General features: G+C 56.4%; 42 protein-coding genes and 1 tRNA gene (2 of these 43 only partly in view). 18 read left to right on the top strand and 25 right to left on the bottom strand.

All coding sequences use genetic code 11. The annotated features are described in order from the left end of the window. Both ACR0AJ_RS09115 and ACR0AJ_RS09110 read right to left on the bottom strand, forming a co-directional pair. Positions 1 to 580, bottom strand: the 5' portion of a protein-coding gene (locus ACR0AJ_RS09115) for an FAD:protein FMN transferase (RefSeq protein WP_170350033.1). The gene continues 446 nt to the left of window position 1, outside the view; the window shows 580 of its 1,026 coding nt (coding positions 1-580); its start codon is at positions 578 to 580; its stop codon lies off the left edge, out of view. Between the two features lie 66 nt (positions 581 to 646). Further along, complete coding sequence (locus ACR0AJ_RS09110; RefSeq protein ID WP_170350032.1) at positions 647 to 832, bottom strand: hypothetical protein; 186 nt, start codon at positions 830 to 832, stop codon at positions 647 to 649. 125 nt (positions 833 to 957) lie between these two features. Between ACR0AJ_RS09110 and ACR0AJ_RS09105 the strand changes: the two genes are divergently transcribed. Beyond that, positions 958 to 1,482: a CBS domain-containing protein gene (locus tag ACR0AJ_RS09105; RefSeq protein ID WP_170350031.1), complete on the top strand. Its 525-nt coding sequence runs from the start codon at positions 958 to 960 to the stop codon at positions 1,480 to 1,482. 75 nt (positions 1,483 to 1,557) lie between these two features. Here the strand turns inward: ACR0AJ_RS09105 and nqrF are convergent, their stop codons facing one another. Genes nqrF through ACR0AJ_RS09075 form a run of 6 tightly spaced genes read right to left on the bottom strand, consistent with a single transcriptional unit; the run spans position 1,558 to position 7,430 of the window. After that, positions 1,558 to 2,781, bottom strand: a complete 1,224-nt coding sequence (nqrF, locus tag ACR0AJ_RS09100; protein ID WP_170394674.1) for an NADH:ubiquinone reductase (Na(+)-transporting) subunit F — start codon at positions 2,779 to 2,781, stop codon at positions 1,558 to 1,560. A 10-nt stretch (positions 2,782 to 2,791) separates the two neighbouring features. Continuing rightward, positions 2,792 to 3,400: an NADH:ubiquinone reductase (Na(+)-transporting) subunit E gene (gene nqrE, locus ACR0AJ_RS09095; RefSeq protein ID WP_170350029.1), complete on the bottom strand. Its 609-nt coding sequence runs from the start codon at positions 3,398 to 3,400 to the stop codon at positions 2,792 to 2,794. Next, entirely contained in the window at positions 3,400 to 4,053 is a 654-nt protein-coding gene (locus ACR0AJ_RS09090; protein ID WP_170350028.1) for an NADH:ubiquinone reductase (Na(+)-transporting) subunit D, read from the bottom strand. The genes nqrE and ACR0AJ_RS09090 overlap by 1 nt, the downstream gene beginning before the upstream one ends. Continuing rightward, positions 4,053 to 4,880, bottom strand: a complete 828-nt coding sequence (locus ACR0AJ_RS09085; RefSeq protein ID WP_170412109.1) for a Na(+)-translocating NADH-quinone reductase subunit C — start codon at positions 4,878 to 4,880, stop codon at positions 4,053 to 4,055. The genes ACR0AJ_RS09090 and ACR0AJ_RS09085 overlap by 1 nt, the downstream gene beginning before the upstream one ends. Then, positions 4,873 to 6,081: an NADH:ubiquinone reductase (Na(+)-transporting) subunit B gene (locus tag ACR0AJ_RS09080; protein ID WP_170350026.1), complete on the bottom strand. Its 1,209-nt coding sequence runs from the start codon at positions 6,079 to 6,081 to the stop codon at positions 4,873 to 4,875. Before ACR0AJ_RS09080 ends, ACR0AJ_RS09085 begins: the two co-directional genes overlap by 8 nt. A 5-nt stretch (positions 6,082 to 6,086) precedes the next feature. Next, on the bottom strand, positions 6,087 to 7,430 hold the full coding sequence (locus ACR0AJ_RS09075; RefSeq protein ID WP_226689493.1) for a Na(+)-translocating NADH-quinone reductase subunit A: 1,344 nt from the start codon (positions 7,428 to 7,430) through the stop codon (positions 6,087 to 6,089). A gap of 288 nt (positions 7,431 to 7,718) precedes the next feature. On the opposite strand from ACR0AJ_RS09075, the gene ACR0AJ_RS09070 reads away from it, so the two are divergent. Both ACR0AJ_RS09070 and ACR0AJ_RS09065 read left to right on the top strand, forming a co-directional pair. Continuing rightward, on the top strand, positions 7,719 to 8,834 hold the full coding sequence (locus ACR0AJ_RS09070) for a THUMP domain-containing class I SAM-dependent RNA methyltransferase (protein ID WP_480740664.1): 1,116 nt from the start codon (positions 7,719 to 7,721) through the stop codon (positions 8,832 to 8,834). 114 nt (positions 8,835 to 8,948) lie between these two features. Continuing rightward, positions 8,949 to 9,025: transfer RNA gene (locus ACR0AJ_RS09065), tRNA-Pro, on the top strand. 820 nt (positions 9,026 to 9,845) lie between these two features. On the opposite strand, the gene ACR0AJ_RS09060 is transcribed toward ACR0AJ_RS09065, so the two are convergent. The 3 genes from ACR0AJ_RS09060 to ACR0AJ_RS09050 form a co-directional block, all read right to left on the bottom strand. Continuing rightward, positions 9,846 to 10,742, bottom strand: a complete 897-nt coding sequence (locus ACR0AJ_RS09060) for an EamA family transporter (protein WP_480740663.1) — start codon at positions 10,740 to 10,742, stop codon at positions 9,846 to 9,848. A gap of 58 nt (positions 10,743 to 10,800) precedes the next feature. Next, entirely contained in the window at positions 10,801 to 11,424 is a 624-nt protein-coding gene (gene wrbA / locus ACR0AJ_RS09055) for an NAD(P)H:quinone oxidoreductase (RefSeq protein WP_170350022.1), read from the bottom strand. A gap of 106 nt (positions 11,425 to 11,530) precedes the next feature. Next, positions 11,531 to 12,421, bottom strand: coding sequence for a LysR family transcriptional regulator (locus tag ACR0AJ_RS09050; RefSeq protein WP_480740661.1), 891 nt, complete (start codon positions 12,419 to 12,421; stop codon positions 11,531 to 11,533). Between the two features lie 817 nt (positions 12,422 to 13,238). On the opposite strand from ACR0AJ_RS09050, the gene ACR0AJ_RS09045 reads away from it, so the two are divergent. After that, entirely contained in the window at positions 13,239 to 18,356 is a 5,118-nt protein-coding gene (locus ACR0AJ_RS09045; protein WP_480740659.1) for a RecQ family ATP-dependent DNA helicase, read from the top strand. A 242-nt stretch (positions 18,357 to 18,598) separates the two neighbouring features. Here ACR0AJ_RS09045 and ACR0AJ_RS09040 read toward each other — a convergent pair whose 3' ends face one another. Together ACR0AJ_RS09040 and ACR0AJ_RS09035 are read right to left on the bottom strand one after the other, a co-directional pair. Continuing rightward, positions 18,599 to 19,000 (bottom strand): helix-turn-helix domain-containing protein, encoded by a 402-nt coding sequence (locus ACR0AJ_RS09040; protein ID WP_480740657.1) that lies wholly within the window; start codon positions 18,998 to 19,000, stop codon positions 18,599 to 18,601. Between the two features lie 140 nt (positions 19,001 to 19,140). Next, a complete protein-coding gene (locus ACR0AJ_RS09035) occupies positions 19,141 to 19,629 on the bottom strand; it encodes an Lrp/AsnC family transcriptional regulator (protein ID WP_480740656.1) in 489 nt (162 codons plus the stop codon). An 82-nt stretch (positions 19,630 to 19,711) separates the two neighbouring features. Between ACR0AJ_RS09035 and ACR0AJ_RS09030 the strand changes: the two genes are divergently transcribed. Beyond that, the gene (locus ACR0AJ_RS09030) at positions 19,712 to 20,911 is read left to right on the top strand and encodes a methionine gamma-lyase (RefSeq protein WP_480740654.1); all 1,200 of its coding nucleotides are present in this window, start codon (positions 19,712 to 19,714) and stop codon (positions 20,909 to 20,911) included. Positions 20,912 to 20,925: 14 nt separating this feature from the next. Further along, positions 20,926 to 23,298, top strand: a complete 2,373-nt coding sequence (locus ACR0AJ_RS09025; RefSeq protein WP_480740652.1) for a 1-deoxy-D-xylulose-5-phosphate synthase N-terminal domain-containing protein — start codon at positions 20,926 to 20,928, stop codon at positions 23,296 to 23,298. 291 nt (positions 23,299 to 23,589) lie between these two features. On the opposite strand, the gene ACR0AJ_RS09020 is transcribed toward ACR0AJ_RS09025, so the two are convergent. From ACR0AJ_RS09020 to ACR0AJ_RS09005, 4 genes are all read right to left on the bottom strand, one after another. Beyond that, positions 23,590 to 24,696: a lyase family protein gene (locus ACR0AJ_RS09020; RefSeq protein WP_480740651.1), complete on the bottom strand. Its 1,107-nt coding sequence runs from the start codon at positions 24,694 to 24,696 to the stop codon at positions 23,590 to 23,592. Continuing rightward, the gene (locus tag ACR0AJ_RS09015) at positions 24,689 to 26,203 is read right to left on the bottom strand and encodes a tripartite tricarboxylate transporter permease (RefSeq protein WP_170361827.1); all 1,515 of its coding nucleotides are present in this window, start codon (positions 26,201 to 26,203) and stop codon (positions 24,689 to 24,691) included. The genes ACR0AJ_RS09020 and ACR0AJ_RS09015 overlap by 8 nt, the downstream gene beginning before the upstream one ends. 6 nt (positions 26,204 to 26,209) lie before the next feature. Next, positions 26,210 to 26,677 carry a tripartite tricarboxylate transporter TctB family protein gene (locus tag ACR0AJ_RS09010; RefSeq protein WP_480647388.1) on the bottom strand — a complete coding sequence of 156 codons (468 nt, stop codon included), beginning with the start codon at positions 26,675 to 26,677 and terminating at the stop codon, positions 26,210 to 26,212. Between the two features lie 65 nt (positions 26,678 to 26,742). Beyond that, a complete protein-coding gene (locus ACR0AJ_RS09005; protein ID WP_480647386.1) occupies positions 26,743 to 27,702 on the bottom strand; it encodes a tripartite tricarboxylate transporter substrate binding protein in 960 nt (319 codons plus the stop codon). A gap of 103 nt (positions 27,703 to 27,805) precedes the next feature. Here ACR0AJ_RS09005 and ACR0AJ_RS09000 point away from each other — a divergent pair, with 103 nt between their 5' ends. The 3 genes from ACR0AJ_RS09000 (at position 27,806) to ACR0AJ_RS08990 (ending at position 32,084) form a co-directional block, all read left to right on the top strand. Further along, positions 27,806 to 28,723: a LysR family transcriptional regulator gene (locus ACR0AJ_RS09000; protein WP_170350012.1), complete on the top strand. Its 918-nt coding sequence runs from the start codon at positions 27,806 to 27,808 to the stop codon at positions 28,721 to 28,723. 324 nt (positions 28,724 to 29,047) lie between these two features. Further along, a complete protein-coding gene (locus ACR0AJ_RS08995; RefSeq protein ID WP_170350011.1) occupies positions 29,048 to 30,778 on the top strand; it encodes a type I secretion system permease/ATPase in 1,731 nt (576 codons plus the stop codon). Continuing rightward, entirely contained in the window at positions 30,768 to 32,084 is a 1,317-nt protein-coding gene (locus tag ACR0AJ_RS08990) for an HlyD family type I secretion periplasmic adaptor subunit (RefSeq protein ID WP_170350010.1), read from the top strand. Before ACR0AJ_RS08995 ends, ACR0AJ_RS08990 begins: the two co-directional genes overlap by 11 nt. A 12-nt stretch (positions 32,085 to 32,096) precedes the next feature. Here ACR0AJ_RS08990 and ACR0AJ_RS08985 read toward each other — a convergent pair whose 3' ends face one another. After that, on the bottom strand, positions 32,097 to 34,136 hold the full coding sequence (locus ACR0AJ_RS08985; RefSeq protein ID WP_480740649.1) for a hcalcium-binding protein: 2,040 nt from the start codon (positions 34,134 to 34,136) through the stop codon (positions 32,097 to 32,099). Between the two features lie 156 nt (positions 34,137 to 34,292). On the opposite strand from ACR0AJ_RS08985, the gene ACR0AJ_RS08980 reads away from it, so the two are divergent. From ACR0AJ_RS08980 to ACR0AJ_RS08960, 5 genes are all read left to right on the top strand, one after another. Beyond that, positions 34,293 to 38,189 (top strand): beta strand repeat-containing protein, encoded by a 3,897-nt coding sequence (locus ACR0AJ_RS08980; protein WP_480740648.1) that lies wholly within the window; start codon positions 34,293 to 34,295, stop codon positions 38,187 to 38,189. Positions 38,190 to 38,245: 56 nt separating this feature from the next. Further along, a complete protein-coding gene (locus ACR0AJ_RS08975) occupies positions 38,246 to 39,064 on the top strand; it encodes a SapC family protein (RefSeq protein ID WP_480740646.1) in 819 nt (272 codons plus the stop codon). A gap of 106 nt (positions 39,065 to 39,170) precedes the next feature. Continuing rightward, complete coding sequence (locus tag ACR0AJ_RS08970) at positions 39,171 to 40,415, top strand: TolC family protein (protein WP_170350006.1); 1,245 nt, start codon at positions 39,171 to 39,173, stop codon at positions 40,413 to 40,415. Then, a complete protein-coding gene (locus ACR0AJ_RS08965) occupies positions 40,412 to 42,559 on the top strand; it encodes a type I secretion system permease/ATPase (protein ID WP_170350005.1) in 2,148 nt (715 codons plus the stop codon). Before ACR0AJ_RS08970 ends, ACR0AJ_RS08965 begins: the two co-directional genes overlap by 4 nt. After that, positions 42,543 to 43,853, top strand: coding sequence for an HlyD family type I secretion periplasmic adaptor subunit (locus tag ACR0AJ_RS08960; RefSeq protein ID WP_480647377.1), 1,311 nt, complete (start codon positions 42,543 to 42,545; stop codon positions 43,851 to 43,853). The genes ACR0AJ_RS08965 and ACR0AJ_RS08960 overlap by 17 nt, the downstream gene beginning before the upstream one ends. Before the next feature lie 66 nt (positions 43,854 to 43,919). On the opposite strand, the gene ACR0AJ_RS08955 is transcribed toward ACR0AJ_RS08960, so the two are convergent. The 4 genes from ACR0AJ_RS08955 to ACR0AJ_RS08940 all read right to left on the bottom strand — a co-directional run bounded on the left by ACR0AJ_RS08955 (position 43,920) and on the right by ACR0AJ_RS08940 (position 50,150). Further along, positions 43,920 to 45,686, bottom strand: coding sequence for an ABC transporter ATP-binding protein (locus tag ACR0AJ_RS08955; RefSeq protein WP_170552109.1), 1,767 nt, complete (start codon positions 45,684 to 45,686; stop codon positions 43,920 to 43,922). 270 nt (positions 45,687 to 45,956) lie between these two features. Then, the gene (locus ACR0AJ_RS08950) at positions 45,957 to 46,658 is read right to left on the bottom strand and encodes a response regulator transcription factor (RefSeq protein ID WP_170350002.1); all 702 of its coding nucleotides are present in this window, start codon (positions 46,656 to 46,658) and stop codon (positions 45,957 to 45,959) included. After that, a complete protein-coding gene (locus ACR0AJ_RS08945) occupies positions 46,658 to 48,523 on the bottom strand; it encodes a hybrid sensor histidine kinase/response regulator (RefSeq protein ID WP_480740723.1) in 1,866 nt (621 codons plus the stop codon). Before ACR0AJ_RS08945 ends, ACR0AJ_RS08950 begins: the two co-directional genes overlap by 1 nt. Before the next feature lie 94 nt (positions 48,524 to 48,617). Beyond that, positions 48,618 to 50,150, bottom strand: a complete 1,533-nt coding sequence (locus ACR0AJ_RS08940) for a sulfatase-like hydrolase/transferase (protein WP_480740643.1) — start codon at positions 50,148 to 50,150, stop codon at positions 48,618 to 48,620. Positions 50,151 to 50,425: 275 nt separating this feature from the next. On the opposite strand from ACR0AJ_RS08940, the gene ACR0AJ_RS08935 reads away from it, so the two are divergent. From ACR0AJ_RS08935 to ACR0AJ_RS08920, 4 genes are all read left to right on the top strand, one after another. Then, on the top strand, positions 50,426 to 51,538 hold the full coding sequence (locus ACR0AJ_RS08935; RefSeq protein WP_480647372.1) for an ABC transporter permease: 1,113 nt from the start codon (positions 50,426 to 50,428) through the stop codon (positions 51,536 to 51,538). Between the two features lies 1 nt (position 51,539). Beyond that, on the top strand, positions 51,540 to 52,355 hold the full coding sequence (locus tag ACR0AJ_RS08930; RefSeq protein ID WP_170349998.1) for an ABC transporter ATP-binding protein: 816 nt from the start codon (positions 51,540 to 51,542) through the stop codon (positions 52,353 to 52,355). 5 nt (positions 52,356 to 52,360) lie between these two features. Then, complete coding sequence (locus tag ACR0AJ_RS08925) at positions 52,361 to 53,677, top strand: MlaD family protein (protein ID WP_170349997.1); 1,317 nt, start codon at positions 52,361 to 52,363, stop codon at positions 53,675 to 53,677. Positions 53,678 to 53,772: 95 nt separating this feature from the next. Next, positions 53,773 to 54,324, top strand: coding sequence for an ABC-type transport auxiliary lipoprotein family protein (locus tag ACR0AJ_RS08920; RefSeq protein WP_254428493.1), 552 nt, complete (start codon positions 53,773 to 53,775; stop codon positions 54,322 to 54,324). 46 nt (positions 54,325 to 54,370) lie between these two features. Here the strand turns inward: ACR0AJ_RS08920 and ACR0AJ_RS08915 are convergent, their stop codons facing one another. The 3 genes from ACR0AJ_RS08915 to ACR0AJ_RS08905 all read right to left on the bottom strand — a co-directional run. After that, a complete protein-coding gene (locus ACR0AJ_RS08915; protein ID WP_170349995.1) occupies positions 54,371 to 56,320 on the bottom strand; it encodes a vWA domain-containing protein in 1,950 nt (649 codons plus the stop codon). After that, the gene (locus tag ACR0AJ_RS08910; protein WP_480647370.1) at positions 56,317 to 56,856 is read right to left on the bottom strand and encodes an RNA polymerase sigma factor; all 540 of its coding nucleotides are present in this window, start codon (positions 56,854 to 56,856) and stop codon (positions 56,317 to 56,319) included. The genes ACR0AJ_RS08915 and ACR0AJ_RS08910 overlap by 4 nt, the downstream gene beginning before the upstream one ends. Before the next feature lie 61 nt (positions 56,857 to 56,917). Further along, positions 56,918 to 57,671, bottom strand: partial view of an FMN-binding glutamate synthase family protein gene (locus ACR0AJ_RS08905; RefSeq protein ID WP_480647368.1) — the end only. It continues 827 nt past the right edge of the window; 754 of the gene's 1,581 nt are visible here — the last part of the coding sequence; the start codon falls outside the window, past its right edge; it ends in the stop codon at positions 56,918 to 56,920.

The raw sequence follows: 57,671 nt of genomic DNA, 5'->3' as shown, positions 1-57,671 counted from the left end.
CTTCAATCCCGGCGTCGCGCAGGGTCTTGGCCACCGCGTCGATACCATAACCCTTGGCAATAGCGGACAGGTTGATCCCAACACCGGGTTCAGATTTGGTCAGCGTTCCCGCCTTGGCATCCAGAGTTAGCAAACGCCCCTGCCCGACGCCGTTGAGTGCTTTCAGAATTTCGACATCCGAAGGCACCGGGTCTTCCGGCTTGCGGGGCCCAAAGCCCCACAGTTCGATCAAAGGTCCAAGGGTGACATCAAAGGTGCCGCCGGTTTTTTCATGCACATCATTCGCGGCGGCCATCACCTGTGCAAATTCTGCGGAAACCTGCACCGGTTCGGTGCTTGTCGCGGCGGAAAAGGTCGAGACCTCGGAGTTCGGGTCCCAGTTGGACATCTTGGCGTTAACGTCTGCCAGAGTTTCTTCGACCGCCACAGCCAGCGCGTTTTCGTCCAGGTCCTGGCCAATTGCGGTGATGTTGAAGGTTGTTCCCATCGTTTCGCCCGATAGGCGAACCACCTCTGGCTCTTTGTCGAACAGACAGCCGGACAGCAAAGTGACGACGGCCAAAACTGGCACAAGACGCATGGGGCGATCTCCTGGAAAATCAGTGTCCGGCATATGCCAGCCACCCCCGCCAGAGTCAAATCGACTTCACAGTTTCAGCGGCAAAAAGCCCAGTACCAAAAGGCCAATTCCCGCCGGCACACCAAACAGCCAGGCCCGTTTCTGCCATCCCAGCGGCTGCTGTTTCCACGTCTTGCGGAAATTATGGCCGCACACGACCACTATAAAGAAAATCAAGGCAGCCACCGGCGGGGTAAGATACAGGTCGTTCAAAGGCTTAAGCGTCCTTTTTTTGATGGGGGTTTCTGCCGATCAGCACAATTGCACCCTATACAGGTCGTTTAGCTGCGCTAAGGTAAAAGGGAAAGACTTTGCAAGAACCATGAAGGAGATTGCCCATGGCCCCGACCTCTTACCAAGCCCCCAAGCGCGGCGACAAGGCTGACAAGACCACGTACAGCCAATCGACGGAATCGAACTTGTCGCATGCGCAGACAACTGTGGCCAAGCTGATGGATGGTAAAGGGGATGCGGTGTTTTCGGTCCGCCCGAACGATACGATCCATTCAGTGGTCAATACGCTGAAGGAAAAGCGGATTGGGGCGGTGCTGGTGACCGACCAGAACGGCACATTGCAAGGCATCCTGTCCGAGCGCGACATCGTACGGCGCATGGCGGATACGCCCGGCCAGACGTTGCCTCAAGCGGTCGAGGATCTGATGACGCGCGAGGTCAAGACTTGTTCGCCGGACGATCTGCTGGATGATGTTCTTAAAACCATGACCGACGGTCGGTTCCGCCACATGCCAGTGCTTCGCGATGGCAACCTGTGCGGCGTGATCACAATTGGAGACGTTGTGCATTTCCGCCTCAAAGAGCTGGAATACGAGGCGCTTCGCATGAAGCAGATGATCGTCGGCTAATGGCTTTGATCTAGAAGGCCAGCAACCTTGCGGCTTTTAAAAAAACCGGCGCTGAATGCGCCGGTTTTTCGTTTCTTACCCGCCGAAATCGTCGAGCATAATGTCTTCGCGGTCCACACCCAGATCCAGCAGCATGTTGATGACCGACTGGTTCATGATTGGCGGGCCACACATGTAGAACTCACAATCTTCGGGCGCGGGGTGGTTCTTGAGGTATTCCTCGAACAGCACATTGTGGATGAAGCCGGTATAGCCTTTCCAGTCATCCTCGGGCTGCGCGTCGGACAAGGCCACGTGCCACTCGAAATTGTCGAACTCTTCGGCCAGCGTGTCGAAATCCTCGACAAAGAACATCTCTTTCTTGGACCGCGCGCCGTACCAGAAGCTGATCTTGCGATCACGGTTTTCAAGACGTTTGAGTTGATCAAAGATGTGGCTGCGCATCGGCGCCATACCGGCACCACCACCGATGAAAACCATCTCTTTTTGCGTGTCGCGGGCGAAGAATTCGCCGAACGGACCCGAAATGGTGACTTTGTCGCCTGGTTTCAGATTGAATATGTACGACGACATCTGACCCGCCGGAATACCTTCGGAACCCGGAGGCGGCGAAGCGACCCGGACGTTCAGCATGATCATGCCTTTCTCATCCGGATAGTTGGCCATCGAATAGGCGCGCTCGATCGGTTCGCTTACCACGGATTCGTACTGCCACAGATTGAAGCGATCCCAATCCTCGCGGTATTCCTCTTCAATGTCGAAATCAGTGTATTTCAACTGGTGTGCGGGGGCTTCGATCTGGATATAACCACCGGCCCGGAAATTTACATCCTCACCCTCGGGCAGGTCCAGCGTCAGCGCCTTGATGAAGGTCGCCACGTTCTCATTCGAGCGGACGGTGCATTCCCATTTCTTTACGCCAAAGACCTCTTCTGGGACTTCGATATCCATGTCCTGTTTGACCGCAACCTGACAGGACAAACGATCGCCGCATGCGGCCTCACGCTTGGTGATGTGACTTTCTTCGGTCGGCAGGATCGACCCGCCGCCCGAATGCACCTTGACCCGGCATTGCGCGCAAGTGCCGCCACCGCCGCAGGCTGATGGGACAAAGAGCTTCTCAGCCGCCAGCGTTTGCAGCAACTTGCCGCCTGCGGGCACCGAGATGGTTTTTTCGCCATTGATAGTGATGTTCACATCACCGGTGGATACAAGTCTGGAGCGTGCCGCCAGAATGATCGTTACCAGCGCGATAACGATCAGGGTAAAGAGGACGACGCCAAGGCTAAAAGTTTCCATTCGTCCCTCCTTACAGTTTCACGCCCGAGAAGGACATAAAGGCCAGCGCCATCAGTCCTGCGGTGATGAAGGTGATCCCCAGACCCTGCAGGCCGTCAGGAATATCCGAATATTTCAGCTTTTCCCGAACCCCTGCCATCGCGGTGATCGCCAGCGCCCAGCCAAAGCCCGAAGACAGACCATAGGTCGCGGCTTCGGCAAAGTTATAATCGCGTTCCACCATGAACAGCGAACCACCCAGAATTGCGCAGTTCACCGTGATCAGCGGCAGGAAGATCCCCAGCGCGTTGTAGAGCGGCGGAAAATACTTATCCAGGATCATCTCTAGGATCTGCACCATCGCCGCGATCACACCGATATACGAGATAAGGCCAAGAAAGGTCAGGTCCACATCCGGGAACCCGGCCCAGGCCAGCGCGCCCGGTTTCAGCAGATAAGTCAGCAGCAGGTTGTTGGTGGGCACGGTGATCGCCTGAACCAGCATCACCGAAATGCCCAGACCCAGCGCGGTCGAAATCTTCTTGGAAACGGCGATGAAGGTACACATCCCCAGGAAGAAGCTTAGCGCAAGGTTTTCGACAAATATGGCCTTTACGGCCAGTGAAATCAGACCTTCCATTAGTGGGCCTCTACCTGCTGAATTTTGTATTCACGTTCTTCAACCTGGCTCGGCTTCCACGTGCGGAAGGCCCAGATGATCAGACCGATGATGAAGAACGCCGATGGCGGCAGCAGCAGCATGCCGTTGGGCACGTACCAGCCACCATTGTTGACGGTTTGCAGAATGGTCACGCCAAACAGCGACCCCGCCCCGAACAATTCGCGGAAGAAACCGACCAGCAGCAGGATCAGGCCATAGCCCATCCCGTTGCCCAATCCATCGATGAACGATGCGACCGGAGGGTTCTTCATCGCAAACGCCTCGGCGCGGCCCATCACGATACAGTTGGTGATGATCAGACCGACAAACACCGACAGGGTTTTCGAAATCTCAAAGGCATAGGCCTTGAGAACCTGATCCACCAAGATCACCAGCGAGGCGATGATCACCATCTGCACGATGATCCGGATCGAGCTGGGGATCTGGTTGCGCAGGCACGAGATAAAGAAGGACGAGAACGATGTCACGAAGGTCACCGCCAGTGCCATCACGAACGACACCTGCAGTGACGAGGTCACCGCCAAAGCCGAACAGATGCCAAGCACCTGCAGGGTGATCGGGTTGTTGTCGACAAGCGGGTCGACCAGCATTTCTTTCTTGGTCTGGGACATCAAATCTCTCCTGCTTGCAGTTTGGCCAGGAACGGAGCGAAGCCCGCATCACCCATCCAGAATTTCACCAGGTTATCGACACCAACCGAGGTCAGTGTGGCACCGGCCAGCGCGTCGACGTAAAAGTCGGGGCCAGCTGCTGGTTGCGATTTCGCAACGGTAATCTGCAGATCACCCGCGTCATCACGCAGTTTCTTGCCGCTCCACAACGCTTTCCAGCGGGGGTTGTCCACCTCGGCCCCAAGGCCCGGCGTTTCACCATGCTGATAGAATTGCAGGCCGTAGATATCGTTGCCGTTGTTTTCCAGCGCGATAAAACCATAGAGCGTGGACCACAGACCATAGCCGTGCAGCGGCAGGATCACCTTGTCCAGATCACCCGCATCATCACGCAGCAGGTAAATCACACGATACTTAGCTTTGCGGCCGATCCCGGCCGGGTCGTCGTCCAGCGCAACGCTCAACTCAGGATCACTTGCGGCTGCGATGTCGTCAAAGGTGGCCGGATCAAATTGGTCATCGACGAATTCGCCGGTGGACAGTTCCACAACATGCGGCTCAAACGCGGCGAAGGCTTCGGTCACGTCGACGCCGGGTTCATAAACACCCGCGACCTGCAGGACGTTGATCTGCTTGTCCTTCAGCTTGTTCGCTTCTTGCACGGGGCGCAGACTTACAGCAGCCGAGGACACGACCATCGAGGCGACAAGGCAGACAGCGACGGCGATAAAGATCGTCTTGCCGACCGAATCCGGCGAGGCTGCCAGGAACTTGGCAATCGCCCCCTTGGGTGCCTCGTTATTGTCTGGGGATTGCGTATCAGACATGGCGACGCGCCCTCCGTTTAATGTTGGCCTGAACGACGAAATAGTCGATCAGCGGTGCAAAGACGTTGCCGAACAGAATGGCCAGCATCATGCCTTCGGGGAAAGCCGGGTTAATCACCCGGATCATCACAACCATGACACCGATCAGCGCGCCATAGATGTAGCGGCCCAGATTAGTGTGGCTGGCCGAAACCGGTTCGGTGACCATGAAGGCCAGACCAAAGGCATAGCCACCAACGACCAGGTGCCAGTACCACGGCATTGCAAACATCGGGTTAGTGTCCGAACCGATCAGGTTCAGCAGCAGGGAAAAGACAATCATTCCCCCAAGACAGCCAACGATCAGGCGGAAGTTCGCAATACGTGTCACCAACAGGAAGCCCAGGCCAATCAGACAAGCCAGTGTGGAAGTTTCGCCAAAGCTGCCCTGCATGAAGCCCATGAAGGCATTCCACCAGGTCAGACCCTCAGCCGCCAGTGCCTGATAGCCTTCGGACGCCGAAACCGACAGCGCCGTTGCACCGGAAAATCCGTCAACCGGGGTCCAGACTGTATCGCCCGACATATTCGCCGGATAGGCAAAATACAGGAAAGCACGCCCGACCAGAGCGGGGTTAAGAAAGTTCTTACCGGTGCCGCCAAACACCTCTTTGCCGATGACCACACCGAAGATGATGCCCAGAGCCACCTGCCACAACGGGGCAGATGCGGGCATAATCAGAGTGTAAAGCATTGAGGTAACAAGGAAACCTTCGTTAACTTCATGCCCTCGCACGGTGGCGAAGATCACCTCGAAGATACCGCCCGCGACCAATGTTACGATGTAAATCGGTAGGAAATACATCAATCCGTGCATCACGTTGGCGAAGATGCTGGACGGGTCCAGCGAGATGCCAAATGCCTGCAGGATAGCGATACGCCAGCCAGTTGCCGCATCCGGGCCAAGCGCCGCAATCGCGCTGTTGGCCTGATAGCCGGTATTCCACATCCCCCACAGGATACAGGGGATCGTCGCGATCACGACATAAGTCATGATCCGCTTCATATCTATGTAGGACCGCGCGTGCGGGGCGACGGTGGTGACGGTTTTCGGAGTGTAGATAAAGCTTTCTACCATCTCGTAGATGGGGAAATACTTCTCGTACTTGCCGCCTTTGGTAAAGTTCGGCTCGATCCGATCGAAGAAGCTGCGCAAACCCATTTGGATCAGCCCTCCTTTTCAATCTTGGTCAGGCAGTCGCGCAGCGCCAGCCCGTATTCATATTTTGCCGGACAGGCAAAGCCGACAAGGCCCAGATCCTCTTCGTCCAACTCCATCGCACCCAACGCTTGGGCGCTGTCAGTATCCATCACCAGCAGCGCGCGCAGCAGTTGTGTTGGCAGATAATCCTGCGGCATCAGCCGCTCAAACACACCGGTCGGCACCATCGCGCGGCGACCGCCGTTCAGGTTGCTGGTGAACTTATAAAGTTTGTGCGAAAATGCCGAGCCCAGCACCGGTTGAACTGAGTATTTCGACGGCATCGGACGAATCCAGCCCATCGGAATTTGGTCGTGATCTTCGCGGATGATGCTGATCTGACGCGCGAAACGTCCCAGATATGCGGTTGGTCCTTCAGCCTGAGTACCCGACAGGATCGACCCCGAAATGATGCGCGGAGTGCCATCCACGTCGATCTCGTCGTTGGTCAAATCGTCGGTCGAAGCACCCATGACGGTGCGGATCAGACGCGGTTGACGCGCGCCCGGGCCGCTGAGTGCGATCACGATGTTCGGATCCAGATGACCGGACTGCATCAAGCGACCAATGGCGATCACGTCCTGATAACCGATGGTCCAGACCTGCTTGTCCCCCGCCAGGGGTTCAAGGAAATGAATATGCGTCCCGGCCAATCCGGCGGGATGCGGGCCCGAGAAAGCCGCAGCTTCGACCCCCGGCACTTCCGCGCCCGGAATGGCGTCGCCTTCCTTGTGGCACAGATAGGTCTTGCCTTCGGTCAGCTTGGTTATTGCGGCCAAACCGGCTGCAAAGGCCTCACCGGCATCGGCAATGATTACGGCCGCGTCTGCCGCCAACGGTTCACTGTCCATGGCGGTGACGAAAATCGAGGCCGGAGTGGTACCCGGCATCGGCAATTTCGAATAGGGCCGGGTACGGAAGGCGGTCCAAAGACCGGCCGCGCACAGCTTTTCCGTCACGCCTTCGGCACTGTCCGCATTACCCACACCCGAGAAATCAATCCCTGTATCGTTCGGGTCCGAAACCTCGATCACGACGCTCTGCAATACACGGCGCGCACCGCGATTGATTGCCACGATCTTACCACTCAGCGGGGCGACCATCATCGCCTCGGGCGCATCCTTGTGGCAGAACAACGGCGTACCGCGCTGAACCGCGTCACCTTCCTGCACCAGCATGCGCGGTTTCAGGCCTAGGTAATCCCCGCCCAATACCCCAACGGTTTTAAATTCAGGTCCCGGCTGGATGGTTTGATCCGGCGCGCCTTGCACCGGCAGCTCCAACCCTTTTTTCAGTTTGAAAGTTTGCATGTTGCTACTGTCTTCCAAGCCTCTTTATCTGCGCCGGTTAGACCAACACTTTAACAGTGTCGGACAATAACGCAGGATTTTTTAACAGTCGTCGCAAAAGCGTCGAAATGCGTCCAAATTCCGCGGGCGTACTTCCGATTTGGGCTCCTTTACGCGGGGATGATGCTAAAAGCAAACCCGTTGCCGCCAAAATCACACAATGATTTTCACTTTCCTTTGAAATGTTTCCATTTTAGCGCCCAAAAATTGCTGGTCGCGCCCAGTGCCCTTCCAGTGTAAGCACGCCCAATGGAACAGACGCGCGAATTTGAGATTTTTCTGGTGGCCACCCCCGGGCTTGAGGCGCCTTTGCAGGCCGAAGCCGTCGAAAAGGGATTCGCAGATGCCAAAATTGTACCCGGCGGGATAAGCTGCCATGGCGGTTGGCCCGAGGTTTGGCGAGCAAACTTGTGTTTGCGCGGTGCCAACAAAGTACTGGTCCGGATGGGCACATTTCCGGCAGTACATTTGGCGCAGCTCGACAAGCGGGCGCGCAAGTTCCCCTGGTCCGATTTTCTGCGTGCCGACATCCCGGTCAAGGTTGAGGCTACAAGCCGGAAATCCCGCATCTATCATGCCGGGGCCGCCCGCCAAAGGGTCGAGCGGGCGATCTCCGAAACGCTGGGTGCGCCGATTTCGTCCGACGCCGGGCTGCGCGTGTTGCTTCGCATCGAAAAAGACATTTGCACCTTCTCGGTCGATACCTCTGGCGAGCCCTTGCACAAGCGTGGCCACAAACCGGCGGTGGCCAAGGCCCCGATGCGCGAAACCATGGCTGCAATGTTTCTGCGAGAATGTGGTTTTGATGGATCTGAGCCTGTTTTGGACCCAATGTGTGGCTCAGGCACGTTCGTCATAGAAGCAGCCGAGATCGCAGCCGGGCTGAATCCAGGCCGATCCCGCCGTTTTGCCTTCGAAGACCTGCACGGATTCGATCCGCGCGCTTGGGCCGAACTGCGCAAAGACGGACCGCCGGTAAACTTGGACACTGTCTTTTACGGCTCGGACCGGAATGCCGGGGCCGCCGAGGCCGCCGCCACCAATGCCGATCGAGCTGGGGTTGCCGCACACACCCGGTTTCAGTGCCAGTCGGTCAGTGACATCAAGCCGCCACCGGGCTCCACGGGTCTGGTCATCGTCAACCCGCCCTATGGTGCAAGAATCGGGGACGAGAAACGCCTGCGCTCTCTGTACGGCAGCCTGGGCAAGGTTCTGATGTCGCGGTTCAGCGGCTGGCGGGTGGGTATCGTGACCAGCAATCAATCACTAGCCCGGGCCACGCGCATGCCTTTGCTCCCTGCCGGGCCAGTCGTCGATCACGGTGGCACGAAAATCCGGCTGTACCGCACGGATCCCCTACCCTAATTGCTAATGCAGCGGTGGCGCAAAGGACAGTTTCTGCTGGGCACGAAATCCTGCATTTGGTCCCATAATCCCCTTGCACATCCGATTCCTCGGGTATAGATCACCCGCCACGGTCGGAGTGTAGCTCAGCCTGGTAGAGCACTGTCTTCGGGAGGCAGGGGTCGGAGGTTCGAATCCTCTCACTCCGACCAGTAAAACTAGGCGCCCAAGGGCGCCTTTGTTGTTTGTAAGTCAGTAATCCGAGGTTCGTTGAACATGAGCATTAGTCGAACTCCAACGCACTGGCAGCCTTTCGTAGATCTAAGCCCGATGCACATTGCAACCGTCTTTCTGTGCCATTTCGTCATACGGCTGGCGGCAACCACTTGGGTCGTCCGATGCTTTCCACCGGGGAGCGATCCAAAGTGATCTTTCCTGCACCTTCCAGATAGGTGACTCGCTGCCCGGTCATTTTCCCGGCGCCGGCGTTTCTTGTTGGTCTGGTATGAGGTGTCAAAGAACATAGGCATCGAAACGCGTTGTTCTTGGCTGACTGCTTGCTGCTGCCGTAACGGCTTCTTAAAAATACCAAAATTCAGCCTCGCCCACAAGGTGATTTCCAGGGCGAAATGCACTTTTATCTTGAGCGCGAGAGTTTAGCGTTTGGCACACGGGACCAGTAGATATGTATAGAACACGCGCGCAATGCCGTAGTCTCCTATGCACATCAATAGGCTGGCTAGGACGTTCACTGGCTGCGTCCAACGCAGTTTTCGACGCAAGACAGCGCTGATGTTATAACGCGCACCCTGAGCGCCCTCAGCACTTAGCGAGTTCGGCCACAATGTGACCTTTGCTACAGGAGGTTTGGACCGTCCGGATGCTGCGGACCCAGAACCTATCCCCTTAATCATCCGTGGGGAAACCTAGGACTTCGATATTCCAGGGATCTGACAAACGGGCTTGAGCGAGGCGCTGAGCCATTCCTCGCCCACTTGCGTGATCGGACCCAATGTTTGCGACTTAAACCCATCAGACAGATCCAGCTGTTGCTGGTCTCCATTTTTTCAAACTCGAATTGTCCCTTCGACTCACGCTCTGGCCGACCACAACAGAGCCAATAACTATGACTGCTCCTATCGACTGAGTGAGGCTAAGCGTTTGTCCCAAGTATACCCAGCCGAGCACGACAGCTGTAACAGGACTCATCATGCCGAGCATCGAAACTGCACTGGGTTCCAGGCGTGCTATGCCACGAAACCAAAGAACATAGGTTGCTGCAGCACCAATCAACCCAAGCCAAAAAAGACCGGCGACATTTGTCGCGCTGAGCGCAGGTAAAGGCGGCTCAAGGAACAGTGCGACTGGCAGCAGTATCGAACCACCGGTTGTCAATTGCCACGCTGTGAAACTCAGCGCCGAGACCGGAGGTTGCCATTTCCGGCTTAGAACAGTGCCAGCAGCCATTGACGCGGCTCCTCCCAAACCCGCTGCTATACCGATCCAATCAAGTTGTGCTTCTGGTCCAATCAGCAGCAGAGCCACACCCATTACGCCAGTCGCGGCGGCGCCAAGAGCACCAAGTCGGATTGGTGTTCCCAGCCATCCCCACGCCATCAAAATCACGATCATTGCTTGCAACGATCCTAGGGTGGCGGCCACGCCACCAGGTAACCTATACGCAGCAACGAAGAGAAGCACCCAGAACAGAGCGAAATTGAGGCTGCCTAAGAGGAAAGTTCGGCCGAGCCATTCCCGTGGTGGAACGCAGCGCGTCACTGCAAGCAACAACAAGCCAGCAGGCAGAGCTCGTAACGCAGCCAGGGTAATCGGATAGCCAGCCGGGAGCGCTTCGGTAGTTACAAGATAAGTGCTTCCCCATACCGCTGGGGCGAGTGAGGTGAGAAGAATATCGGTTGAGCGTGACATTATATGTCTCCCGGCTGAGGCGTTTCAGAATTTGAGTCAGATTTCAGAGGCGCGCGGGTTACGCTGCTTCCGCTTGCAGGTTTGATCCAGCGAGGCATGCTGTAATCCTTGCAACATGAGCACCCTGGAACCGCGCTCCGGCTAGGTCGGTTTCGGTAGGTGTGCGGGAACCATCAGCACCGGCGATCGTTCCGGCACCATATGGTGCGCCGCCAATGATATCTTCTGATGTAGTCTGGCCAGCAAATGTGTAGGGCATTCCGGCAATCAGCATCCCAAAGTGTTGAAGAGGGACTTGCGTTGTCAGAAGGGTGGCCTCGTGCCCGCCATGTTGCGAACCTGTTGATGCAAAGACCGCTCCGACCTTACCAACCAGTGCATTCCTGGCCCAAAGCCCTCCGGCTTGGTCAAGGAAGGACTTCATTTGGCCAGCCATCATGCCAAATCGGGTCGGTGTTCCAATGATGATTGCATCATAGTTTTCCAGATCTGTCGGCAAGGCGGCAGGTGTATCATCTACGACATAGCCAGCCTGCTGCCGGACCTCTTCAGGCACGGTTTCAGGCACACGCCGAATGTCAACTTCAGTGCCGGGAACACTTCTGGCGCCTTCAGCTTCGGCATCGGCCAATGTGCGGACGTGGCCATAGCTTGAATAGTAGAGAACGAGAATACGTGACATAGGATACCTCTCAGGGCTGTGACTTGTTCCCTGAGAGAATGGAATTTGTTGCGCCGCCAATTAAGGCGCGCTCTTTGACATCACTCTTTACCTGTATTGAATAATGTCAGGACCTGAGAGCCAGGCGCAGATGATCAAGAAAGGCTGTAACCTTTGCGTCCATTCCCAAGCGAGATGCTGTAACGGCGAATACTTCTGGCGCAGGCAGTTCGTGGTCAGGAAGAACTCGCACCAAGGCCCCGCTGGCTTCGGGAGCATCAGAGACGAACTCGGGCAATGTTCCGATGCCTTGCCCCGCTATCAGCATATCCCGCAAAACGAGGCTGTTGCCGACGCGCACGCGCGGATCAAGCTCTAATGTTGTGACACCTTCGGCGGCCGAGAGCTTCCAGCTCGTCAAATGATCAGCAAGCAAAAAGCCAATGATCGCGTGGTTTTTTTTTAGATCCGCCGGCTGGGTCGGTGTCCCGCATCGCTCCAAATAGTCAGGAGACGCAAAAATCCGCTGTCGCATCACGCCGATCCGTCGCGCAACAAGGGCCGAGTCCGGCATCGCGGCTCGGATTCGTATCGACAGATCGAACCCGCCCTCGACCATATCGATCACCTTGTCGTCCATCGAAAGAGTAAATCGCAGATCTGGATAGGCTTCTAAGAATTCTGGAAGCATCGGTGCGATAACGGTTAGGCCGAATGAACTTGACGCATTCACCCGAAGGTGCCCACGCACCGCTTTTGAACCTTCCCTGATGGTCTGTTCCGTTTTTTTGACCGCGTCGAGAATCCCAATTGCATCTTGGTAATAGAGACTGCCGGTGTCAGTCAGTGACATGGATCGGGTCGTTCTGGTGAGGAGGACGGTTCCCAGACTTTCTTCCAGAAGCTTGATTTCTCTGCTGAGAAGCGCAGGAGAGACACCAAGGTCTTCCGCCGCACGGGCAAAGCTACCGCGTTCAACGATGCGGCGAAAAGCTTGCATGACTGACAGTTTGTCCAAGATATCACCCTTCGAAAAAGCTGCTTTTGACGTGTTACGCGATAGATCGGGTCTATGACATGCCCAAAATCACATTCTTTCAGGTTGAGCTGAGCCAGTTCAATTCTGTTTGCGGAGCATCCATCACACCTGTGAACTAGAGCTCGGGAACATTTTTCGGTTCTGAGAGCTCCTCGCTACGATCTCCCCATCACCAGCCTCTTGTTTAGACAACCAGCTTTTAGGACGAAACTAGCACTACTTTGTATATCTAGACCCAGTCAGCCTCTACGCGGTGCAGCTCACTATTCACGACTATTCCCCCACTATTAGCAATCGTCGGTTTCTTCTCTCTGGAGTAGCTCAGGACACTGCCTGGCATAGACCTGTGCTTACGCTCTCAATGTGTTCATCTCTCAGGAGCGTTGTGAGAAGGCCTGAGTTACGTCCGTTCTCTTATGTGTGTCTGGGTCGTCTGGTCTGTGTTTCGTCGCTGAACGCGCTTTTCTGGCCTGTCTTCAGATATGTGTTTTCCAAGATCCGTTGTTTTTTGGGTTTGTCTGGATCAAAGGTTTACATTTTGGTCTGAAAAACTGGTTTTGAGCCGAAATCTGTCAACTTAGTGTAAACCTTTGGCCTGATTTTGGGGTGTTTTTGAGGTCGAAAAGTTTACATTCCGTCGATCCCGAGAGTTCGGATGTAAACTTTTTTCAACCTTTTGCAACCATTGAGGTTGCGAGGAATCCACATTGCGAAGAGCAATTTGAAACGCACCTTTTCTTTTGTCTGTAATCCGGTAGCTATCAAGAAGACACTGAAAGAGAAAATTTGGCGAGCAATGATAACGAACGGTCACGTGGACATTTCGCGCTTTCTTGAGCGCTGTGTTTCGATTGACCTGGAAGTGGATCCTAAGTCCGCTCGGATATTCGCATTCGCTGCCACAACGAACGATGATTCCCGACCCGCTCTAGTTGAAAAAAGCAGCTCCGCCTCAGCACTGTCGCACCTCGACACATATTGTAAAGGTTTCGACAGTGTCATCGGCCACAACATCTTGCACCACGACCTGCCTCACCTGGCCGCTGCTGCGCCTCGCTTTGCCGCCTTGGCAGAGGCACCAATCGACACACTCTGGCTCAATCCTTTGGCCTTCCCGCGCAACCCCTATCACCATTTAGTCAAACACTATCACGACGGACGGTTGCAATCGGGTCATGTCAACGATCCCGAAAAGGATGCACGTCTAGTCTTCGACGTTCTGCAAAACCAGATCGAGGCGTTCGCCAAGCTAAACACCGCGACCCCAGATGCGCTGGCAGCCTATCATTTCCTTGCCACACGCCCCCCACGCAGCGGAGGGTTTGACGCACTTTTTACTGCTGTGCGTGGCATTAGCAGACCCAATGAACAAGAGGCTTTTGACGCCGTTCGCCGCCTTTTGGCTGGACAGGTCTGTTTGCATCGGCTTGAACAGACTCTTAGTCGGATGGAAAATCCTAACCTCGCCTGGCCCATGGCCTATGCCTTGTCGTGGATTTCGGTGGCTGGCGGCGACAGTGTCATGCCACCCTGGGTCCGAATGCAGTTCCGCGAGGCTTCACTGATTGTGCGCCACTTGCGAGAGGCCGCCTGTAACGATGCCGCCTGCCAGTGGTGTGTCGAAAACAACGATCCTAAACGCGCGCTTGATCGCTGGTTTGGCTTTCCTTCTTTCAGACCCGAACCCGTGGACGAATTCGGTCAACCCTTGCAGGAACGCATTGTGGCTGAGGCGATGGCAGGAAAAAGCGTTCTGGGCATTCTTCCGACCGGAACTGGCAAGTCAGTCTGCTATCAGATTCCAGCCCTTTCGCGGTTCGACAAGACCGGTGCGCTGACCGTCGTCATCTCGCCGCTTGTCGCACTCATGGCCGATCAGCTGCAGGGTCTGGCGAGAGCCGGGATATCCTCGGCCGTCACTATCAACGGTCTGCTGTCGCTGCCGGAAAGGCATGAGGCACTGGACAAAGTGCGCATGGGCGATGCTGCGATCCTGCTGATTTCACCCGAACAACTCCGCAGTACAGCGGTTCGAAGTGTGCTGACTCAACGAGAGATCGGCCTCTGGGTGCTGGACGAGGCACATTGCATTTCAAAATGGGGCCACGATTTTCGACCAGACTACCGTTATGTGAGCCGGTTCATAAAGGAAAACTCAGGCGATGCCCCAGCTCCGATCCTTTGCTTGACAGCCACCGCCAAGCCAGAAGTCGTGCGCGACATAAGGGAGCATTTCAAAACTCGATTGGGCCTGGACTTGGCCCTGCTTGATGGGGGTGCGTCGCGCTCGAACCTTTCCTTCGAGGTGCGCGAAACGCAACGCGCCACTAAACTGTCCGATATTTTGAACGCAATCGAACAGGGATTGCCGGCCTCAGGTGCCTCGGGTGCCGTAGTCTATTGCGCGACCCGCGGCGCGACGGAACGCGTGGCTGAATTTCTCAAGCAACAAGGCGTGAGCGCAGAGCGGTTCCACGCCGGCCTATCGCCTGAAGAAAAGCGCGAGATTCAGGAAGAGTTCCGCGTGGGCGAATTGCGGGTGATTGCAGCCACCAACGCCTTTGGCATGGGGATCGACAAGCCCGACATCCGCCTTGTGGTGCACGGTGATGTGCCAGGTTCGTTGGAAAACTACCTGCAAGAGGCAGGCCGTGCCGGACGCGACCGAGACCCGGCCAACTGTGTGCTGTTGTTCAACACCGAAGATGTCGAGCGTCAATTCAGCCTTTCGGCCCGTTCCCGCCTTGCCCGGCATGAGATCGGAGCAATCCTAAATGCTCTCCGGCGGTTGGATGGGCGCACCCGGGACGAAGGAAAGATAGTCGCGACGCCCGGCGAGATCGTCCGCGAGGAAAAGGACCACGAATTTGTGCGCGACAGCGCGACCGATGATACACGCGTCAAAACCGCCATCGCCTGGCTTGAAGAGGCGAGCCTTCTACGGCGCGAAGAAAACAACGTGCAGGTTTTCCCCGCCTCGCTGCGTGTGCGCAGTCTGGAAGCGGCAGCCGCGATATTGGATGGTCCTGATATCACCGGCACGCGGCGTAAGCAGCTTCTGGATATCGTGCGCCACATCGTCAACTCTCCGGCGGACAAGGGCGTTTCCACCGACGAATTGGCCGGGGTAAGCGGGCTTTCGACCACCGCGTTGCGCAAAGCGCTGTCTGATCTTGAAGCATTTGGCATTGCCAGCGATGATACCAATATCACCATCTTCGTTCATTGCGGTGTCGCTGATGCCTCGCAGGCGCGACTAGAACAGGCCGCGCGGCTCGAGGAGAATCTTGTCGCTCTGATGCGCGAAATGGCCCCCGATGCCGAGCATGCAGAGCCAATCCCATTCAGCCCTTCTGATGCCTGTAATGAACTGCGACAGCTGGGCCATGGCGAGGTGCGTCCGGATCTGGTCGAGACCCTGCTGCGCGGCATGGCACAGGATGGACGCGACATGGAGGGGGGGCGCGGCAACATCTCTTTACGCAAATCAGCACATGGTAGCATCCTTGTGCGGTTGCAGCGGTCTTGGGACGTGACAGCTCAAACCGCCGAGTTGCGCCGTCAGGGTGCACAGCGCTTGCTGACACATCTTCTGACCCTTGTGCCCAAAGGCATACGTGGCAAGGACCTTCAGGTCGAAACCACGCTGGGTGCAATGCTGTCCTCTATCACCGGCGATAGCCTTTTACGGAACGCCGTGAAGGACCCAAATCGCCTAATGGATCGCGCCTTGCTGTGGCAACATGAACAACAGATTCTGACGCTAGGCCGAGGGCTGTCCGTTTTCCGCCCCGCCATGACAATGCATCTCAGACCCAAGGGTGGTGGTTTTACTGTCAAGCACTTCGCTCCGCTTGAGGAGCACTATACCGAACAAACGATCCAGACCCATGTAATGGCTGCTTACGCGGAAAAGGGGCTGGAGAACATCGAAACAGCGCATCGGCTGGCCGACGACTATTTCGTGCTGGAACAGGACGCATTCATGCGCCGATGGATGCCTGAGCGCGGGACAGAATTTCGACGTCAGGCAACTGGGGCCACCTACAAAGCCATCGTCGAAGATCTGGGAAACCCGGTGCAGCAACAGATTGTGCGCGACGACCGCGAACAAACCAACGTGCTGGTGCTGGCAGGGCCGGGCTCGGGCAAAACGCGTGTTTTGGTCCACCGCATAGCCTATCTTCTTCGTATCAAACGTGAGGACCCGCGCGGCATTCTTGTGCTGGCTTACAACCGCCACGCGGCAGCAGAAATACGTGAACGCTTGCGTCGATTGGTTGGCGATGATGCGGCAGTTGTTACCATCTCGACAGTTCACTCGTTAGCTATGCGGCTGGTCGGCGCCAGTTTTGTGGGCGCGCAAACAACCGACACGCCTGATTTCAAGGGCCTTTTGACACAGGCTGCGGCCCTGCTGCGCGGCGATGGTTTGAGCAGGCATGAAGCCGAGGCGCTGCGTGACACGCTGATTCAGGGCTATCGCTGGATTCTGGTCGATGAATATCAGGATATCGGCCCCGATGAATACGCGCTGATTGCTGCCGTGGCAGGGCGCACTCTGGACGATCCGGATCTGCGGCTCAGTCTCTTCGCGGTGGGCGATGACGACCAGAATATTTATGCCTTTTCCGGCGCCTCGATCCGCTACATTCGTCAATTTGAGCAGGACTACAACGCAAAACCGGTTTTCCTGACTGAAAACTATCGTTCAACCGGCCACATTATAAGCACCGCCAACGCAGTGATCGCGGGGGCCGTCGCGCGAATGAAACTGGGCCATGATATCAGCGTAGATCATGCTCGGACAAAGGCTGACCCAGGTGGGCCGCTGGCCAAATTGGACCCAGTCGCGCAAGGTCGTGTGCAAATCCTGGAATGTCCCCCAGGGAATGACTCGCAGGCCATGGCCGCATTGGAGGAACTAATCCGGCTGTCTCGACTTGACCCTGATTGGACGTGGTCACGCGCCGCTATTATCTCGCGCGATTGGCGTAAGCTGATACCCGTGCGCGATTTTGCCGAAAGCTTCAGTATACCGGTTGAAATGGCAAACGAAAACATGCCCAGTCTCTGGCGCATGCGCGAGATGCAGTCGTTTGTCAAAGCCCTGCGCGAGACACCTACTGAACTATATACTCTGGAACGGCTGACCAACCTTCTCAACACCATTTCCACTTCACGCTGGACAGATCGGATTGGCGAGGGGCTGGGTCTTCTGGCACGCGAAGTGGGCGCGCGTAGCCTGCCCGTTCCCGACATCATCGAATGGTTCGCGGAATGGGCACGCGACAGTTGGGGCGAACAGCGGGGGTTGAAACTGCTGACCGCACACCGCGCAAAAGGATTGGAATTTGACGATGTGGTCATTCTGGATGGCGGATGGGAACGCCCATCGCGATCCGAGGATCAGGACGCCCCCCGCCGCCTGTTCTATGTTGCCATGACCCGTGCCCGCCGCAGCCTTGTAGTAATGAGCAACGACAATCATGAATACTTGCCAACAGGAGCACCTTCGGTTCTGACCCGTCGCGTTACGCCTGACATGGTAGCATTGCCCGGTCCCCGCCGCTTTTTTCGGGCAGCTGAGGCGAGGATGGTTGATCTGTCCTATGCTGGACGCCAGTGCCCGGGTCACGCCTCTCTCATCGCTATCCAAGAGGCCCGCGTTGGCGATACTGTAACGTTGGTAAAGGATGGCGACTTTTGGTTGCTACGCGACGAAAATGGGCGTGTGCTTGGCCGTATGTCCAAATCCTTTTCTGCACCTCCAAACACCAAATTTGAGCGCGGAGAAATCGCAGCTATCCTTTCATGGCGAAAAGAAGACTCTGGGGAAGCATTCCACCACACGCTCCGCCGCGATGCATGGGAGGTGGTTTTGCCGGAGCTCGTGTTTGTGTCCGTCAACTAGGACTTCACCCAAAAAATTTTACGTCTTCAGAGGGATCCGGCGAAGCTCAGAACTTCAACCATTCCTCACCGCCGTCACGCCATGCATTTTCATCAAGCTCTCCGAGAGCTCGCGTATGCGCCGCAATAGCTGCACTCGCCGTAGGGTCGGCTCAGGATCACTTCCGTTGCTCACGTCACGGAGGAACCGCAACCAGGCGCGCTCATTCAATGTCAGGACATCTCTCTGGTCATACATGGCTCTTACCTCCCGAAGATAGTCTTGATCGTCGTCTCTGACCGGCTGGTCGGCCGAGGATCGGTGTTGTTGGAGGCCTTGCGTATTGCTTTCAGCCAGCCAAGTTCATTCGACGTGACAGGTTCTCCGAACACCTCGACAACTGCCTCAGCTGCAGTCAGGCCGATCGACTGCTCAATTGCGAGGCGCATAAGGTAGGCAGCGTCGCATTCCAAAGCTTTCGCCAAGGCCGGGACGCGATCCAGTGCCACCTTGGAACTACCCTGTTTAATTATTGTGATCATGTTCGGGCTTACATATCCCACCTGCGCTGCGATCTCGGCCTGGCTCTTGGTTGGTTTCAGTTCCAGCACCCTGCGTTCGACATACTTGACCATCCGGGTTTCTTCATACGGTTTTTTGGTCATCGCAATCTTCTCAAAAGTGACGCAGCACGTGCTGCATGTTTTCTCTATAGCGATGATGACAATGGGAAGTTGCGACAGGAAAAAATCAATCAGAGTAAATGTTTAGCCATTTGGTAATAACCCATTCTAAGGCGGCCCATCTATCCGGGCGGAAAAACAGAAGTCTTTTTTACTGTTCCATAGACAAAGCTGGTATCGATCGAGGCTATCCCACCGATCGGATGAATTCGGTGGCGAATAAATTCCTCGTAGGCCTCGAGATCCGATACCAAAACCCGCAATTGGTAGTCCATTGCCCCGGTCAGCACATGGCATTCAAGAACGTCATCGATCATCCGAACGCGTTTCTCGAAGTTCTGAACGTCCGTTTCGTTGTGTCGCTCCAACCTGATGCGCACGAAGACGGTAATGGCCATCCCATACGCGGTAGCGTCAACGTCGGCGCTGTATCCCTTTATCACTCCGTTGGCTTCAAGGTTTTTGACCCGGCGCAAACACGGTGATGGAGACAAGTTCACCTCATCGGCAAGATCCTGGTTCGTCATGCGCCCGTCACGTTGCAGCGCTCGAATGATTTGCCTGTCCTTAGCGTCCACTTCGCCCTCATCCTTAGCAGAATCTGCCAACATTTACCCTTATGTTGGCATACTTTGAAATCATTAGCCCAAACTCAAGGCGCAAACTAGCTTCAACATGATTCAGGAGCTTGTAATGACTCGTTCAACCGGATTTGCCACCCGCGCCATTCACCACGCTTATAACCCTCTGGAAAATGACGGTGCGCTGACACCACCGCTGCATTTGACGTCCACGTTTACCTTTGAAACCGCCGAGGCTGGTGGAGAGATGTTCGCCGGCGAGCGTGAAGGTCATATCTACAGCCGCATTTCGAACCCCACATGCGACCTTCTTGAACAACGCATTGCCGCGCTTGAGGGGGCCGAGGCCGGGCTAGCTCTCTCAAGCGGCATGGGGGCGATCACGGCAGTGCTCTGGACCCTGCTGTCGCCAGGTGACGAAGTCATCGTGGACAAAACACTCTATGGCTGCACCTTCGCCTTCATGCGTCACGGTTTGGCGAAATGGGGGATTACGATCACACATGTAGACATGACAAAACCAGAGAACCTGAAAGCGGCCGTTTCTGACAAAACCCGCGTTGTCTATTTCGAAACTCCGGCCAATCCGAACATGCGCTTGGTGGACATCGCCGCAAGCGCCGCAATTGCGCATTCGGTCGGAGCAACGGTCGTCGTCGATAACACTTATGCCAGCCCGTATCTGACCCGCCCGATCGAGCGCGGCGCAGATATCGTTCTACACTCCGCTACCAAATACCTTGGCGGGCATGGCGATGTGGTTGCCGGCCTGGTTGTAGGTGCCGCCGAACAGATCGCTGAGATCCGCCTTGTCGGGATGAAGGACATGACCGGCGCGGTAATGGCCCCTTTCAACGCGATGCTGATACTGCGTGGTCTGAAGACACTGAACCTGCGTCTGGATCGTCACTGTGCATCCGCCAAGGTCGTCGCAGGTTTCCTCGAAGCACATCCTGCCGTCGGCGAGGTTTATTTCCCCGGGCTTGAGAGTTTCGCCCAGCATGATGTCGCACAGCGCCAGATGTCCCAACCCGGCGCAATGATAGCGTTTGAAATCAAGTTCGGCCTGTCTGGTGGGATTGATTTCATGAACCGTCTGAACATGATCCAGCGCGCGGTGTCCCTGGGCGACGCGGAAACCCTGATCCAGCACCCCGCATCCATGACGCATTCGACGTATACCCCGGAAGAGCGGGCCGAGCATGGGATCAGCGATGGCCTGATCCGCCTGTCCGTCGGGCTGGAGGATGTCGAGGACATCCTTGCAGACCTAGAGCAAGCTTTGCCTTACCCTGCTCGCAGCGCCGCCTAAACCCGGAGACCAACATGCACATCGATCCCACCCAACTGAAGATCGTCGAACAGCGCCTGTTGTGGTTGTCTCATTGGATGATCCACCATGCCAACCATGTCCGACCAAAGGTGGATGGGATCAAAATCGGTGGCCATCAGGCTTCGTCTGCTTCGATGGTATCGATCATGACCGCGCTCTACTTCTCGGCCCTACGCCCTGAGGACCGGGTCGCAGTCAAACCCCATGCGTCGCCAGTATTTCACGCGATGCAGTATCTCATGGGTAATCAGACCCGTGAGAAGATGGAGAATTTCCGCGGATTTGGCGGTGTGCAAAGTTATCCAAGCCGGACAAAGGATATTGATGATGTTGATTTCTCGACCGGGTCTGTGGGTTTAGGTGTCGCGATCACCTCGTTTGCCTCGATCATTCAAGACTACATCAAGGCCAAAAGCTGGGGTTCAGACGCGCCAATGGGTCGTATTGTAGCCCTGGTAGGCGACGCCGAACTGGATGAAGGCAACGTCTATGAGGCATTACAAGAAGGCTGGAAAAACGACCTACGAAACACGTGGTGGATCATCGATTACAACCGACAGTCGCTGGACGGTATCGTCCGGGAAGGACTGTTTGAACGGATCGAGAAAATCTTCGATGCATTCAGTTGGGATGTCGTGCGTGTTAAATATGGGGTTCTTCAACGCGCGGCCTTTGAAGAGCCCGGCGGCGACCGCCTGCGTGATTGGATCGACGCTTGCCCCAACCAGGATTACTCCGCTTTGACTTTCATGGGTGGTGCGAATTGGCGACAGCGCCTCATGGACGATCTGGGGGATCAGGGCGATGTGACTGCTTTGATCGAACGGCGCACGGATGCAGAGCTCGCAGCCCTTATGGAGAACCTCGGCGGCAACTGCGTCGAGACCATGGCCCAAACATTTGCCGACATCGATCATGATCGCCCAACATGTTTCCTGGCCTACACAGTCAAAGGATGGGGCACCCCCATTGCAGGCCACAAGGACAATCACGGCGGGCTGATGAACAATAGCCAGTTCGCCGCGTGGCAGTCGCATATGGGTGTGCCGAAGGGCGAAGAATGGGAGCCGCTTGCAACAGTGCAGAACCCAGAAAAGCTCAAGGATTTCCTTGCAAATACGCCTTTCTTCGCCAAAGGTCCGCGCCGCTATTTTGATGATAAGTTGGATGTGCCGCCAATCGGGATCGACACCAGTCGCGAAATCTCGACCCAGATGGCGTTTGGCAAGATCCTTGACGATCTGTCCAAAGGCAACAGCCCATTGGCCGAGCGCATAGTGACAACCTCGCCAGATGTGACAGGCACGACAAGCCTTGGTCCTTGGGTGAACAGGCGCAAGCTATTTGCCCGAGCCGAGCAAGCCGACGCCTTCATAGAACACCGGATCCCATCAACCGCAAAATGGGAATTCACGCCGGAAGGGCAGCATATCGAGCTTGGTATCGCCGAAATGAATCTCATGTTGATTCTTGGGGCGGCGGGTCTGTCGCATTCCCTGTTCGGCAAGCGACTGATCCCAATTGGCACCGTCTATGACCCCTTTGTCAGCCGCGGCCTCGATGCGCTGAATTACGCCTGTTATCAGGACGCGCGTTTCATTCTGGTTGGCACACCATCGGGAATCACTCTCGCCCCCGAAGGTGGAGCACACCAATCCGTTGGAACACCGCTCATCGGGATGAGCCAAGACGGGCTGGCGGCTTTTGAACCCGCCTTCGCCGACGAGCTGGCAGTAATCATGGAGTGGGCCTTTGACTACATGCAACGCGACGGCGAAGGGCAACCGGATGAGCGCACCTGGCTGCGCGATGAAACCGGAGGGTCCGTCTACCTGCGCCTGACCACCAACTCGATTGAACAGCCCGGAAAACGTGTTGACGACGAGTTCCGCCAAGGTGCCATTGATGGGGCCTATTGGTTACGAAAACCCGGGCCCAATTGCGAAGTTGTAGTCGCCTATCAAGGAGCAGTCGCGCCAGAGGCAATCAAAGCCGCCGGTATGATTGGTGAAGGTCGTCGCGACATTGGTGTATTGGCCGTGACATCCGCAGATCGCCTGAATGCCGGATGGACCGCCGCGCAACGAGCGCGTTCTCGCGGTAACCAAGCGGCGCGCTCCCACATCGAAACCCTGATGTCCGACCTTCCGCCACACTGCAAGCTCGTCACCGTTATCGATGGTCATCCTGCAACTCTCTCCTGGCTTGGGGCGGTGCTTGGACATCAGACTATCCCCATGGGCGTCGAGCATTTTGGTCAGACCGGAACGATCGGCGATCTATATCGCCATCACTGTATTGACGCAGACGCTATCCTGGAGAAAGTGAATGGCCTGACACATGGCAGGACCCTTCACCGTGCATAATTGGGTTGGATTTGGGCAATAATGTAGAGAGCAAACCAGCACTGAACATAGACCAAGATAACTATTGGGCCATGTAGAGAGTGCTCTTAGGTTCAATGAACCTGCCGAACCCGAACTTGGCTGGTTTGATTGGAGAAGACGCCAAGGAAACAGGGCTCCTTTGGCAAAAAATCAATAACTTGGCTCTCTGCACCGGCCTTCGGGAGGCAGGGGTCGGAGGTTCGAATCCTCTCACTCCGACCAATATCACCTAACAGACTAACAGATCTAAACGGTGCAACCGCGTCTCTACTAATGATGCGTTTGCTGTTCGGCAGTAAGTTTGGCCGAGAGCGATCTGCTCATCGCGTCCGTATCAAAAACCAAGTTTTTCAACATCCGTTCCAACCACTGCAATGCGCCCGAGGTCAGAAGAAACGTCTCGGGCACCGTCACCCATTCAGCAACCCAAACGCCACCGGATCGTTCGTGTTCATGCAGGGTCAGTTCGCCTATTTGCTCGGCGCGTTGGCGCCCAAGGCGGGCTACGGCTTCGCCGAATTCCGATGCACGTTGGTTTCGTTTGTGGGCCATCGCGGAAGACGCGCCTTGACCAGGTTCCTGAACCTCAAGGAATTCTCCGATGTCAGACGACGACAACTGATTGACGTTATGTGCAATTTTACAAAGCGTCCCGCACAGCGCACCTAAGGCAGTGATGATGTCAGCCACCCCGTCCCGCGCATTCTGCCAATGAGGCTCGACCGTATTCAGTCCAAGAGATGCGGCGATACCTTGTTTGATGCGCTGACCGGTCCCGTTTTCATAGCCACGCAAATCGCCAACAGGTCCACCAATCTGGACATTCAACCCACGTCCTGACGCATCTTTCAGCGCCTGTGAACGGCGTTCAAGTTCCGATCGCCAAACCAATAGCTTTGTGGCCAGCTGAATCGGCACTGCGAATTGCCCGTTTGTGCGACCCATCATCATTGTGTCGGGATGAGAAGAAATATGATGATCAATGGCCGCGATAACGCCATCCAGAGCGTCTTGAACAAACTCTAGCCCCAGCTTCATCTGCAAAGCCATCGCAGTATCCATAATGTCCTGCGTGGTAGCACGGAAATGCACATAGGCGGCGTATTCCGGAAGGAGGGTGCGCATCTGTTTGACCAATCCGACAATCGGGCGACCGACAAACATCATTTCCTCTTGCAGATCGGGCTTGTTAAGATCGCAGATTGACAGGGAATTTATTGCCTTCGCCGCCTCAGCTGGGATCACGTTGGCCATTGCCTGATGCTCGGCTAGCACCTGCTCCACGCGCAACCAGGTCGAGATGACTGTATGTTCCGACCAGATGGACCGCATGTCGGCGCTGGAAAAACAATCCCGGTAGATACCATAATCAAGCATCTCCAAGCCCTCCTTGTGCGATCCGGCGCTCTTTGACGATACCGCGAATTCGGAATGCCATCGCCGCTAGCCCGACCAGCAGGAACGCAAGCGCGATGGGGCGTTCCACAAAGACCAACGCCCCACCTTCGGACATCAGCAACGACTGGCGAAAGGTTTCTTCCGCGCCTTTGGCCAACACAAAAGAGATGACGAATGCGGCAACATTGAAATCAAATTTGCGCATCAGCCAACCGGCGAAACCTGCAACTGTCATGACGGTCACATCAAACATCGACCCACGTGCGGAATAGGCCGCCACAAACGAGGTCAGAAAGATCAGCGGATAAAGAACATTGGTCGGTATCTTCAGGATCAACCGCGCAACCTGCGTAGCCCCGAAATAGCCGATCAGACCGTAGGCAAGAATGCCAAGCATTCCACAGGCGAACAGTTTATAGACCAGTTCCTTATCCGTAAGGAACAGGGTCGGGCCAACCTGAATGCCGTGGATCAGGAAAACACCCAGCAGGATTGCACCGATGGTTGAACCCGGAATACCAAGCGTCAACAGAGGTGCCATTGATGGGCCGGAAACCGCGTTATTGGCGGCCTCGGGCGCGGCCACGCCTTCCAGCGCGCCCTTGCCCCACATTTCCGGGTTATTGGCGCGGCGCTTGCCTTCACCGTATGAGATGAACGCGGCAATGGCTGAACCCAGTCCAGGCAGAACACCGATGCCCGCACCGATGAACCCGCCTCGGAAAGCGTGCGGCAGGCAGGGTTTGTACTCTTCCCATGTCAGAGTGTTTCCGTCCGCCGTGCTTTCGTTCTCTTTGGTGTCACCCGTGGCTTTGCGCCGGGTTTCAAGCTGTGCAAAGACCTCACCCAGAACGAATACGCCGATCATCAGCGGCACAAGACCAATGCCGTTGGACAGCTCGAATGAGCCGAACGTATAGCGTTCTTCGCTTGAGATCGGGTCCAGTCCGACCATTGCAATCAGGATACCCATCAGCGCCGACGCCAACCCTTTGACGATGGAGTTTCCGATGACCGATCCAATCACCACAAAGGCTGCAAAATAGATGGCGAAGGTTTCCGGCGGGCCCAGTTTCAGGGCAATGGCCGCAATGAAACCGACGCCAATGACCAATAGAATGTCTCCCATCAAATCCCCGATGATCGATGAGATTGTCGCCACCTTCATTGCTTTGCCCGCCTTGCCGGCGCGTGCCAGCGGATAGCCGTCAATCTGGGTCGCCGCGCTGGCCGCAGTACCGGGCGTATTGAACAGGATCGCCGCAATCGACCCGCCATAGCGGCCGGACTTTCCGATCACATACAGAAAGGCGAGTGCAAAAATCGGCGACATGTAAAAGGTAATGGGCAACAGCATGGCAATCGCAGCCGATGCCGTGAGGCCGGGCGTGGCACCCACGATCATGCCAACAACCGCAGCAAGGACAATTGCAAACAGCAGCGTGGGGTCTGTGATAACCGAAAGAAGTGCGGGAAAGATTTCCATAGTGGATTACCCCTGAATCCAGCTCAGCAGATCGAAAACCTCGCCATAGGGAGGGTAGACGCCGAGCAGGACAAAAAAGATGAGATGGAAGATCAGCGGGCAAAGGATGACAGACACGGCCAGCCCGATCCGGCTGCGCACACCGAAAAAGTAAAGGACAAGTGGTGCGACAATGGCCGTTGGCAGTAAGTAACCGAACCAGCGGAAGGATTGTTGATAGATCAGAGCAATGATGAACAAGCCAATGATCTGCAAGGCCGCGCCATTATCTTGTGCGTGGCTCGCTCCACCCGTCGTCTGACGTGCTGCACCCACCAGCATAAAGCCCGAGAGAAACAGCAGGGCAACTGCGGCAGAGAACGGCACAATCCCGGCCCATGTATCCCCTGGAGATGCCGCAGGCACCTGCCAGGCGCCCCAGATGGCAAAAATCGAAATGAGGGCAAGCACCAGACCTTCTGCATAGGCACGCATGACGATCCTCTCTATTTTCCGTCGTTAGAATTGGGCCGGGGGATGATCCGCCGGCCCCGGGAGCTTTAGTTGGTCAGGTTTTCAACCAAGGGGGTGGCGTCTTCTTTCATCGCCGAAAGCGCCGCCTTGGCCTCCGCACCGCTCTGATAGACCGGGCCGGTCCCGCGTGAGGCGAGAAGTTCGGCGAATTCCGGCTTGGCAGCGATCTGTTCGAGCGCGGCCTCCATCGCGGCGACCACCTCTGCAGGCGTCCCTTTCGGAGCAAACACGATTACTGGCGAGGATACTGCAGCAAATGGAATACCCAGCTCCCCAAAAGCGGGCACCTCATTCATAATGCCGTCACGCTCCTGACTGTTGACCGCCAGCGCGCGCAGTTGTTCTTCAAAACCTGCCAGTTGCTGAACTCCAAGGAAGCCGAAATCAGCCTGTTCACCGATCAACGCGGCACGGGTCGGCCCGCCCCCTTTGAACGGCACATCCTGAGCTTCGATACCGTTATTGGCCAAAAAACCCATGCCGCCAACGTGATGGAAACCACCGCGGCCCGAATGAGCCCACCGCAATTGGCCGGGGTTGGCCTTAGCGGCATCGATCACATCCTGAACGGATTGAAAGGGGCTGTTGACCGGAACCATTAGCGAAGTCTGCAACTGGCCTACCTGTGCAACGAAGTCAAAGCTTTCCAATGCGTCGATATCGGTATCGCGGGTCATGGTCGACAGCAGGAACGACCCCCCCGACGTCATCATCATAGTGTACCCGTCAGGACGCGCGCCAACGACTGCATTGGCACCGTTCAAACCACCCGAACCGGGTTTATTCACAACTACCACAGGCACGTCCAGAATACCTTCGGCAGCGGCCGAGATAGCGCGCGCATAAGCATCTGTGCCGCCACCCGCCTTGTAGGGGACAACAAGGTTGATCGGGCGTTTCGGCCAATCCGCGGCAAAGCTTGCTGTAGCTGTGGCGGTGACGGCAACTGCCGCGATGGCAACACCAAGAAGAGTTCTGCGTTTCATGAGTAACCTCCCAATTTCACTTGGGATCAAATTACGCGATTTCTTCAATTGTAAAAAATGCAAAGGTGTTATCTACTCTTGCAAATTATGAAAGAGTAGAAGGATGAATATCAAAGCCCTACGCGCGTTTCGCGCTACTTTGTCCGAAGGATCCCTTGTCGCCGCCTCTGAGATCCTTCATCTCAGCCAACCTGCTGTCAGCCGTTTGATCACCGGGCTTGAGGCCGAGCTGAAATTGACGCTTTTTGATCGCGGTGGCCGCAACCTGACGCCGACGCCGGAAGGGTTGGCCTTTTACAAAGAGGCCGGCAGGATTCTGGACAATCTTGACGAAGTTCCGCGCATCGCAGCCGAGATCAAAGCGGGGCGCACCGAAACGCTCCGCATTGTGACGATGCCCCGGATTGCACAATCCCTGTCCGCGCCTGCGGTGGCACGGTTCATGCAAGAGAACCCCAGCACCAATGTAAACCTGGATGTCCGGGCAAGACGCGAGGCGGGAAAATGGCTGGCCGGGCGGGAATACGATATTGGAATTGGGGCGTTGCCCGTCGATCATCCCGGCATCGTCTCCAAACCCCTCTTCCGAGTAAAAGCGCAGGCGGTTTTGCCCGCAGGCCATCCGCTTTCATCCCGAAGTCATTTGACGGCGGACGATCTTGCCGGGGAACCCGTTATACGTCTGATGCATGGTCTGCTGTTGCGGGATCAACTGGACGACTTCTTTCGTTCCGCCGGTGTGACGCCCAGACAAACCTGCGAAGTCGCCGCCTCGCAGCTGGCTTGCGCGCTGGTGGCAGAGGGCGCGGGTATCACGATCGCGGATGAATTGGTGGCCGCTCAGGTCGCGTCCGCAAACCTTACGCTTGTTCCCGTGGCCCCAGAGCGGTGGATGACCTTTGGGCTGCTCTATCCGGTTTCCGAAACAGGGTCTAAAACTCTGCCGCTGTTCGAAAAGGCCTTGTTCGACGTCGTCAACGAATTGGCACAGCAGAGTGAGACGCTTGAACCCACCAATTAGAGCAACCTCAGGAACCGGACATTGGCGACAAAGGGTCGTCCGATATGCGAAATGCGCGGCGGTATCTTGACGGTCCGATTGCCGCGGGGTCTCAAGTAGCTCGGTCCTTTAGCGGCGCGGCAACTGAACCCAGTATGGTATCGGCATGAGCGTATGCGCGCCCACCAGCGTTCCTTTGCCTTGACTGCAAGTAGCTTTTCGCCGATCCACCAATTCTCGCATTTTCTCCGTTGTGCCATAGTTTAAGATGCGGCCCATCGCCACCACTCTGGTCCGGCAGAGAATCAGTTACTAAAGGCCCTGTACGTGAATATTGAAAACCGCATGACACTGCCGCCTCGCCATGAGTTGCGAAATGTGCGCAATCGGGGCATTACTTTCCTGGCCCTGGCGTTTCTGTTCAGCATCTTCGTTAACCTTCTGATGCTGACCGGGCCTTTGTTCATGCTGCAGGTTTACGATCGGGTCCTGGGCTCGCGCGCTGTGGAAACGCTGACAGCACTGTTTTTGCTGGTAGCCCTGCTATATGGCCTTATGGCGATGCTGGATTTTGCCCGCGGCAGAATCGTGGCTAGATTCGGTGCCCGGTTCCAGTCTGAACTGGATGAACGTGTGTTCGACGCCACCCTGCGCCGATCACTTTTTCCACAAGCACGGTCCGCTCCGGCCACGGCATTGCGCGATCTTGAGTCGATTCAGAACCTGTGTGCCTCGCCCGTTCTATTGGCGGTGATGGATATTCCGTGGACACCAGTATTTCTGGCAGCAATCTTCTTGTTTCACCCGTTGCTAGGCTGGTTGGCCGTGGCGGGCGGGAGTTTGCTTATCCTGATCGCCTTGTTGAACCAGTGGCTAACCCACAGCAAGGTGGCTTCAGCACAAAGGGCGTCGGCCCAGGCCAACGCGTTTTCCGAACACGCAAGACAAGCGGCCGAAGTGGTGCGATCGCAAGGCATGCAAGAGGACATAACCCAACGCTGGCAGCGGCAGCGCACCAATGCCCTGCGTCAGACCATTGCCGCCAGTGACTGGACAGGCAGCTTTACCTCGCTGACCAAATCACTGCGGTTGTTTTTGCAATCGGCCATGCTGGCGCTTGGCGCTTGGCTGGTGCTACGCAACGAACTGACGCCAGGGGCGATGATTGCCGGCTCTATCTTGTTGGGGCGGGCGCTGGCACCCGTTGAGCAGGCGGTTGGCCAATGGGGTATGGTTGAACGGGCCCGCACGGCCTGGAGTTCGCTTAACCGGTTTCTGGATGCGACCCCACCTGAAAAACCTCGCACCAAACTGCCTGTGCCCGAGGCCCGGCTGACCGCAAAAAGCCTAACTGTCATTCCTCCGGGTGCAGACAAGCCGACGCTGCGCAATGTCGCTTTGCGGCTAGAACCAGGTAAAGCGCTTGGCGTCATCGGTAAAAGCGGCTCGGGGAAATCGACGCTGGCCAAAGCCCTTTTGGGCCTGTGGCAACCTGCCGCCGGGGAAATACGGTTGGGTGGTGCAACACTGGATCAATATGATCCCGACGATCTGGGCCAGCATATTGGTTACCTGCCGCAGGAAGTTACTCTGTTCAACGGATCCGTGGCTGAAAACATTGCCCGCATGTCGGAAAATCCCGACCCTGACGCGGTTGTAGCCGCAGCAAAAATGGCCAACGCGCATGATCTGATCCTGTCATTGAGCAAAGGATATGACACATTTCTGGAAGGCAATGACAGCCAATTGTCGGGCGGGCAAAAGCAACGTATCGCACTGGCCCGCGCCCTTTACGGCAACCCGGTTCTGTTGATTCTGGATGAGCCGAACTCGGCCCTGGATGCCGATGGGACCGAGGCGCTGAACGCCGCTGTTCGAGGTCTGAAAGAGGCCGGAAAATCAACCATCATCATGACCCACCGCCCTCAGGCAATTTCGGAATGTGACGATCTGGCCGTTGTCGAAAACGGGCAAGTTGTGAAATCCGGCACTCGGGATGAGGTGCTGGGTGCAATGGTACAAAACGCTGGCGCCATCAAACGCGGCCTCAGTCAGGTGAAAAAAGATGCAGGATAAGACGGGTAAAGACACGCGCCCGGTGTGGCACATCACGATACCAGCCTTGGTCGGTTTTGTGGCCTTGCTGATTTTGGTTGGCGGGCTTGGCATCTGGTCCGTGCAGACCCGACTGGCCGGGGCGATCATATCGCAAGGAACCATCGAGGTTCAAAGTAGCCGACAGGTAGTGGAACATCCTGATGGTGGCGTTGTGGGCGAGATTTTCGTACGCGACGGTGACGAAGTCGCTGACGGAGATATGCTGGTCCGATTAGATGATACGTTTTTGTCTTCGGAGAGAACCATAGTTGAATCTCAGCTTTTCGAACTGTTGGCGCGTAGAGCCCGATTGGTGGCAGAACGCGACGGTGGCGATGCCCCAGCCTTGGCAGCTCTGCTTGAAGAGATTCAAAAGCAGGACGATATCGACGCTGAACTGATTGCCGGTCAGCAACGCCTGTTCGAGGCCCGTCTGGAAACACTGGACCAACAGACCCAACAATTGGGCAAACAGCGGGTTCAAATCGACAGTGAAATCGAAGGAACCGAGGCACAGCTAGTGTCCTTGCGTCGCCAGGTGGAACTGATTCAAAACGAGCTGAAGGACCAACAAGACCTGTTACAACGCGGTTTGACTCAGGCCAGCCGCGTGTCCGCCTTGCAGCGGGAAGAGGCCAGCCTGACGGGTGAGATTGGTAGGCTCGAAGCTGCTGTGGCTCGCCTGAAAGGTCAGATTTCAGCAACCGAGATTGAGATTGTCGAATTGACGGCCACGCGGCGGGAAGAGGCTATTACCGAACTGCGGGACGTTCAGACGCAGATCGCTGAGTTGGCTGAGCGACGTCTTTCTCTGGAAGAACGGCTATCAAGGTTGGACATTCGCGCACCCGTTGCAGGTACGGTCTATGGCAGTCAGGTTTTCGCCCTGCAATCGGTGATTCAACCAGCCGAGCCTATGATGTATATTGTACCCCAAGACACGCCGTTGCTGGTGGCAGCGCGCGTTGATGCGATCCACGTAGATCAATTGCATATTGGGCAACCAGTGGCGTTACGGTTCACGGCTTTCAATCAACGAGAGACGCCTGAGATTGACGGGCGGGTAGTCACCGTCTCGGCGGATACATTCACTGATGACGTAACTGGTCAGACATTCTACCGCGCCGAGGTCGCCCCCGAAGACAATCAGATCGAGCGGTTGAATGGGCAAGCCCTGTTACCGGGCATGCCGGTGGAAACCATGATCAAGACCGACGAAAGAACCCCTTTGTCCTATATGGTCAAACCCATGGCCGACTATTTCAACCGGGCTTTCCGTGAATAATGGGCTGCGGTTTCAGACCGGTTCGAGGTTGCCCAGAAGGATCGAGGTCATATCGGTGCTAATCACATTGTCGACCACAGTGACATCGACACCGGTTTCATAACTGACATTGTTCTCGGTAATCCCGGACAGGTCTGCGTCATCATCAAGGAAAACCCATTCCGCTTCATGCGCGGTGGGCAGACCTACGGCTATTTGCAAGATGGCCAGCGCATCCAACGCATTGACCATTCCGTCCTGTGTAATATCGGCCGCGATCAGGTTCTCGGGCGTGGCCGGACCCCAGGTCGGGTCTAACCCGACCGACATGCGCAAGACCTGCAACGCATCCAGCGCCGTGATCTCATAGCTGGCCGTCGAATAGGTCTTGATGATATCCAACTCCCCCTCGAATGTGCCTGACGGCAAATCCAGATCGAACCGCCCCTCGCCATCCGCTCTGAAGCTGATGGTTCCGCCGCCATCCGGTGTAAATCGAATCTCAGCGTCCGACAGGCCAGGATTCGCGGTTTCGGAGTTGACAGTCACAGTGCCCTGCACCCCATCCGAGCTGCCAGGATCCAACCCACCAAAATCGCCAAAATCGACAGGGATATGATCCGGCCCGCCAAAGCCCGCACCAAAGACTTCGGCGCTGGTCAGGGGCCCTCCGGTTGAAGAGTTGATCACGATGACCTCATCGAGAAATTCAATCTGCGCCCCCTGCGCCGTGGCTGTGAACATCAGTTGCCCTGGAGTGCGCAGCAGCGGATAGTCGAATAAATCCAACCGGTCGGTTCCGGCCTGAAAACCGTTAATTGTTGTGGGGTCACTGCCGTATTGCATAACAAAGATATCCGCGCCGGCACCCCCATGCATGGTTGTTGCGCCGATACCTGCGATCAGAATGTCGTCACCTGCGCCACCCATCAGGGTTGTTTCGAGGATACTGCCGCTGAGCATGTCATTCTGCGCAGTTCCCGTCACCGTACCAAAGCCATCGCGCACGATGCCCAAATCCGCAATCGAAACGCTGAGTTGCGTCAAGCCTTCATCCTGTTGCGCGCCGACAAGAATCTGAAGCTCGTCCCCGACATGGGCAACACTCAATGTTTCGACATTCTGCAACCCGCTATGAATAGTGTCGGCAAAGCTGTCCTGATGCACCAATTGCCCGCCAGGTGTCAGCGTGAAAAGGGAAACGCCATCATCGCCGCCACCAGCAACAATAAACACATGCCCGTCAGCCTCGATCACGGCCAAATCCTGAACCGTTTCGAACCGTGTATGCAAGGAATCCAAAACATGATCCGTGGGGATCAATCGCCCGTCACCCGCTAACTCCATAACGCTCAGCGAGTTGCTGCCTGCCCCTGCCACAATGACCCAGGATTGGCCATAGGCTTGCACCACTTCGACCGCCGTCGGTGAAGTAATCCCTAAAGTCGCTAGCGCGTCGCTGTTGTCGACCACTGTCAAAGCACCGGTGTTTTGATCGACATTGTAGGTGCTGATCGTGCCGGTGGTCGCGTCGGCTGCAATCACGAAATGATCCGCCCCGGCTTGCAGAACTTGCATCGAATCAGCCTGCCCCGCGATCGACGCCGACAGGCTCAATGTGCCGTCCCCGTTCACGGTATAGGTTGCAATCTGCCCTGTCGATTCGTGCGCGATGGTCAGGATATCGCCGAACTGCACTAGGGCCGAGATATCTCCGCCGCCGGTCAGTGTCCCCGTTTCCTGAAGCGGGCCTACGGTTCCATCTGGGTTCAGGTCATACCCGATCAATCCAGTCGCCGTACGTACATCCAGAACAAGCTGATCGTCTCCGGCCAGCGTTACAGGAATACCGATATCGCCAACCTGAAACGTTATCGTTCCACTAAAATATTCGGTGTCTTGCAATTGCGGCAGCGCACCTTCGACCAGCTTCCAAACCGCGATACCGCCGCCCGGACCGGTCACGCTGTACAGGTACGTGACGTCATTAAGCGTTTTTAAAGCCGTATGGCCGATACCTGAATCGAGCGCTGCGCTCCCCGTTGCAACCACTCCTTCGAACTGAAGCATCATATCCAATCACCCCACGCCACACCCGGCACCGATTACAGGATGATCCGATGCCCAGTCCGAAACCAAAGCTGGAATGTGGAGAAAACGAGGAGTTCGGCTTCAGTTTAACTCAATTTTTTCTGGTCCGACCGCATGAGTCACCGAAGAGAAAGACAGATGAACAAAACCTGGATTCTTCGAGCGGATGCGGAAACCACATGTGAGGGCAAGATGACCAAAGAACCTGAATCCAAGATCAACCCGGCCGATGCTCAGCCTGATACCGAACGCAAGCGACACATCCGCCAGTGGATTGACGGCAAGATGCGCCGTTGGGCCGGACGTGGCATTGTTGGCGGGCTCGGGTCAACGATCCTCGCGCTGCCCGCCCTGGCGCAGGCCACAATCGAAGAGCTTTATGCATTCCAATTCGCGGAAACGATTCCTGGCGTAAGATCCGTCAAGCTGTTGGACAATGGCGACGTTCTTTTGAAATTGGCCGATGGTCGCAAGATGGTTGTCGCCGCCGAAAACGTACAGGTGCTTGATAGTGGCGCAATCATGATCGCCGAAGACGCCGTGTCCGAGATTGCCCAGTTCAGCCTGGCAGAGGCCGGAGGCGCTGCAGCGGCAGGAGGTCTTAGCGGCGCAACCGCGGCGCTGGGTGGTCTTGGTTTGGCGGGTGCTGCAGCCGCTGCCGGGGGTGGCGGCGGCGGTGGCGGAGACGACGATACCGCGCCGTCACCCGCACCTGCGCCTGCACCGACACCCAGCTATCCGGTTCTCAACTTGGCAAGTTCGCAGGGCGATATGCTAAGCACGGCACGCACTGGACTGACTGCACCAGAGGGTACTGAAACTGTCGAAGTGACAATCGGATCGCTCACCAAAACCGTAACCCCCGAAGATGACGGAAGCTGGAGCCTTTCGCTGACTCCTGCCGAGGCCGCAACCTTGCCACAGGGCGTGCAAACCGTAACGGTCCGCAATCTCGACGCCGAGGGCGCGGAATTGTCAGCAGAAACAGTGACATTTGCCGTGGATACCATCCCACCGACCCTGACCATTACAGGGTTTTCGGACGGGGCGGTGATGAATGCCTCGGAACAGACCACTGATCTCAACGTAGTCGGGACAACGAACGCCCAGGATGGGCAAACCGTAGTCGTCACGATCAACGGACAACCCTTCACCGGTACTGTTGCTGGCGGACAATGGAGCGTATCGGTCCCTGCCGCCAATCTGGCGACCCTGCCGGACGGTGCCACATTTGCGGTCACCGCAGATGTCAACGATCAGGCAGGTAACTCGGCAACACAAGCCGATGCCAGCTTTGATACAGACTTTACCGCTCCGACGATTACTCTGGACCCTGTTGCCGGCGGGTCTATCGAATTGATCGATGTCAGCGCCGACCTGACCCTGACAGGGTCAACCACAGCTGTCGACGGTCAGACGGTTTCCGTCACATTTGACGGTCAAACATATTCAACCACGGCCACGGGTGGCGCATGGAGCGTAACAGTCCCAAGCGCCGATCTGACCGGGCTATCGACGGGTGTTCCGGCAACCGTCAATGTCACGGTCAGCGATGCCGCCGGCAACATTTCGGTCCCGGCTTCGGCTTCTGTTCCTGTTGATTTGACGGGCCCGTCTATCTCCGTTTCTCCGCTATCCGTTGGCGGGGTTCTCAACGCGGTCGAGGTTGGGTCCGATCTGACAATCTCGGGATCGACGGCCAATGTTGAAGACGGCCAGCAGGTCACCGTTACCTTGAACGGCCAAACCTATACAGACACGGTCTCGGGCGGGAGTTGGAGCGTGACAGTTCCGGCCGCTGACCTGGCATCCCTGGCTGACGGAGGAAGCTTTGCGGTGACTGCTGACGTTTCCGATACCGATGGGCTGGCAGCACCTCAAGCCAGTGTACCTCTTGCCAAAGATGCAACCGCCCCGACCCTGTCCATTGACAGTTTTTCGGATGGCGCTGTTCTGAACGCAACCGAGCAGGGAACAGACTTGACCATCAACGGTTCGACCACGGCCGAAGATGGTCAGCTCGTGACGGTTTCGATGAACGGTCAGACCTATACCGGGGCGGCCTCGGGTGGCGCATGGTCTGTCACTGTTCCTGCGGCGGATCTTGCCGCCTTGTCTGACGGTGTCACCATTCCGGTCACGGCAGACGTGTCCGACACGGCGGGAAATCCGGCGATCCAGGCCAGCAACAGCTTTGATACAGACTTTACCGCCCCTTCGATCAGCGTCACAGGCCTGTCGGATGGCGCCGTCATGAATGCCGTGGAACAAGGCACAGACCTGACTGTCAGCGGTACCTCTGACGCCGCAGACGGCACGGTTGTCACGGTCGAAATCGCCCGACCCGACGGAACCGTGGATGTCACGGGCACCGCTACGGTCAATAGCGGCAGTTGGAGCTATACAGCCTCGGCTGCAGATCTTAGCGCATTGCAGGATGGCGTATCATATGATGTCGATGCTTCGGTAACCGACGCGGCAGGCAACAGCGCGCAGGACACCACAAGCTTTGCCACTGATTTCACTGTTCCGACAGTGACTCTCGACCCCTTGCCGGTTGGAACCGAATTGGACGTGACCGAGCAAGGCAGCGACCTCACGATCTCGGGCACGACCAGTGCCGAGGATGGGCAAACCGTTTCCGTCAGCCTGAATGGCCAAACGTATACCGGTACCGCGTCGGGTGGTTTCTGGTTTGCAACCGTTCCTTCCGCTGATCTGGCGGCCCTTGCAGACAGTACGGGCTATCCGATTTCAGCCAGTGTAGCCGATCAGGCCGGAAACCCGGCCACCTCGGCGACCATCACATTGACCACTGACCTTCGGCCCGTATTGACCATAAACCCTGTCGGTTCAAACGGCGCTGTGTCGTTGGCCGACGCGCAGGCGTCAGGTGTAACCGTATCGGGCACATCTGCCGGACTAAGTGCAGGTCAGGCGGTGGACGTCACCCTGAACGGCAGCCCCGTCGGTTCTGCGACGGTCGCCGCAGATGGAAGCTGGTCTCTAGCTGTTCCTGCCTCGAATTTCTCGGGGATTAACGCAGGTGACGACCTTGATTTTGCAGCGGACGCAACTGTTTCCGGTGGTCCTTATCCCCTAACCGCAAACGATGACAATACGGCCCATGAACCAGCCGCTTACGTCATTACACAGGCCGGAATCAGCGGGAACACCGTGACATTCGAGATCTATGCAGATGCTGATCGGGATATCTCAAGCGGTCTTGCAATGACGGCAGAACTGGGCTTTGACCCATCCGTCGTAACCTTCGACACTGGGTCGGATGTTGGCAACGGGGCATTCGATTTCTTCGTGTCCAACCCGATCGGAGGGAACGTGATCCGCTTTGCCGGTGCAGCAACCACCTTCACGGATCTGAACCAGCCTCTGGTTACATTCGAGATGACCGTTGTTGACCCAAATCAGCCCATCGAGTTGACGATCACGACCCCGGATGGTGGTCCAAGCGTTTACCAGATTGGCACCAGCGGCGACGACACCTTGGTAGCCTCTGATTTGGATAATTTTATCCGCGGTCAAGACGGTGATGATGCGATTGACGTTTCGGACGCTGGGCGCGACGTCATCCTATTCGAAGCTGATCCAGCCGCAAACGGCGTCGATACAGTGACAGGCTTTTCAATTGGAACCGCGACCGAAGTGTCTGATGCTGTGATGTTCAGCGGCCTAAGCTTCGGAACACTTCGCGGAGATGGCTCCGATGTCGAGACACTGGCCGTCGGTGACGCCATCGGCGCAGATACCGGGGTCGTCGGTCTGACTACGGTATTGGGCGACCTGTCTGAGAACACGATCGAAACTGCAGTTGAAAGCCTGACCGGGATTCAAACTGGCGACGAGATTTACGTGATGGCGACGGATGGGACCGACAGTGTGCTGGTCAAAGTCGACTATACCGCCCCGAACTCTGCAACGGTTGAAACCGTGGCGCAATTCTCCGGATTGGATGACCTAAGCGGTCTGAGTGCGGACAACATCCTGCACACCGACCCCACCGGGGCCACAGCCTGAACAGAAATTCGGCTGCCGCCGTTTCTGGCGGCGGTCACTCAAATCACGGGGTAAAAATGGCGCAGAATGGCCTGGTTCCAGTCACCTTTTCCCGGCATGGGCGGCGTTACTGGACACGTTTCATGTCTTACCAATTCGCGGCCAATCGCGCTGAATGCGCAATTGTCTTTCAAGAAGCTCAACAAGCGGCCGCCACTTTTCCCATTTTGTTCAAGAAAACAGCCAGAGGTTATGAGCCAACCGGTATATTGTCCGTTCTCAAAGATAGGCCTACTCCATTTGTATCGCAGGCGGGCCGGTGGCTTGCCGCCTATGTGCCCTCTGCTTTACGTTGCTATCCTTTTCAGGCCGCACCCACCTGTCGCAAAAAGGCAGATCAGGCACCTCTGTTTCAATTAAATGTGGATGAATCCTCTGGGTTGCTAAGCGACGACCCAAAGGACGAAGCATTTTTTGACAATACCGGAGCCGTTTCACCTGCTTTGTGTGAGGTGAAAATCTTTCTTCAAGCCCGCGCTGCGGCCTGTGAGGCAACCCTGGCCCTGTGTCAGATCATCGATAGTCTTGGGTTGTTCGAATTAATTGCGTCACATGATGGGATACCCCTGCCGCCGGACAAGTTTGGGGTGTCAGTCCAGCGGCTCAAGACTTTGTCGCAGGTTGAAAAGCTGAAACTGGTCGATTCGGGTGCTCTTTTCTTGATCCACGCGCATCAGATTTCACTGTCACATTGCGGGTGGTTATCCCGGGCTCATCAACAGCTTGCACAGCAAAACCCGCAAGAAAAATACACGGAAAATTCAGATGTTTCCGGTTTCCTCTATGCCATGGCCAACGCTCAGAATGACGACTTTCTTGGAACCAGTGGGGTGTGAAACACCTATGCCAATACATGATCGCAAAGTAAAATTTGCAGCTTTAATCTGTCTCGCCGCGTTGTCTTCGGCTTGCACGCCCGCACCCGAACTGACGGGGGTTGAAATGTCGCTTTCCCGTGGCTCAGTGGGCGCGGGCGCGAACGCTCCTTCACCGCGGCTTGCGCAAAGTGCATTTGGTCAAAAGGTCCGGGTCGCTGTCGAATCCAACCCCGACTTGGCGCAGAGCGCAACTCGACTTGAAGTCGCTGCTGCCAATGAGGACGCCGCCAAAGGGGCGTTCTTACCGCAAGTGTCCATCGGCGTAAACGCACGATCCGAGCGCATTGAATCGGATATTGCTGACGTTACCCCCTATTTGCGAATTTCGCAGCTAGTCTATGACGGCGGCGCGGCCTCGAATGACCTGGCTGCCGCAAAAGCCCGCGTGCTTCAAAGCCGGGGCGACCAGTTGCAAACCGCAGCGGCAATCGCGCTTTCGGCAATCGAGGCCTATGTTGTGGTTCTTGACAGGCGGAAAATCCTGGGCATATCGGAACAGAACGTGTCGGCTCACGAAGAAATGCTTCGCCAAATAGCCGAGCGAACCGCGCAGGGTGTAGGTTCAAATGCGGATGTTCTGGCGGCCCGCTCTCGCATGGCTGACGCGCAGACAAGATTGGCGGATGCTGAGGCCAGACTAGATCGTGCGGATGCTCAGTTTCGCGAATTTTTCGGCTCTGCCCCCGGGGTATTGCCCCCTCCGGTTGCGGCCCCAAAACTGTCGAGAACTGATGCTCAGATCGTGATGGACAGCCCACAGGTTCGGCGGGCGGATGCAGCGCTGCTATCCGCAAAGGCCGAGCAGGCTGCTGCTCAATCCCGGCGCCAGCCTGGCGTTCAGGTTGCAGCCTTTGCTGATCGGGATGATAGGAATGACGCGAATTTCGGCGTCGACCTGTCATTCAATTACGAGATCGACAGCACAGGACAGCGCCGCGCTGCAATTGCGGCGGCAGAGGCACAGGTCAAAGAGGCTGAATTCACACGAGAATCTGTAATCCGGGACATACGGCGAGAGTTGGAATTTGTTCGCTCGGATCAGCAAGCTGGCGCAGTGCGGCTGCAGGCCGCCCGCATCGCAGTGCAGGCCAACGCCGACAGTGTCTCAGCAGCACGCGAGCAATTCACAATAGGACGGCGCAGTCTGATCGAAATCCTGGACGCGCAACGAGATTATGTGAACGCTCAGGAAAGATTGATCCTGGCTGAGCAGAATTTTTTCCTGACCAACTATGCCGCGCTCAGCCTCACTGGTGACATTCTGGACCTTCTGGGGATTTCATCGGCCAAGTGGGGTGAGGGTCTATGACACAACTGCTGCCAATTTCACGAGACCCCGAGCTTACGCCTTTGGAAAAATGCCTGTTGCACGTCGCGGCTCAATTGGATCGGCCGATGACAAGCGCCACTTTGTATGCCGCGCAATCAGGAACGACCGGGGAACTTACCCTCCGTGACGCTATCGAAGTGGCACAAAGGGCTGGTTTGCAGGCCGGATACGGCAAACGAAAGCTGCGGGATTTCGATACCCAACTGGCACCAGCGCTTTTGCTGTTGCAAGACAATAAAGCCGTTGTTTACCACGGTCGTTCGCCCGATGGGCATCTTTTGATTTTCGACCCTGAGCTTGGGGCTGATATCGGTGAAGTGTCAGAAGATAAGTTGAGGCACATTTACACCGGATATGCCCTTCTGTTTCGCCGCAATTATCGCGACGAAGTATCAAACAGCGATTCCTCATATTCCGGGCACTGGTTCTGGTCGGCAATGGCCGCAAACCGATGGTCTTACACACAGGTTATTCTGGCGGCAGCGCTCGCCAATCTGCTTGGCCTTTCAACGTCGATCTTCATCATGGTGGTTTATGACCGCGTTCTACCCAACGAAGCGACTGAATCCCTGATTGCGCTGACCGCTGGCGTCGGCCTCGCACTAGGCTTCGATTTCATCCTAAAGCTGTTGCGCGCCGGGTTCATTGATCGCGCCGGGCAAAAGGCCGACATGCTGATGGGGCGTCGTGTGTTTGATCAGGTTCTGAACATCCGAATGAAATCGCGTACAGGCTCGACTGGCGCCATGGCCAGCACAGTTCGTGAGTTCGAAACTCTACGCGAGTTCTTTACTTCGGCCACGCTGGTTGCGCTGGTTGATCTGCCGTTTATCGCGCTGTTCATCTTTGTCATCCATCTGGTGGGTGGACCGCTGGCGCTTATCCCGGCCCTCGCGGTTCCAATTGTGTTGCTTGCGGGAATTGCCGTTCAACCAGTGTTGGCACGCCTGGCAGAGAAAAGCTTTTCAGACGGGCAATCCAAGCAATCCGTTCTGGTGGAAACGGTTTCAGGGCTTGAGACCATCAAAACCACCGCAGCGGCCAGGCAAATGCGAACCCGTTGGGAAAATGCGATAGAACGACAATCGTCACACGGCGCGCGAAGCCGAACGGTGACGCAGTTTGCCCTGAATCTGACCGGTTTCACCCAACAGGCTGCACAGGTATTGATCGTTTTCTATGGCGTGTTTCTGATCACCGACGGTCAGGCCAGCATGGGGGCGTTGGTTGCCTCGGTCATGCTAACGGGGCGCGCTTTGGCCCCGTTGGGACAGCTTGCCCAAACCTTGACCCGCGTCAACCAGGCCCGAAGCGCTTACCGCAGTTTGGATGCCTTGATGCAGGCCGAAAGCGAAAGGCCACAAGGACGCAATTGGGTAAGCCGAAACGGCTTCGAAGGCCGGATCTGCTTCAAGGATGTTCACTTCGCCTATCCCGATCAGACCGAGGACACTTTGGCCGGCGTGTCATTTTCAATTGAACCGGGTGAGAAGGTCGCGATTTTGGGGCCAATCGGCTCGGGTAAAAGTACAGTGGCCCGGCTGTTGCTTGGACTTTACCAGCCGCGCTCGGGGTCGGTTCTGCTGGACGGGGCAGATATCCGGCAGATCGACCCTGGTGATCTGCGTCGAAACGTTGGCTCGATCCTACAGGATATCTGGCTGTTTTCTGGCACGGTACGCGAGAACATAAACAGCGGCACCGTCAGGCCACGCGATCAGGACTTGATCCATGCTGGGAAGGTGGCCGGGGTCGAAGATTTTATTGCTCATACCCCCAATGGATACGACCTGAAACTGGCGGAACGGGGCGAAGGTTTGTCCGGCGGTCAGCGGCAAGCCATTGCTTTGGCCAGGGCACTGGTCGGACGACCTCCGGTCCTGTTGCTGGATGAACCGACCAGCGCGATGGATGTAAAAACCGAGGCCGAAGTGATCCGTCGCCTGAAACAGGCAACGCAGGACACAACGATGGTCATCGTCACGCATCGCACCAGCCTTCTGGAGCTGGTGGATCGGGTCATTGTGATCGAAGGCGGGCGCGTGGGCGCAGACGGCCCGAAAAGCTTGCTGGCCCAACACGTCCGCAAAACACGGAGGCACCTGAATGTCGCGGCATCCTGATCTGGCCACACTCGCGCGTGAAATACGTGGACGCTCACCTCTACGTGGATCTCTGCTTTTGTTGGTGATTACGTCCTGTCTCATCGTGCTTGGACTGTGGGCGCATCTCACCGTATTGGACGACGTGACGCGCGTTGACGGTCGGATCGTGCCTTCGGCTGACATTCAGGTGATCGAAGCCACTGAACCCGGCGTATTGCAATCCCTGAAAATTCGGGAAGGGCAAGTGGTTGAAAAAGGAACGCTGCTGATGGAGTTCGAAACCACCCAGATCGACAGTCAGCTAAACCAGGAACAACAGCGTGCATTCGGGCTGATGGCGCGCACCCAACGTTTGCAGGCAGAAATTGACGGGACCGAACTGAGGTTTTCGCCGAACCTGATCAAAGGGTCCCCCGAGGTCGTGCATTCGGAAACCGCGCTGTATCAGGGGCGCCAATCCGAATTGCGTGCTGAAATCGCAATTCTTGAAAGGCAGCGCCAGCAACGCCAACAGGAATACGAGGAAGGGCTGGTGGATCGTGTGACAGCAGATCAGACGCTTAAGTTGCTGGCCGAAGAACGCTCGATGATGCAGCCATTGGTGGAAAAGAAAATGGAGCCAGCCACAACGCTTTTAACGCTCCGCCGTGGTGAGGCCGAATGGGAAGGCCGCAGAACGCGGGCCGTGGCCGCGACCAACAGGCTGAAAACTGGTCTAGACGAAATAGAAGACCGCATCCGTGCAACGCGCAGCCGGTTTCGCAGCGCCGCGCTGACTGATCTGGCGTTGGCGACCACAGAGCTTGCGGCGTTGCAGCCCATTCTGCCAGCACTGCGCAACCGGGCCGATAGAGCACAGGTGCGATCGCCAGTTCGGGGTATCGTGAACCGGGTGCATCGCAGCACAATTGGGGGATTGGCCCGCAGTGGAGAGGAATTGATTGAAATTGTGCCCTTGAACGACACCTTGCTTGTCGAAGCCTATGTGCGGCCAGAAGACATTGCCTTTCTTCACTCAGGGCAGCCGGTCAAGGTCAAGATCACAGCCTATGACTTTGCCCGTTATGGGGCTTTGAACGGTCAAATCACGCGCATCGGTGCAGACACGATCACGCGGTCCGAACGCAATGACGAAGAAGTTTTTGTCGTAGAAATTGAGACCAGCAACTCGATGCTGGATGCCAATGGTCTGGCCGTTGAAATCATCCCCGGCATGATTGCCGAGGTTGACATTCTGTCGGGCAAAAAGACGGTGCTGGAATACCTTCTGCAACCTGTGGTCAAAGTCAAAGACAGGGCACTGCGCGAATAGGTCAAAACGGGTTAAGCCCGGTTGTAGGTCCACGTTACTGACCAGATCCTACAGAAGGGGCGGCTGTCAGGACACCGGTTGTTTGAACTGCTTATCAAACAATTTCCGGAACACCCCATCGTTCCCGACCAGAGTTTCCAAGTTGCCTTCCTCAATAACCTCACCGTCCTGAATGACAATGATCTTGTCCGCTTCCAACACGGTAGACAGCCTGTGGGCGATGACAATCGTTGTGACATTCTCGGTCAGCTTGTCCAGCGCGGTTTTCACAAGGGTTTCAGATTCTGCATCAAGGGCACTGGTGGCTTCGTCCAGCAACAAGATTTCAGACTTTCGCAGAATTGCTCGTGCAATGGCCAACCTCTGTTTTTGCCCGCCAGACAAAAACGCGCCATTCTCACCCACTTGCGTGTCATAGCCGAATTGCATCTTGCTGATAAATTCATGTGCATGGGCGGCCCGCGCGGCTTCGGTCACCTCTTCGTCGGTTGCCTCGGGACGCGCAAATCTGAGGTTCTCCATAATCGAAGCGGAAAACAGGAACGTTTCCTGACCAACATACGAGATCTTTTGGCGCAATGAGGCAAAGCTTGCCCCCTGTAGATCCTGCCCGTCTATTTCAACCGTTCCGCTATCAGGATCATAAAAACGCATGATCAGGCCAAAGATAGTAGATTTTCCGCCACCGGACTGACCAACAAGAGCCGTTGTCTTTCCAGCCTCAAATGTCACGTTCATATCCGAAATGACATTGGGGTTTCCCTTGTACCCAAAACTGAGATCCCTTAGCCGAATTTCACCCGGTCCAGATTCCAGCGGTTTGGCATCGGGGCTTTCCCGCATGGGCTCTTCTTCGTCCAGCAAATCAAACATCAGACCGATCGGAACCAGTGCCGTTTCAATGACAACTCGCATTTTCGACAAACGTTTCGCGGGCTCGTATGCCATCAACAGCGCCGTGATGAACGACATCAGCTGACCTGCGGTGGTTGGGCCGCTTCCTGCGATACCTATGGTGCTGATCACAAGAACCCCAGCTATGGCAAGGCCCGCCAGAAATTCCATCAGCGGGCTGGCTACCGATTGCAGTTTCGAAATCGAGTTCGCCCGTTTTTCAACCGATCTGATCGCCCCATTCATCCGTCCGACCATATGATCTTCGAGAGCAAAGACCTTGATGATCGTTATGCCACCGGAGGTTTCCTGAAGAACCTTGATGATCTCGGACAGGGCCGCCATCTCAGACTGCATGATCGAGCGAACGCGCTTGAGCAGGAAACGAACACTCACCAAGGCAACCGGGCCCACGACAAAGAACAGCACTGACAATAAAGGCTGCTGATAGACCATTACGAAAACCAGACCGATCAATGTCAGTAAGTCTCGCACAAAGCTTGTGACAACGACGTTGACCAGCCGTCTGGCCGCCTGAGCCCCCTGCGTCACGCGCATCAAAAGGCCCGAGGATTCGTTTCTGGAGAAAAAGCCCACACCGCGCTTGATCAGCTTGGCATAAAGACGTTCTTGTTGAACGGCAATGATGCGGTTTCCAGCCCGCGCCAAGAACACTGCCTGTACGTAAGATGCAGCCGCCTTGCCGAAAAACAGCGCAATTACAGCCCCGGCAACCAGAAAGACCTGCGAGCGCATCTCAGGCTCGGTCATGGTGTTGACGATGTTTTCCATCATCCACGCGGTACCGGCAGTGGTTGCAGCAACCACAACCATGGCCATCATCGCGATCCCATACAACCAGCCCTGGCTGCGCAGGCTTTCGCCCAGCAAACGGCCGATATGACCGGATTGCCATTTGGCCAAGGTTTTTTTGATCATTCTACTCTCCAAAACCCTTAGCTGTTCCGATACCCGGCAGCGTCATGGTCTTAACCCGCATTGCACCGGCAACCCCCGGACAGGATGGTGTTAGTTATGCGCGACTGCGCCAAGAATCCATAGCCCGCGCGCAGATAATAAAAGCGATGTGTTCCAGCTGACATCAGGTTTAGGATTTTGTCTTATTTTTTGTGTAACGAAGTGGTTTTGCTAAATTATTCACAACATGAGCTCTAGTATAAGACCGCCTTCCAGCTATTGATAGGCGCTTTACCGCCACTCGACGTCCCCCAGAAAAATGTAACCTGCGCCATAGATGGTCTTGATCAGGCGCGGGTTTTTCGGATCTTCGCCCAGCTTGGTGCGCAACCGAGAGATGCGCACATCCATTGCCCGGTCAAAGCTGTCGCCAGCCGCACCGCCCAGTGCCTCTTGCATCTGAGATCGGCTGATCAGGCGTTTCGGGCTGTCCAAAAACAATCGCAAAACTTCCCCCTCCGCATGGCTGAACGGTGTCTCTGCGCCACTGGCATCGATCAGGACATAGCGGTCAAAATACGCAGTCCAACCATTGAACATCGCCACATCCGACTGCGAGGTCTGCTGGCGAGGGGACCGCAATCTGGCCCGAATGCGGGCTACAACCTCGGCCGGGTCGAACGGCTTGGTAATGTAATCATCCGCCCCAAGCTCTAGCCCGGTCACACGATCTTGCACCTGCGCCCGACCTGAGATGATGATCACCGCTGCCCCCTGTTCCAGTGCCAGCCGATGCACCAACGCCAATCCGTCCGTATCGGGTAGGGACAGATCAACCAGGCACACATCCGGCGTCACACGTTTCAGCGCAGCCTCGAATTCCCGCGCCCGGGCAAAGCTTTGGGTGCGGAATCCGGCCTCTTCCAGCGCGTCGGTCAGAACACGTCGGATTTCGGGTTCATCATCGACGATGGTGACCAGCGGTTGAGTCATCAGGTGCCCTCGGTTCGGATCAGGGCGGACAGCTGTGCCCGCGTAAACGGTTTGCTCAGGACCGGCGCCAGTGTCAGCGCCTGCCGGTGCAGCGGGTCAGAATAGGGCAACGAGGTCATCAAAATACACGCCAAGCCTGGTTTCAACTGCGCCAACAGGTCAAGACCCGTCCCCTGCCCTTCCAGTCGGATGTCTGACAGTACCAGCGCGATATCGTCAATATCCGCCGTCAAAGCCAGGGCTTCATCGACCGAGGTTGCCTCGATCACCGAACATCCAAGATCGACCAGCATATCGCGGAACTGCCCGCGCAGATCATCATTGTCTTCGACAAGCAGGACCAGCCCATCCTGCACCGGCGGGGCTGGACGATAGGGCAAACGCATGGCCACCGCTGCCCCCGAAGGCGTGTTGCGCAGGTTCAGGTCTCCGCCTGCCAGTTTTACAGTATCATAGACCATCGGCAGACCCAGCCCCGATCCTTTGCTGCCCTTGGTCGTAAAGAAAGGGTTCAGGGCTTTCTCCAAACCTTCCTCGGAAAAACCCGGTCCGGTGTCGGTGACCGCAATCTCAATCCAGATCTCTCCGATCTTATGCGCGCTGATCGTCACCTGACCAAATCCACCACAGGCATCGCGCGCGTTCAGAACAAGGTTCAACAACGCGTCCTGCACCATGCCCGGGTCCAGCATCAGCGCCTCATCCGGCAGAGTGTTGACTACCGACAGGCCGACGCCGCGCGGCAGGGATGGCGAGGCGAGGATGCGTAAGTCTTCCAACAAGCCGCGCATGTCGGTTGCTTTTGGTTGAAATGTTCGGTTGCCGGTCATATCCGCGATCCGGTTCAGCAATTGCCCGCCCCTCAGTGCGGTTTGCTGGGTTGCGGCCACAAGCTCTCGCGCGGCTTCGGACAAATCCATCTTTTCCAACCGGGACTGCATACCCAGAATGATGGTCAACAGGTTCGAGAAATCATGCGCCAACCCACTGGTCATCTGCGCCGCCATGGCCCGGCGACGTGTCTGTTGCAGGGCCACACGCGCCTGCGTTTCCTCGGTAATATCGACAGACATCACATAGACGCCCCCCTCACCATCTGGTGAAAACGACACGCGGATGCGGCGGGAATCCTGATCCTCTGTGAACTCGAACACCGACGTTTCACCGCCATAGGCTTTGAGCAGGTAAGGTTCCACACGGGTAAAGGCCGCAGCACCCAACGCGTCAGATATGTGCATATCCAGAATTTCAGAAGGTCGGCTCGGCATGACCGAGCTGAGCCGTCGGTTGGAGTAATCATACCGCCCGTCTGGATTCAGGTGGGCAATATGGGCCGGCATCATCTCGGTCGTCATGCGTGTGCGGGCTTCGATCTCGGTCAGCTGACGTTTGGCCTCTTCCAGCGCAGAGTTGGTCGCCGCTAGTTTCCGGTTGGCTGCCAAAAGCTCCTCGGCGCGGTCCAGCAATTGATCCGACAGTTCCTCGGACCGGGCACGCAGCAAGGCCTCGGCCTGTTTGGTGTTGGTGATATCGGTGTAGACGGATACCCAACCGCCTGTGGGCAAAGGCGCACCTTCGACCGAAATCACGCAGCCGTTGGCGCGCACACGTTCCATGTAATGAGGCTCGAACGCCAGCGCCTGTTGAACCCGCTGAGCGACGGCATCCTCGACATCAGTAACTTCACCATATTCACCGTGCGCAACCAGATAGCGGATCGTGTCGGCGAACAGCGCTCCGGGCTGCACAAGTTCATCCGGCAGGTCGAACATATCCTGAAAACGGTGGTTGCTGACCACAAGCCGCAATTTGCTGTCGTAGATCGACAGGGCCTGACCGATCAGGTTCAGACCCGCACTGGTCATCGACTTTATCTGTTGTTCAGTTATGTCCAATTTCGCCCTCTCCGCGAACCATGCGTAGCATCGGTTTCGTCACAGGTGTATAGGACAGATTGGATCAGTACCGCGGTTTGGACTTTGCCCCATCCGGCGTGATAGAATGCAGCGACAGCGTATGGTCCATGTTTCGCATCCGATGCCGCAACATTTGCCGCCCCAAACGCGCCAGGTCCACCGCATGATCGGGGTTGCTTGCAACATCCTCCAGCTCGCCCTTGCCGTCGTGATCGAAAAGCAACGGCGGCAAATCAGCAGCAAATTCGACCAAAGTGAATCGGTCGTCGCGCAGAATGCCCAAACACGAGTCGCTGTTGCCCGTGCCCAATTGCTGTTGCCACAACGTAGGGTTTTCGGGTTCCGAGAAATCAAGCTCGCTAAAAGAATAGCTGCGCCAATCCTCAGGTACTTCGCCACGCAAAAGCGGCAACAAGGACCGGCCATCCATCGCATTCGGAACCGTCTGACCAACCCATTCAAGGATCGTCGGGGCTATATCTACCGACTCGGTTGGCGCAGACATTACTTTGCCCGCCTGAGATTCATTACCCGGCACCCGTATCATCAGCGGCGTATGATAGGCCGCGTCATAGACTGTCATCTTGCCCCAGCTGTGCCTATCACCCAGCATCTCGCCGTGATCGGCGGTGATCACCAGCAGCGTATCGTCGTATTGCCCGCTGTCCTTCAGGTACTGGATAACGCGACCAACATGATGATCCACTTCGGTTGCCAGCCCCAGATAGACCGAGCGCAGCGTCTGGATATTCTCAACCGTGGGGTCAACGTGATCGAAACCCAATACGAAATCCGCCGCCGTCTGCTTGTCCAACGTCGGGCCAAAGAAGGGATGCATCGCCCGTTCCTCAGCTGCTTCAGAGCAACCCGCAGGCAGCGGCAATGACGCCGGATCGTACATGTCATTGTACGGCGCGGGGGCAACCAGCGGTGGGTGTGGTCGGATATAGGTCAAATGGGCAAACCAGTTCTGGCCCTTGAGCGGGGCAAGACTGTTCAGGAATGTGTCGGTCAAAAAGGCCGTGTCGCTGTCTTCGGCCCGGTACAGGGCCGGATCATTCAGGCGCGGTGCATCTCCGGTCGGTGACACCGGTTTGTGAACGTCCCAGTAATCTTCAAAGCGGTATCCTTTCTGCATCAGGTGGGATCGCCACGGGTAGGATTCCTCCAACCGCATCTCGACGATTTCATCAAACCCGGCCATCGGGTTCTCATAGGATTTCAGAACTGGGTCACCTGCGTCATGCACACGCGGATCGGCCGAGGTATCGGTATAGCCGAACAGCATGGGCAGGTAACCGGCCTTACGCATCTCGGTCGCGATATTGGGTGTGTCGTGCCGCAGCGGTGTGCCATTGCGGACCGAGCGGTGATTCATCGCATACTGCCCAGTCAGGATCGAGGCCCGCGAAGGCCCGCAAGGATTGGTGACCGAAAAGTGGCGGTCAAATGTCACGGCCTCATCCATAAACGCCCGCATGTTCGGCAGATCGACGTGATCCGCAAGGGCACCGTTCAGGCAATCTGCCCGCAACTGATCAATAATGATGAACAGGACATTTCCCGCGTGCTTCATGACACTTACCTTGATTCCAACGAGGCGTTTCCGCTGCAGACTGTGACTTGGTTCCGTGGTCGCGGCAAGCCGTTCATCGCTCTGATATTTGAGCACGCTTTTTTTCGTATCACGTACAAAAAAACAGTCATTTAAGGGGATGGCGCACATGGCTAGCGTCAGGCGGACCCAAATTGTCACACCCCTACTATGGTATGGCGGCAAATCTGGTCACAGCGTAAAAATCCGTTGCAGCACAACGTGGTTTCACATCACATACGACCATGACGCAGCCCATGATACATTCGGAACATGACGCCGACGGCGTCTGCCTGCGTATTTCGGGTGAAATGCTCACCAAATCTCTGGCGTCAGTAGAACAGGCTTTCGCCTCAACTCAACCCCAGGGTGGCAACGTCACGTTTGATCTGTCTCAGGTTGAGGCGCTGGATACCGGTGGCGCATGGCTGGTTGCCGATTTGGCCCGGCGAAACAGGGCCGTAGGCGCCGAGGTTCGGTTCGAAGGGTTAAGCCCGGCTCAGTCCGCCCTGTTGGACACTGTAGCCAAGAACATACCTGACGATTCCGGCATCGAAGCGGAACACCGCAGTTTTGTTGATTGGGTCGCCAGCGTTGGTCAACGCACGGCGGGGGCCTGGGAAGACACCCTTTCGATGCTGGGCTTTCTGGGCCTGACTCTGCATCGGTTAGCCCGCACCATAATTATGCCATGGCGGCTGCGACAGGCAGCGCTGGTATCCCAGATGGAGGAAACGGGTTTTAGGGCCATCCCGATTGTTGCCCTGATGGGGTTTTTGATCGGCGTTGTGCTGGCCTTTCAGGGGGCCACTCAGCTGAAACAATTCGGAGCCGAGATTTTCGTGGTCGAACTGATCTCGATCTCGGTACTGCGCGAGCTGGGCATCCTGCTGACAGCCATTATTGTTGCGGGCCGGTCCGGGTCGGCTTTCACCGCGTCAATCGGATCGATGAAAGTGCAGGAAGAGATCGACGCCATGCGCACGCTGGGCCTTGACCCGATCGAAGTGCTGGTGATCCCGCGCGTCGTCGCTTTGTTGATCATGTTGCCGATCCTGGGTTTCATTGCGGATATGGCCGCCCTGATCGGTGGGGGTTTGATGAGCTGGATTGATCTTGGCATCAGCCCCGGCATGTTCGTGACGCGGCTGAAGGAAAGCACCGGCATCTGGCATTTTGCCATCGGCATGATCAAAGCCCCGTTTTTTGCCGTGGTCATCGGCGTTATCGCCTGTTGGCAGGCAATGCAGGTGAAGGGATCGGCCCAGAGCGTCGGCCAAAGAACAACAGCCTCCGTTGTGCAGTCGATCTTTATGGTAATTGCACTGGACGCGCTGTTTTCGATCTTCTTCTCGGTGTTGGAGGTCTGACATGGACGGGAGCGTGCTTGAAAAGACCTCGGAAACCGGCGCTCAGCGCGAGGCAGTGATCCGCGTGCGCAATCTGACCAACCAGTTTGGAACGCAGGTGGTGCATCAGAACCTTAACCTGGACGTCTGGCGCGGTGAAGTATTGGGCATCGTTGGCGGATCGGGCACCGGCAAGTCGGTGCTGTTGCGCACGATTGTTGGGTTGAACAGACCCGCCGCAGGCAGCATCGAAGTATTGGGTGTCGACGTCCTGAACGGGCCCGAACAGGAACGTCGCCGCATCGAACGGCATTGGGGCGTGGCCTTTCAGGATGGCGCGCTGTTTTCGTCTCTGACAGTTTTGCAGAACGTCATGGCCCCGCTGCGCGAACACACCGGGTTAAGTGAAAAGCTGATGTGTGCCCTTGGCAGCCTGAAGATCAGCCTTGTAGGTCTGCCACAACTGAGCTGCGGCAAGTTTCCGTCAGAACTGTCCGGGGGTATGCGCAAACGCGCAGCCTTGGCCCGCGCACTGGCACTGGACCCCGAGATCGTGTTTCTGGACGAACCCACTGCGGGGTTGGACCCGATCGGGGCGGCGGCTTATGACGAGTTGATCGGCGAGTTGCAACACGCGCTGGGGCTGACCGTGTTTATGGTTACGCATGATCTCGATAGCCTCTATGCCATTTGCGATCGTGTCGCAGTGCTGGCCGAAAAACGCGTTCTGGTTGAAGGACGGATTGAAGAAATGACCAAAGTCGACCATCCTTGGGTGCAGGAATACTTCACCGGCCCCCGGGCGCGCGCGGCGCAAAAGAAGGGGCAGGACAGGTAGAGGCCATGGAAACCCGAGCGAATTATATCCTGATCGGCGCCTTCACCCTTGCGGGTATCCTTGGCGCATTCGGCTTTTTCCTATGGTTGGCGAAATTCGAGGTGTCGCGGCAATACGCCTATTATGATGTACTGTTCGACAACGTATCTGGCCTGTCTGCGGCAGGCGGCGTCAGCTACAATGGTCTGCCGGTCGGTCAGGTTATTTCGCTGAATCTGGACGAGGACGACCCGTCCAAGGTACGGGTCAGGCTTGAGGTCGACGCAGACATCCCCGTAACCGAAGACACAATTGCGCAGTTGCAATCACTGGGTGTCACGGGCGTTAGTTACGTGGAACTGACCGGCGGGTCCGCCAGCGGCACAAAACTGCCACAAGACAGTGTGATTAAAAGCAAGCGCAGCGCCATTCAATCGTTGTTTGAGGGCGCCCCGAAGGTGCTGGACGAGGCCGTTACCCTGCTGGAAAACCTCAATGCCGTAGTCGATGACAAGAACCGCAAATACGTCAGCGACATTCTCGACAATTTGGCTTCCGCTTCAGGCAAGTTGGAAAAGACGCTTTCGGATTTCGAAAACCTGTCGACGGACCTTGGGGGCGCCGCCAAAAAGCTTGGCGATTTCACAGATCGACTGGATCAGTTGGCCGACACCGCCGAAACGACCCTGACAACCGGCACGGATACGCTGAAAAGCGTGAAAACCGCATCGGACTCGGCAACCGCAACTCTCGACAGCGCCAAGGTCACAATCGAAACAGCGGATCGCATAATTCAGGAAGATATCCGTCCCTTCATCGAACGCGCCACAAACCTGGCCGAGAACCTGAACGGTCTGACGAGCGAGGCCGAAGTCTCGCTGGCGACTATCACCGAGACATTCTTGAATGCAAATAAAACGCTGGGGTCAATCACGGGTGCGATGGACACGGCAAAAGGCACGCTGACCTCGGCAGAACGTGCCTTTGACTCGGCCAACAAAGTCATAACCGAAGACGTCGGCACTGTAATGAACGACATCCGTACAGCCGCAAATGAGGTATCCGCGACTGTGAAGAACGTCACCCAACGTCTAGACGACATATCCGCCGATATCCTGAGCGCATCGAAATCAGCCTCGGAACTGCTGGGCACCATCGACGGTATCGTCCAGGACAACCGCCGTCAGCTGTCCGATTTCCTGCGGGTCGGTCTGCCGCAGTTCACCCGCTTCATCGAAGAATCGCAACGACTGGTCATCAGCCTGGATCGTCTGGTGGATAAGGTCGAACGTGATCCCGCGCGTTTCCTTCTTGGAACCCAAGCATCGGAGTTTCGCCAATGATTAGGCATTTACTTGTGGTTCTCGCCCTGGTGTCTCTGGGGGGATGCGCGGGGCTGGGAACGCTCAGGCAGGCATCAAAGCCTAATGATTTGTACTTGTTGACACCAAAAAGCACGTTTTCGTCTTCGTTGCCGCGCATTCAAAAACAGGTCGTGGTGCAGGAACCAACGGCCACCGCAGCCGTCAACACCGATCAGATTGCTATTCAACCCACCCCGTTGCAGGTCCAGTATCTGCCACGGGCGCGTTGGGTGGACCGCGCGCCGCTGATCGTTCAGGCGCTGCTGGTGGAAAGCTATGAAAACAGCGGCAAGGTGGCTGCCGTTGGTCGTTCGACCGTTGGATTGCGCGCGGACTACGTCATCGTTCCGGACTTGCGGGAATTTCAGGGCCTTGTGATCGCTGAGGACGACGGATCGTCAACTGTACGGGTCGAAGTTCGAATGAACATCAAGATCATCGACGAGTTCGAAGACAAGATCATCGCGTCAGATTCCTTCCGGGAATATGTGGTCGCCGCCAGCGATAAAACTCCTGATCTGGTCCGAGCGTTCGATGATGCGTTGGGCAAGACCATGCGGGATGCGGTGGAATGGAGTGTGCGCAAGATCAACACCCACGCCGCGAATAATTCTGATCGATTTTAGGGTAGGTAAACGGGCGCTCTTAGGTTTCAGCGCCCGCATACCGGTTTCATTGAGACAATGTCTGGGCCAAACGCATCAATGTGATGGCTTCGGCACGATACCCGAACGGGTCCTCACCCTTTGCCTCATTTGCAAGCGCAATCGCATCCGCATAGGACCACGAGCCTAAATATTCCCCGCCGCGCAGCAACTGCCCAAAGCCCGCAATGGCGTATGAGAATTCCACATCTTCAGTTACGGCCCCCTGCCCCGGCAGGATTGGATGCTGGATCAATTGGCTTTCTGCAACACCAGGGGATTTGTAACGCAGTTTGAAAAACCCTATTTCGTCCGATCCCTCGGACACCGCTTGTTCTGCATAGCGCAAGGGACCATTTCGGATGGCGTCCGACCCCACAGGTGTCACTTCGTAAATCGCAGTCACCGTATGACCGGCCCCGATATCGCCCGCGTCCACCTTATCGTTCGCGAAATCTTCGCGCTGCAAAGCACGGGTTTCATACCCGATCAGACGGTATTCGGCGATCTGCGCCGGGTTGAATTCGACCTGTATTTTGACGTCATTGGCAATCGGAAACAGCACGCCGGTCAGCTGATCGACCAGAACCTTGCGTGCCTCGCTTAATGTATCGATATAGGCCGCCTGCCCGTTCCCATTCTGCGCCAGCGCCTGCATGGTCGCATCGTCCAGATTTCCCCGACCAAAGCCCAGAACGCTTAGAAACGTGCCGCTGTCGCGTTTTTGGGCTATGAAATCTTTCAAAGCGTCCGGGTCCGACAGGCCAACATTGAAATCACCATCCGTGGCCAGGATAACGCGGGTGACCTCGCCATCCTCAACCATGCTTTCCGCCACCTGATAGGCCTGCTGCAACCCGGCCTGCCCGGCGGTCGAACCCCCGGCCTCCAATTGGTCCAGCGCGTTTAGGATTTTGGACCGTTCCGACGCCGCCGTCGGCTCCAGCACTTGCCCGGCGCCGCCCGCGTAAGTGACGATTGACACCTGATCTTCGGGCCGCAATTCCGATAGCATCAGGCGGAAAGATTGTTTCAGCAGCGGCAGTTTGTCGGTATTTTGCATCGAACCCGACGTGTCGATCAGAAACACTAGGTTCAGCGGTGGGCGATCTTCGATTTGCGGAAGCGCACCCTGAATGCCGATATGGACCAGCTGCGTGCCTTCGTTCCAGGGTGTTGGGGTCACCGAAATCGAAGGCCGGAACGGCACATCACTTTCGGGCGCGAGATAGCTGTAGGGGAAATAATTCACCATCTCTTCAACCCGCACCGCATCTTTCGGCGGCAACTGACCACGCATCAGCGACGACCGGACAATCGAATACGAGGCCGTGTCGACATCAATCGAGAAAGTCGAAACGGGATCTTCGGCTGTCACCTTTAGAGGGTTGGTGGCAGTGTTGGAGAAGGTCTCGGTGTTTTGATTATCACCGATGGCACCTAGTACTCTACCTCCAAGAAATGGCTCAGCGGTATTAGGTGCAATCTCAAACAAAACTGAACCATCGCTTTCGGCAGTAAACCCTTCCTGCCGTTTCGCTGTCCGTGAGACCACCACAGGGACATCTACAACCGGCTTTTCCAGCGGAGCTGCAGCTGTTTCCTCTAAAGAATCCGCTTCGAGCTCAGTAACCGAATGGGGAGCCTGCGACGTCGTGGATCGACTCTCGATTCTCGAATTCGGCTCCAGAACATAATCCCGCGTCTGCGGTAGAATCGCCACCAAGGCCACAGCAGCAATTGCGGTTGTCGCGGTCAATGCGCCGCGATGCGTCAAGACATTCAACATGGACTTCGCTCCTTCTGTCAGGCGGGCTATTGGGCCTCGCTTGACAGTCGGACGCGCGCCAGACTGCAATCCTTGGGCGCGGGCGAAACTTTTCTGCGCCTGCTGTAGATTTTCCACCCGACGCTGCGCATCCGGCGCGGGGGTGGCGGCATTCATCAAGGTTTTGAAATCTTCAAGATCGTCTGTCATTGAGCCAGCTCCTCTTGCCGCAAGGCCCGCAGGCGTTTGCGGATATCCGACATGCGCCAAGACACTGTGCCTTCAGATACGCCCAGCACATCAGCAGCCTGGGAATGGGTCATCTCTTCCTCAAGCGTCAGGGCCAAAGTGTCCTGCAATTCTTGCGGTAAGGCGCGCATGGACCGTTGCAACCAATCGACCGCTTCGGCGGTCTCCGCCGCTTCGGCCCGGCGCATCTGCTCAACATCGCCCCACCCGACCGCAGCACGGCTGTGACTGGCTTGCCGACGGCGCGCATCTTCGGCGGCGTTGACGACAACACGATACAGCCAAGTGGTGAATTTGGCCTGCGCCCGAAACCCAACAATCTTGGTTGGTAAGGCGGCGCAGATATCCTGTGTCAAATCTTCGGCCTGATCACCGCGCCCACTCAACCGAAAAGCCAGACGAAAAATCCGGTCGTAATGGCGCGCAAGAAGGGCAGCGAACGCATCCGCGTCCCCCTTCGCGGCAGCTTTGGCCAGATCCTCATCCGAAGTTGTCATACGCATCACGATGAGTAAGACGGACCAGAAAGGTCAATCCTTGGCGGCGGGTCGAAAAAAATTAAAAATGACTTGCCGATGCCATTTTCCAATCCGCAGCAAAGGCTTCGGGGGGCGTATCGGTCAGCAAGGCGCCTTCATCAATAAAAGTGTACATTTCGGCATAGGATCGCTCGTGTTCATCCGCGTTGCGACAGCGGATATCGCTTGGATGCAGGTCAGAGACTTTTTCTTTACCCATAGCACCCAAAAGCTCTCGAAAGCTTTCCAGCGTGGCGTCATGAAAGCGCTGCACCCGAACGCGTTTTTGCGGCACGTTCACTGCCCGTCCCCGGACCGGGTCTTGTGTGGCGACACCCGAAGGGCAGCGGTTCGTATTGCAATGCAACGCCTGTATGCAGCCGACCGCAAACATCATCGCCCGCGCCGCGTTGCACATATCAGCCCCAAGCGCAAATTTCTCGACCATGTCATAGCCCGTGGCCACCTTGCCCGAGCAGATGATCCGCATCTTGTCGCGCAAACCAGCGCCACGCAGGCAGTTGTTAACAAAGATCAACGCCTCGTTCAGGGGCACGCCGAGGCGGTTGGTGAATTCAACCGGAGCCGCCCCGGTGCCCCCCTCGGCACCGTCAATGGTAATAAAGTCGGGCAAAATTCCAGATTCCAACATCGCCTTGCAGATCGCCATAAACTCGGAAGGACGTCCAATGCACAGCTTGAAACCGACGGGTTTTCCGCCTGACAATTCACGCAGGTGCTGAACGAAATGCATCAAACCCGTCGGACCTTCAAAAGCCGAATGGATGGGAGGA

The organism is Ruegeria sp. CJ9 (assembly GCF_056536625.1).
Note: the sequence above shows the minus strand (reverse complement) of the source record. Positions and strands in the feature narration are given on the sequence as shown.

What these genes read in the sequence shown, in the direction of transcription:
- ACR0AJ_RS08970 (WP_170350006.1), top strand. Translation starts at nt 39,171, where the DNA reads ATGTCGCTTTCCCGTGGCTCAGTGGGCGCGGGCGCGAACGCTCCTTCA.
- ACR0AJ_RS08915 (WP_170349995.1), bottom strand. Translation starts at nt 56,320, where the DNA reads ATGACAGACGATCTTGAAGATTTCAAAACCTTGATGAATGCCGCCACC.
- ACR0AJ_RS08975 (WP_480740646.1), top strand. Translation starts at nt 38,246, where the DNA reads ATGGCGCAGAATGGCCTGGTTCCAGTCACCTTTTCCCGGCATGGGCGG.
- ACR0AJ_RS08965 (WP_170350005.1), top strand. Translation starts at nt 40,412, where the DNA reads ATGACACAACTGCTGCCAATTTCACGAGACCCCGAGCTTACGCCTTTG.
- ACR0AJ_RS08990 (WP_170350010.1), top strand. Translation starts at nt 30,768, where the DNA reads ATGCAGGATAAGACGGGTAAAGACACGCGCCCGGTGTGGCACATCACG.
- ACR0AJ_RS08945 (WP_480740723.1), bottom strand. Translation starts at nt 48,523, where the DNA reads ATGACCAGTGCGGGTCTGAACCTGATCGGTCAGGCCCTGTCGATCTAC.
- ACR0AJ_RS08960 (WP_480647377.1), top strand. Translation starts at nt 42,543, where the DNA reads ATGTCGCGGCATCCTGATCTGGCCACACTCGCGCGTGAAATACGTGGA.
- ACR0AJ_RS09025 (WP_480740652.1), top strand. Translation starts at nt 20,926, where the DNA reads ATGCACATCGATCCCACCCAACTGAAGATCGTCGAACAGCGCCTGTTG.
- ACR0AJ_RS09080 (WP_170350026.1), bottom strand. Translation starts at nt 6,081, where the DNA reads ATGGGTTTGCGCAGCTTCTTCGATCGGATCGAGCCGAACTTTACCAAA.
- ACR0AJ_RS09070 (WP_480740664.1), top strand. Translation starts at nt 7,719, where the DNA reads ATGGAACAGACGCGCGAATTTGAGATTTTTCTGGTGGCCACCCCCGGG.
- ACR0AJ_RS09000 (WP_170350012.1), top strand. Translation starts at nt 27,806, where the DNA reads ATGAATATCAAAGCCCTACGCGCGTTTCGCGCTACTTTGTCCGAAGGA.
- ACR0AJ_RS09020 (WP_480740651.1), bottom strand. Translation starts at nt 24,696, where the DNA reads ATGCTTGATTATGGTATCTACCGGGATTGTTTTTCCAGCGCCGACATG.
- ACR0AJ_RS09075 (WP_226689493.1), bottom strand. Translation starts at nt 7,430, where the DNA reads ATGCAAACTTTCAAACTGAAAAAAGGGTTGGAGCTGCCGGTGCAAGGC.
- nqrE (WP_170350029.1), bottom strand. Translation starts at nt 3,400, where the DNA reads ATGGAAGGTCTGATTTCACTGGCCGTAAAGGCCATATTTGTCGAAAAC.
- ACR0AJ_RS08980 (WP_480740648.1), top strand. Translation starts at nt 34,293, where the DNA reads ATGAACAAAACCTGGATTCTTCGAGCGGATGCGGAAACCACATGTGAG.
- ACR0AJ_RS09035 (WP_480740656.1), bottom strand. Translation starts at nt 19,629, where the DNA reads ATGTTGGCAGATTCTGCTAAGGATGAGGGCGAAGTGGACGCTAAGGAC.
- ACR0AJ_RS09060 (WP_480740663.1), bottom strand. Translation starts at nt 10,742, where the DNA reads ATGTCACGCTCAACCGATATTCTTCTCACCTCACTCGCCCCAGCGGTA.
- wrbA (WP_170350022.1), bottom strand. Translation starts at nt 11,424, where the DNA reads ATGTCACGTATTCTCGTTCTCTACTATTCAAGCTATGGCCACGTCCGC.
- ACR0AJ_RS08955 (WP_170552109.1), bottom strand. Translation starts at nt 45,686, where the DNA reads ATGATCAAAAAAACCTTGGCCAAATGGCAATCCGGTCATATCGGCCGT.
- ACR0AJ_RS08935 (WP_480647372.1), top strand. Translation starts at nt 50,426, where the DNA reads ATGATACATTCGGAACATGACGCCGACGGCGTCTGCCTGCGTATTTCG.
- ACR0AJ_RS09085 (WP_170412109.1), bottom strand. Translation starts at nt 4,880, where the DNA reads ATGTCTGATACGCAATCCCCAGACAATAACGAGGCACCCAAGGGGGCG.
- ACR0AJ_RS09015 (WP_170361827.1), bottom strand. Translation starts at nt 26,203, where the DNA reads ATGGAAATCTTTCCCGCACTTCTTTCGGTTATCACAGACCCCACGCTG.
- ACR0AJ_RS09105 (WP_170350031.1), top strand. Translation starts at nt 958, where the DNA reads ATGGCCCCGACCTCTTACCAAGCCCCCAAGCGCGGCGACAAGGCTGAC.
- ACR0AJ_RS09005 (WP_480647386.1), bottom strand. Translation starts at nt 27,702, where the DNA reads ATGAAACGCAGAACTCTTCTTGGTGTTGCCATCGCGGCAGTTGCCGTC.
- ACR0AJ_RS09030 (WP_480740654.1), top strand. Translation starts at nt 19,712, where the DNA reads ATGACTCGTTCAACCGGATTTGCCACCCGCGCCATTCACCACGCTTAT.
- ACR0AJ_RS09090 (WP_170350028.1), bottom strand. Translation starts at nt 4,053, where the DNA reads ATGTCCCAGACCAAGAAAGAAATGCTGGTCGACCCGCTTGTCGACAAC.
- nqrF (WP_170394674.1), bottom strand. Translation starts at nt 2,781, where the DNA reads ATGGAAACTTTTAGCCTTGGCGTCGTCCTCTTTACCCTGATCGTTATC.
- ACR0AJ_RS08910 (WP_480647370.1), bottom strand. Translation starts at nt 56,856, where the DNA reads ATGACAACTTCGGATGAGGATCTGGCCAAAGCTGCCGCGAAGGGGGAC.
- ACR0AJ_RS09040 (WP_480740657.1), bottom strand. Translation starts at nt 19,000, where the DNA reads ATGACCAAAAAACCGTATGAAGAAACCCGGATGGTCAAGTATGTCGAA.
- ACR0AJ_RS08950 (WP_170350002.1), bottom strand. Translation starts at nt 46,658, where the DNA reads ATGACTCAACCGCTGGTCACCATCGTCGATGATGAACCCGAAATCCGA.
- ACR0AJ_RS08940 (WP_480740643.1), bottom strand. Translation starts at nt 50,150, where the DNA reads ATGAAGCACGCGGGAAATGTCCTGTTCATCATTATTGATCAGTTGCGG.
- ACR0AJ_RS09010 (WP_480647388.1), bottom strand. Translation starts at nt 26,677, where the DNA reads ATGCGTGCCTATGCAGAAGGTCTGGTGCTTGCCCTCATTTCGATTTTT.
- ACR0AJ_RS08985 (WP_480740649.1), bottom strand. Translation starts at nt 34,136, where the DNA reads ATGATGCTTCAGTTCGAAGGAGTGGTTGCAACGGGGAGCGCAGCGCTC.
- ACR0AJ_RS09045 (WP_480740659.1), top strand. Translation starts at nt 13,239, where the DNA reads ATGATAACGAACGGTCACGTGGACATTTCGCGCTTTCTTGAGCGCTGT.
- ACR0AJ_RS08995 (WP_170350011.1), top strand. Translation starts at nt 29,048, where the DNA reads ATGACACTGCCGCCTCGCCATGAGTTGCGAAATGTGCGCAATCGGGGC.
- ACR0AJ_RS08925 (WP_170349997.1), top strand. Translation starts at nt 52,361, where the DNA reads ATGGAAACCCGAGCGAATTATATCCTGATCGGCGCCTTCACCCTTGCG.
- ACR0AJ_RS08930 (WP_170349998.1), top strand. Translation starts at nt 51,540, where the DNA reads ATGGACGGGAGCGTGCTTGAAAAGACCTCGGAAACCGGCGCTCAGCGC.